The following is a 42,293-nucleotide window of genomic DNA, read 5'->3' on the forward strand; positions in this document are numbered from 1 at the left end:
AGGCTGTCGCTCTCACTAGACTGAGCAGACAGTGCCTTTTTATGATGCTGTGTTCCATCTCAGATAACCACCATTTGGGGTTCCCTTGACGAGTGTGGAGCTTGAACAGGCAGTTCATAGGACAGGTGTCGGTGACCGAGTGCGGCAGCTCGCATAGAATTCGGACATGCGAGGTGAAGGACATGCTGGAGCGAGTTGTACTATGGGCCTTTTCTATTGTAGGACTGCTCGGGTGGGCGTACCTGATTGTTCGCCTGACCCACGTCCTATGACGCCTTTGCGGTACGTTGGTGATGCAAATTGGATGAATAACCGATGAAAATTGGGTGCCTGACTGTGTTTCAACGAACGAATGCAGACTATAATGTGGCAAGAAAACAAATCAGGTGATGGAGCTCACCGTTAACTTCCTGCAAAAGGATAATGGCTCCTGCGGACGGGGTTGATCCGCAGGAGCCTTTTTGATTGGTCGAAGCAATGCATGAACTCCATAGACGGTGATGGTGCTCACCACAACTGCCTCAAGAAGGATAATGGCGCCTGCAAATCAAGTGATTTGTGGGCGCCTTGTCTTTTCAAGGCATGGGCACTCCTATCAAAAAGCCCAGTACATATGCGGAAGTTCAAGCCCGAACAACCAATGACACTTGTCCAAGGTGGACACACGCCTTGGACAGATCTGCGTTCCCCACATATGGTATCTCACGTTGCTCGAATGCTTGGGCATCAATACCAGATGGGGGAGGAAAAACGGTGTTTAGTTTAGCATCAGCAGACTTGATTCGATTCCTGTTTGCGATGGGGCTGCTTTTGGCAGCTGCGAATCTACTTGGCTACATCGCTGAAAGATTCACCATCCCGCGCGTCATTGGAGAGGTTGCAGGAGGGCTCATCCTCGGTCCGACAGTTTTCGGTACATTGTTCCCGCACAGTTTTCACTGGTTGTACCTCGGTTTTTCGTCGGAAAGCAGTTTGTTTGGGTTGATTTATCAACTTGGGACACTGTTCCTGTTGTACACGGCGGGTCTGAAGTTTCAGTCGAGGTTCGCGAAGTCGGATATCAAGACAGGAATTGCGATTATTATCGGATCGACCATCATCCCCTTCGCGGTCGGATGGCTCTCGACGTACCTGTTCAATCCCGCACAGTTCTTGGGTCCAGACCACAGTGTGTTAGCCTTGAAAATCATCGTTGCCATTTCGATTGCTGTCACATCGATACCGGTCATTTCGAAGATCTTTCAGGACCTGGGGATTATGCACTCTCGGTTTGCAAAAATCATTGTCGCCATTGCTGGGGTTCACGACTTGATTTTATGGGTAGCGCTTGCAATCGCATCTGGGATTGTCTCTGCTCATGGTGCGGCGACAATCAGTGTTTGGACGGTCTCGAAGAGCTTGGTTGTGACGTTTGCGTTCCTCTTCGTCTGTATTTTGATAGTTCCATGGGGCTTGCGAAAAATCACATCGAAACGAGCAAACTTCTTGTTCCGCGCATCCTTCTTGGGCTACTTTCTCGTCATTCTGTTCGCTCTAGCCGACATTGCAGGATACCTGCAGGTCGACACGATGTATGGAGCATTACTGGCGGGGATAGCGACCAAGTTTGCCTTGCCCGACCACGTGTTTGAAAAACTAGAGAATGGAATAAACGGGATTGCCTATGCGTTCTTTATTCCACTCTATTTTGCGATTATCGGAATGCAGCTGAATCTGGCGAGTAACTTCAGCTTTGGGTTCTTCATCTTGTACCTGCTGTTCGCAACCATTGTGCAAAGTGTGGTTGTCTACTTCACCTGTCGCCTCATTAAGACAGATAAGCTGACGAGTTTGAACTTTGCTGCAGCGATGAATGCGCGAGGCGGTCCTGGTATCGTGCTTTCCTCAGTAGCTTATTCGCTCGGCATTATCAACCAGGACTTCTTCGCCATTCTCGTGATGTTGGCACTCGTGACTTCCTGGTTTGCGGGTTCTTGGCTGAGATATGTCATCCGCACTGGCAAACGGTTAATGCCGGGTGATGAAAACCTGGTCATCAAAAAGGCGCAAGAAGAGGTCCAGTTCGATCTCGTTCCGACGACAGTTCCAACCACAGAGTGAGGGACCAGCCGCACCAGAGAGACAGCTCTGCAAAACAGATTGGCCAGCCGGGAAGGACAGATGATGTCCTCTCCCGGCTGTTAGTATATTATGGTAAATACATACAGTGAACAAGCCGTTTGGCAGGCCGTATATAATATTGTTCGAGAAGGTCACGTACTGCAGTTGGCATGATGAGGAGAGGAGCAAAGCATTCATGAAGTCAGTTGTTGTAACGTCTGAGCAAGAGCTCGATACATGTTTGGGCATCCGTCGTGAGGTGTTTATCATAGAGCAGGAAGTCCCTGAAGACCTCGAGATTGACGAGCTCGACCATCTTGAGTCCGCAGCGACCCACGTTCTTCTTTATGACAATGAGCAAGCTGTGGCAACAGCCAGGCTTAAGCCATATAACGATGATACCGCGAAAGTACAGCGTGTCGCGGTGCTGCGTCAATGTCGGGGAAACGGTTATGGAGATGCAATGATGCAGGTTCTCGAACAACTGGCGAGATCGCAAAATTATCGAGAGATTGTCCTGGACGCACAATGCCATGCTGCGGGCTTTTATGAAAAACTCGGGTACGAAATCATCAGCGACAAGTTTATGGATGCAGGTATTGAACATGTCCGTATGAAAAAGGCACTTCGTCAGTAGGAGCTTCACAAAAGATCTTCAATAAACAGATAAAAAAGCAGATAAAAATTGCACAAAATGATTTTAAAAACAACCATGTGAAAAACGCATAAAAATTTAATCACATTCCAAAATAACATGGCGCACTGCAGTTGAAACTGTACTGTCTTTCATTGAAACTGCACTGTCATTGAATCAGGAGAACGATGATGACAACGAACAAACCATCCGTTGTTCGGAGTTACTCCTGCAGAAAAGAACCACGGGGCGCGGTGTCTCTGTGGTTCTTTTCTGTCTGTTTGCCGATTTTCTGGGGTCATTTGTACTCCGCGACGTGTTCGTGCGCTGCTTCTTCGAGTTCCCTGAGCCGTGTGATGATGGAAATGTACCTATCGTGGGGCAACAGCACAGCGGTAAGGTTGTCCTTGTACAGGATCCCGAGTTTGCCGCACCCTTCAAGCCTGTGAAAGAGCTCTCGCTGGGACAGGGTGCGCAAATCACTGGCAGCCATCAGTTCTTCTTTTTTAAAGCTCGGCATGTTCAGTCCCTCCACAACTGACGGGTAATCCCTGCTTTTATAAATTATGTTCAAAAGCTTATGCAAATGAACATCGGTTCGTGCATTTTTTTGATCCGAAATACGTCAATATAATTAGCCAAAAAAGTGTATGAGGTGGATGCGTTTGCATACACTGAGATCGTCTCCTTTACCCTGATGAATGACTCGTACGGTTCCGTACGGGTCGCCTTTTTTGGGCAGGGCAGGATGATATGAGTCATGCAAATTCCCTATATTGGTACTATTAAGCGGCGGGAGGTGGGTTAATATATATCTTCTTAAGACAACCTGGACAAGCCGAAGGTTAAGCATGGATGCCCCTAATTCTGCCTGTTAAGTCCCCGTATCTATGCGATCCGTTACGAGCCTTGGCGGTTCCTTCAAAGATCCAGTTAAATGACGATCAATTCCAATGACAAAAGGGCTGTCGGAGTATCGTATCAGTCACTCCAACAGCCCTTTTTTTGATCCGAAGATGCACTCGTTGTCTGGATAAACATTCGTCATTAACGATACAAATTCAAGCATCAAAATTTTCCCTGTTATTTCGACGGCGTTCTTGCGGATTCGATTGAACGGACACGAAATTATATTTTTTAGCTAGAAACCAAGCGCTTTCATTTTGTTCCTCCAAGCTCCATGTCGAAACCATGCACTTTTTGAATGAAGGATTTTATTTGGAAGGCGCATAAATATGTGATCGAATGAAATCGACGAACTCTTTCAGGAGTGAATCATGGACAGACGAGAAGGCAACGAAGCGATTTGGACGGAGATTGCTCTACGGATTGCGCGCGGGGAAAAGCAAGCTGCTATCGCCAGAGAGTTAGGTATGAAGGCTGGAACGTTTCGTTATCAGCTGAAAAAGTTTTTGGCTCTGAACTGCCAAGCGGCAAGTGAGATTGCGGCCACCTTGGCGGCGGTTGAGACTTCGACGCCAGACACAAACGACGAAGAAGTCAGTGAGCAGGATTCTTATCCTGGCACGCTGTTTGACGAGTCGTGGACGCGCAAATGGTGTGTAAGTCGATTGGTATTGCTCGTTAAGGAACCAACAACTTTACACGCGTATTGGGAAGTCGATGACCCAAAGCGAGAATTAGTCACGAAGCATTTTCAGAGTCAGTGGACTGATCTGCCATTTTTTCTCCAGTTATATGATGTAACAGATATCCACTTCAACGGATACAATGCGCATTCGACAATTCGGATTCCAGTTCCGCCGGATGCAGATAACTGGTACGTACACGGTGTGCAACCTCTCCGAAGGTACCTGATGGACTTTGGCACAACCACCTGGAACGGAGATTTCTTCACCATCCTCCGGTCCAATACGGTAGGCACTCCTCCAAAACAAACGTATCGGCACCCATCTGGCCAGGTGCAGTTTGCGCCGCTCGCCAGTAAGTCGGCTCACAACGCGAGTTCCGTGCAAAACTCTGCTCTTGAATCCGCACAGTGTAACAGGTTGTCAGAGAACCCTAGTGGGTCCCCCCGTCCATATCCCGATGAATTTGACGGATACACTGTTCGAACAAGGGGGCAGGAATGATGGCTGAAGGCTATCTGGCAGTCGTGTTACACGCCCATTTGCCGTATGTGCATCATCCGGAAAGTGAGAAATACCTTGAGGAACGATGGTTGTTTGAGGCCATCACCGAGACTTACATTCCGCTTCTCCAGGTGTACAAGGGTCTAATCCAGGATGGTGTGGACTTTCGCGTGACGATGTCTATTACGCCTACCTTGGCTGCCATGCTTGCCGATGAGATGCTCCAGGAACGATACGCGACGCATCTTTCTCGGTTGATTGAATTGGCGGAAAAGGAAGTGAGACGCACTAAGGATATGCCGGAGTTTTATCCGCTGGCGCGCCAGTATTGGGGTAAGTTTCTTAAAATTCAAGAGTTCTACCTCCGTTACAAGAAGAATCTCCTGACAGCTTTTCGGGAGATTCAGGATGCTGGCAAACTCGAGATCATCACGTGTGCGGCCACGCATGCTTTTTTACCGCTCATCTGGAGTGAGGAAGCACTTCGGGCACAGATTGCAACAGCCGTTTTGCAGCACACGGTGCTTTTTGGTAAGGCCCCGCGGGGTATTTGGCTGCCAGAGTGCGGATACACGCCGATGGTCGACGGTGTCTTAAAAGAATACGGTATCGACTTTTTCTTTGTTGACTCTCACGGCGTGCTGACGGCCGAGCCAACTCCGGTGCAGGGAACACTGTCGCCCGTGGTCACACCAAATGGTATCGCGGCCTTTGCCAGGGACGAGGAATCTGCAAAACAGGTGTGGAGCGCAGTCGAGGGCTACCCGGGAGACTTTGATTATCGAGAGTATTACCGTGACATTGGATACGATCTCGATGACGAATACGTCAAGCCTTACATACACCCAGAAGGTATTCGTGTAAACACGGGAATCAAATATTACCGCATTACGGGAAAGGGAGATCATAAGGAACCCTATCACTTTTCAGCGGCTGCTCACAAAGCGGCGGAGCACGCAGGGAACTTTATGTTCAACCGCGAGAAGCAGGTCAAGTACCACGCATCCCGTATGAATAGGCTCCCGATTGTCGTCGCTCCGTATGACGCTGAGTTATTCGGGCATTGGTGGTATGAAGGTCCGGTTTTTCTCGACATGCTGTTCAGAAAGATCTTTTTTGATTCAAAGACCATTGAGGCCATCACACCGTCAGAGTACCTCGATCTCTATCCGGACTATCAAGTCTGTCAATTGCCAATGAGTTCGTGGGGCAGAGACGGTTATGCCGATGTCTGGTTGCGCGGTGAGAACGATTGGATTTACCCGGCACTGCATATGGCAGAACAGCGGATGATAGAGCTTGCTAACCGGCACTTTCATGTTGACGGGTCAGAGAAAGGCCTGACAGAGCGGGCACTGAAGCAGGCCGCGCGGGAGTTGATGCTCGCAGAGAGCAGTGACTTCGCCTTCATCATGGACAGCAAGACCATGGTTGACTACGCGGTGAAGCGTACGAAACATCATATCAATCGTTTTTCGCAACTGTACGAGATGATACAGCAAGACCAGGTTGATGAGCAGTGGCTGAGCTCTCTTGAGGAACTGGATAATCTTTTCCCAGACATCGATTACCAGGTCTATCAATCGCGCTATCCGGTCATGCGATATGAGGCAAAACCTGCGCTTCGAATACTGATGCTGTCATGGGAGTTCCCACCTTTGACGATTGGCGGCCTGTCGCGGCATGTCTACGATTTATCACGGTACTTGGTAAAGCAGGGCGTAGAAGTCCATGTGCTGACGATGAGCGTTGAGGGGTACCCGGACAATGAAATCGTCGACGGGGTTCATGTGCATCGAGTGCACGTAATGAAGCCGGATGGCGCCGAATTTATTCATTATATTTTTCAACTCAATCTCATGATGGTCGATGCCTGTCAGACATTGATTCACAGCGGTCTTCGTTTCGATCTCGTTCACGCCCACGATTGGTTGGTTGCTGACGCTGGTGAAGCCATCAAACACTTGTACGATCTGCCGCTCATTGCGACCATTCACGCAACCGAACACGGTCGAAACCACGGACTTCATACCGACCTTCAACATCAAATTCACCATCAGGAGTGGGAACTGACCTACGAGGCATGGCGCGTGATTGTATGCAGTCAGTACATGCAGCGTGAAGTAGAAACCATCTTTCAGTTGCCTCATGACAAGGTCCACGTCCTGCCCAATGGCGTCGACCCACAACTGTTGGATGCAAAACAGGTTGAAGACCTGGACAGAGCACGGTATGCCCACCCGGACGAACCGATTGTGCTGTTTGTCGGGAGGTTGGTGCGAGAGAAGGGTGTCCACATCCTGTTGGAAGCGGCACCACTCATCCTGTCTGAATATGCCCATTGCAAATTTGTCATTGTTGGTGCAGGTCCCATGGAGACGGAGTTACGATACCTTGCCAACCGGCAAGGTATCGTGAACAGCGTACAGTTTACCGGTTTTGTTTCCGATGAAGAGCGCAATTATCTGCTTCATGTTGCTGATATCGCCGCCTTTCCGAGTCTGTACGAACCGTTTGGGATTGTGGCACTTGAAGCGATGGCAGCTGGGACGCCTGTGGTGGTCTCAGACGTGGGTGGTCTGGCTGATGTTGTGGCGCATGAGCGAAACGGCCTCAAGATGTATGCAGGGGACCCTCAATCTCTCGCAAATCAGGTCAAGGTGATGTTACAGAACCGAGAAGGGGCGAAAACACTTGCTGAAACTGCCCTCGCAGAAATCGGTCGATACGACTGGAACAACATTGCCTATGAAACCCTAAAAATTTATCAAGGTATTCTGGCAGAAAAGGATTCGTTAGAGACACCCCTACAGGTGGCGACGGGAAGTTGCTGAGTGGCTGACTGGAAGCTAGCACTGACCAGTTGCTGAGTTGCAGCGCTGGACAGTTAAGCATCACGGATGACTTGCAGCGTGGTGCTGTAAATCAGGAATGGCGATGGGAGGGGTCAATCATAAAAGCTGTCATCATGGCCGGAGGAAAAGGAAGCCGTTTACGTCCCTTGACATCGAATCTACCCAAACCGATGGTACCGCTTCTAGGCCGTCCCTGCATGGAATACATCATCGATTTACTCAAGCGTTATGGGATAACCGAGATTGCTGTGACTGTCCAATACCTTCCGCAAGCCATCAAGAACTATTTTGGTGATGGTTCTGATTATGGTGTGAGCCTCTACTACTTTGAGGAAGAAACGCCGCTTGGAACGGCTGGGAGTGTAAAGAATGCCGAGCAGTTTCTTGATGACACCTTTGTCGTCATCAGCGGCGACGCGTTGACGGATTTTGATTTACATCAAGCTGTCGAGTTTCATAATGCGAAACAAGCCATTGGGACTGTAGTCATGACACGCGTCGAGAACCCGGTGGAGTACGGGATTGTGCAGACGGATGCGGATGGTAAAATCACACGTTTTCAAGAAAAACCAAACTGGGATGAGGTTTTCAGCAACACAGCGAATACGGGCATCTACGTGTTTGAACCTAAGGTGTTGACTTTCTTCCGTCAGGGACAGGTGTTTGACTTCAGCAAAGACCTGTTCCCGTTGCTGATGAAGGCAGGCTACCCGCTCTACGGGTACGTAGCGAACGGTTATTGGTCAGATATTGGAAACCTCGTTCAGTATCGGCAGAGTCAGTACGACATGTTGAACCGAGTGGTCGACGTTGAGATTCGGGGTCACGAGCTCTACCCTGGCGTTTGGATGGGTGAAAACGTCCTGATTCATTCTTCAGCTGCGGTGTCGGGTCCAGTGTTCATTGGCGACGGCAGCGTCGTTGGGGAGTCCGCGAAAATCTTGCCGTTCTCAGTCATCGGTCGTTTTACGCGAATTCATCAGGGGGCACATGTGGAACGCTCCATCGTTTGGAATCGAGTTTCCATCGGTGCGGCGGCAACACTTGAGGGTTGCACAGTATGCTCTCGTGTCAACCTGGACTATGGAGTTCGACTGCAGGAGAACACGGTCGTTGGTGCGGACAGTCAAATCGGCGCCAAAGCGGATATCTGGACGAACGTGAAAGTCTGGCCGCACAGAAACATTGAACCAGAGACGATTCAAAACAGTTCGCTCATCTGGGGGAAAACCGCAAAAGCACGGCTCTTTCAGGAAAATGGCATTCAGGGCATTCCGAATGTGGATATCACACCAGAGTTTGCTGGAAAACTGACATCAGCCTACGCAACCTGCTTGAACAGTGATGCGGTCGTTAATGTGAGTTGTGACGACGAACCCTACAGTGAGGTGATCAAGTATTCGGTGATTTCTTCGTTGCTTGCGGCTGGAATGGACGCGCGTGACATGGGATCCGGTCTGCTGGCACCCCTGGCCAGTTTTGGATGTCGCACTTCAGATGCAGGTGGCGCCATTCACGTCTACAGTATCCGCGAAGGTGCAGAGAGTCGTGTGGTCTTACGGATCTTCAACCATGAGGGAAAACGCCTCAGTGCCGACATGAAGCGAAAAATCGAGAACGCGTTTTTCCAGGAAGACTATGTAAGACCGGACATCAACCGGCTTGGCCGTTTGCAGCCAACGGAGAATGTATCGCGCCTCTACTTGCGCAGTACCTTGTCGGTCTTGGACAAAAGCGGTCTGCAACAACGCAGACTGAAAGTGGTCTATGGCTGCCAGCAAGCGAGTGTGGTTCTCTTAATGCATCACCTGCTTGAACAACTTGGGTGTATCGGCATTATGCTCAACGACAGAGAGGAAGCATTGGCGAAAACAGTGGTGGAGATTCAGGCAGACCTCGGAATTTACTTCCGTGACAACGGTGAGTCGTTTCACCTCGTGACAGACACGGGTCATCGCCTTAATGATGACGAGCTCAGATGCATCCAGGAGATGATTCAGAGTCTTGCTGAAGCCAATGCAGACCGACCATTGGTCACCGAGTTTGATGCATTTTGCTCAAACATCTTGTTACTCAGTTACCTTGCGAGGACGGGTACCCGCTTACAAGGAATGGTGCAGGCATTAAGTGCCGAAAGAAGCGTCGCAGTCGGAATTTCAGACATCTTGTAAGGAGGTTGGCATCTTCCGGGTTGGATATTTCAGCGATGCAGGTCAGCGCAATAGGTCAGCGTTATAAGTAGCGCGATAGTTCAGCGCCATAGTTCAGTGGCATAGATCAGTGGTATAGATCAGTGGCATAGATCGTGCAGTAGGTCAGGGATGCAGGTCGTCGGCGGATTCAAAGTACTTGTAACATTACTAAAAGCATGTAAATATACTCATGAGCTCTCGTCACATTCTTCGCGTGGAAGGGAGGAGAAAGTGAGTGAATTTACCGACGCAACCTGCACCCGCTGCCGTAAACCCACCCGACAAGCCGTTGATTCGGAAATTGACGTGGTGGGTCGTTTTGTTGCCCATTGTCATGTTTATTGCAATGGCGATCCACAGTGTGTTTTGGCTGAACTTTGCACACGTTTTAGCTGGGGTTCTTTGGACTGGTGCGGACATCTTCATGGGTTTCATGGTTGGACCAATTCTTCGAAAGCTGTTGCCGGATCAACGTAAAGCGTTTATCAACTGGCTGGTTCCAAAAACGATGATTTATCTGCCTGTGCTCGCGTTTACCACAGGCACGGCCGGTTGGACCATGGCTTCCTGGTTGCGGATGATGGTACCTGGGAATCCCGAACGTCCATGGATCATCGGTGCACTGGTTGTCATCACGATTCTCGCCGTTACCGGGTTTGGGTTCCTTCTTCCAACTTCGATTCGAACCTACCTGGAACTGCAAAAACCGACTCCGAGCTTGGAAAAGGTGTTTCGACTCAACCGCAGAAACAATTCATTTGCCGGTATTCAAGGACTCTTTCAGGTCATTATTATCTTTATCATGGCCCATCTGGTGATGGGGTGACGGATCAAAGAACAAGGCATGCATCTGCCGCCAGAGAGCAGCGGTGGACGCATGCCTTGTTTTTTTACTTCACTTGATTCGCGATGCCACGAGGCTTATGAAGTATCGGGTTTATAATCAAATGTGTTCGCTTTTGAATGTTCGCTTTTGAACGTTCGCTTTTGGGCTTTACCAGGTAATCAGCCTTTGGTGTTCGGTTGCTCAATCTTGAACGAGCTCTTCAGGGAGACAATCAGGTTGAACACCTTCTTGTCTGGTGTCGTATCCTTTGGATCGACATTAAAGAAGCCTTGGCGCACGAACTGGAACTTCTCCTGGGGCTGCGCGTCTTTGATGTCAATGCCGATATAACCCTGCTCGACCTTCAGCGAATCGGGGTTCATACGCTCGTCAAATGGAAGAGCGTTGTCGGCGTCCTCCTGGAGCATCGGTTCATAGAGCCGAATCTCAGCGGGAATGGCACTTTCGCAGGATACCCAGTGAATCGTCCCCTTGACCTTGCGTCCCGTAAATCCACTGCCGCTCTTGGTTTCGGGGTCATAGGTGCAATGAACCTCGACCACATTTCCGTCCGCGTCCTTGATGACATCCGTGCACTTGACGAAGTAAGCGTCTTTTAAGCGCACCTCGTTTCCAGGGTACAGTCGGTGATACTTCGGCGGCGGAACTTCCATAAAGTCTTCCTGTTCAATATAAACCTCACGCGAGAATCGAACCTGCGCCATGCCCATCTCAGGGACTTCAGGATTGATCTTCACATCAAGCGTCTCAACTTGGCCCTCGGGATAGTTTGTAATCACCAACTTGAGCGGACGGATGACGGCCATCGTCCTAGGTGCACGCAGGTTGAGGTCTTGGCGCACATGGTGCTCAAGCAGTTTGTAGTCCACCTCACCACCAGCAACCGTGATACCAAGTTCTTTTACAAACGAGCGGATGGACTCCGGTGTGAATCCGCGGCGACGAAGACCGGAGATGGTAGGCATGCGCGGGTCGTCCCAACCGTCCACGAGCTTCTCATCCACGAGCTTCTTCAAGTACCGCTTACTCATCACCGTGTTGCTCAGATTCAGCCGGCCGAACTCGTACTGATGCGGCACGTGCGGCATTTCACATTCACGGACCACCCAGTCGTACAGAGGACGTTGATCCTTAAACTCCAAGGTGCAGAGAGAATGTGTGACACCTTCAATCGCATCCTCGAGTGGATGGGCATAGGCGTACATCGGATAGATGCACCATTTATCACCGGTGTTGTGGTGCACGGCGTGGGAGATGCGGTAGAGCACCGGATCGCGCATGTTTAAATTCGGCGAAGCCATGTCGATCTTCGCTCGCAGGACCTTCTGCCCGTCTCCGAATTCGCCCCTTCGCATGCGCTCGAAGAGATTGAGGTTCTCTTCCACAGTCCGATCTCGATAGGGGCTGTTCTGCCCAGGCTCTGTCAGCGTACCGCGGGTTTCACGGACTTGGTCTGCGGACTGGTCGTCTACGTATGCCTTGCCCTTGTTGATGAGGAGCAAAGCACGGTTGTACATCTCTTCAAAGTAATCGGAGGCAAAAAACAGACCATCCCATTCAAACCCGAGCCAAGCTACGTCCTCTTTGATGGCGTTCACATATTCGCTGTCTTCTTTGAGCGGATTGGTGTCATCAAAGCGGAGGTTCGTCTTGCCGCTGTACTCGTCAGCGACGCCAAAGTTGATATAGATGGATTTTGCATGTCCGATATGCAGATAGCCGTTCGGCTCTGGCGGAAAGCGGGTCACGACTTGCGAGACGCGTCCTGCCTGCAAATCCTCCGTAATGGTCTCTCGAATAAAGTCAGATGAACTCGGTGTAGTGTCCATGGTACCAACCTTTCGGTGTCGCGATGACGTAACTTCCATCTATAATAGCAAATTTGACCTCTAGTCATCTAATCTTGTCCCTCGTGTGCATTTCTTTCCATACAAAGTGATGCATGTTCACTGGCGTCATGTTCGTCCGAAATTTCAAAACTGTTGTATCATAGAAACGATAGAGGTAAGGCGGAGCACACGAGGGGGAGAATACATGGAAGTGGTCGTTGTATCAGCTGTACGGACAGCGATTGGCAAAGAAGGCGGGTCGCTCGCTGCAACCCCGGCCTACAAAATGGCCGCAGCTGTCATTAAAGAGGCAGTGGCGCGGGCTAAGGTGGATCCAAGCGAGATCGGCGATGTCGTCTTTGGCAATTGCTTCAGCGAGGACGGCAACCTGGCACGGGTGGCAGCGCTAGAAGCCGGGCTGCCTGTAGACGTACCGGGGTTGACGATTGACCGTCAGTGCGGCTCTGGCATTAACGCGGTGGCGCTCGCCGCACAGACGATTCTCTCCGGGCAGGCTGGCGTCGTGGTTGCAGGGGGGGCTGAGAGTTTGTCCCAACGCCCGTACATGATGGGGCGCCCGACAAAGGCGTATGACCGGATGCCTCCGCAGTTTCTGCGCTTGCGGCTGTCGACGGAAGCAATTGGCGATCCGCCGATGGGCATCACTGCGGAAAACCTGGCTGAAAAGTACAACATCAGTCGTGAGGAGCAGGATGAATTTGCTTTCCACAGCCAACGCAAAATGGCTGCAGCGATGGAAGCAGGGAAGTTCAAGAATCAAATTGTCCCGCTAGAAGTGAAGGATGGCAAGATAACGCGCAGCTTTGAGGTTGATGAACATCCTCGTGCAACCACAATGGAAGCGCTCGCAAAGCTTCGTCCGGTGTTTAAGGCGGGGGGAACCGTCACTGCCGGAAACAGTTCCGGTCTCAACGATGGGGCAGGTGCCCTCGTGCTCATGACCCGAAAACGCGCCGAGCAGCTAGGACTGGACGTGCTGGCGACGGTTCGCCAGACAGCCATTGCCGCCGTTGACCCGAACATTATGGGTATCGGGCCGGTTCCGGCGATTCGCAAGTTGCTAGAGCGCACGGAATTGAGACTTGATGATATCGATCTCGTTGAGCTGAACGAAGCGTTCGCTGCACAGGTTCTCGCTTGTGATCGGGAGCTGCACTTCAATCATGAGACCCTGAATGTCAACGGGGGAGCGATTGCACACGGCCATCCGATTGCAGGAACCGGAGCCATTCTCGCAACCAAGCTGTTGCATGAAATGAACGCCCGCAATGTAAAACGCGGTATCCTGACTGCTTGCATCGGTGGTGGGCAGGGGATTGCGACCTTGTTTGAGCGATAAACGGTCACAAACCAGTGGATAAGGCGTTCGGTGTTCAATTTTTCAGGTTGGCAAAGCTTGACCAGATGAGAATCGGATTTTATAATTTTTAACAATAGCAAACCTAGGCGAAAGTCCAGGGACGCAAAGCCACGGGGCTACTGCATGCGCAATGCCAGCCGGGCTGCCGGAAGACCTTACCCGTCAGAAAGGGGATAGTATTAATGAAAAAGCTGATGTTCGGCGTGATTGCCACTGCCACCGTTTTCGCCGCTGCGTGTACTCCCGTCTTTGCCAGCGTATCCAATTCAGGAATGACGAACACGTCTTATACTGCAACGTCTACCAAGGGCAGTACGACGACTGCAGGCTACGCAAATGGAACTGGAAAAACAACGATTACCGCAAACCGATTTGAAGAATTCTTTGGCTGATCTAAGAGATAAATGCGTAATGGGAGACTGGTCGGTCTCCCATTTATTTCTGTTTATAGACAAGTTCTGACGTAAGGGGATATCTCAATGGGGTATGGGGAACTGCCTACGTATGACCATATGGATCTCGGTATTCGGCTGCTTGAGGAAGAGCGGCGAAGAATCGCGAGAGACTTGCACGATGGACCGACACAGATGTTGACGAATATCAGCATGAGACTCGAACTGCTCGATCATATGATGGATACGAATCCAGGAGCGGCGAAACAGGAACTGTCCCGCATCAACAACCAGGTCATCCAGAGCATCAACGCCGTCCGCAGACTGCTGTTTGACTTGCGTCCCATTGCGGTCGATGAGGTGGGGTTGATCAAAGCGGTAGAGCAACTTGTAGAGAAATACGCCCGTGAATATGAGCTTCCGGTGAGTCTGGAAGTGAAACACGATATTGGCCGTGCTTTGTCACCTGCGAAACAAGTGGCGCTGTACCGGTTGATACAGGAAATTTTGAACAACATTAAAAAACACGCTGCAGCCACCCAAATCACAATTACATTTGAACAAGTCGGTCAATCCGGCGTCGTATCCATCTCAGACAACGGCAAGGGGTTTGACCCGTCCAACATTCCTGCGGGTCATTATGGTATTGTTGGTATACGGGAGCGGGCTGCTTACATGAATGGGAGCTTGGATATTGTTTCTCATATCGGGCGCGGCAGTGTCTTTTCTGTTTCAGTTCCTCTAACATCCTGATTACTACATCCTGAACAGATGGGGCCATAACATGAAACGCGAAATTCAAGCCTCATTTGAATCGGCTGCATCGCAAACGCGACGCGGATTCTACCATTCAGCTCTTGAAATGTGGCTGCAATTGCTGACTGATCCCGCTGCAGACAACGAGACATGCGCGGGGATTCACGACGAAATCGGCAAAATACATATCAAACTTGGAAATGATAAAACGGCTCTGAATCACTTTCAGAAGGCCGTTTCTTTGTCGTCCACTGCAAACGGGATGGGGCTTTATCAGACCCACATTGCGGCAGCTTACCGTCGGCTGTCTGACTTTGACCGTTCGTCCCGTCTGTTGAGAGCGGTTCTTCGCAACTACGGACAGGACCTGGGAGATCGTCAGCTTGGAATTGTCTATTTGAATTTAGGCACGGTACAAGGCGCAACCGGATTTTATCGGGAGGGTTTAGACAACACCTGCCATGCACTCAGGTGCTTTGAAGCAGCGAATTATAAAGATGCTTATCCGCAACTCTATAACAACCTTGGTGTATTTCATCTCGAACTGGGCAATTTTCGAGAGAGCGAACAATACCTTCTTGAGGCAAGTCGGTTGTCACATGAACCATATCTTTCGGCACTGTCAGAATTAAGTCGACTATATTTCGAGACAAGACAGTTCAACCAGGGCATCTCATATTTAAAGCAATGCCTGTCTTTGGTTTGGTCAGAAATTTTAAGCCACTCCAAAGAAGACCTCTCGCGGATTTGTTCCTTACTTGCCCGGATTTCAAGAGAATTAGGGGATACCCAGAGCGCTCTTCGCCTGGCGGAAAAGTCGCAACTGCTTTTTGGTCAACTGGGCATGTGGCCTGAATGGGAGCAGGTTCAGCTCTTGATGGACCAGTGGGGGCGAGAAGCGGCTCTTCAAACTGGGGGAGAAGAGGTTTCAAAAGTCATCCATCCGGTACCTCATCGCGTCGATATGTCTTTAGAGGTGAGAAACTTTCTTTCGCTGCTTGATGTTTTAAATGGTCAGGAGTTTCTTGATAAACAATTCTCGAACGTCATGGATACAAGGGTACTTTACGCGGAAGCCCTGGCGAGACAATTTGATTTTACGGAGGGTGAAATACAAGACTTGGTCTACGCCTGCCGTTTTGCGGATTATGGATTGACTGCTTTGGAGTTTGAGGTCATCACAGACCCTCAGCGCTCGCTCCACGCTTGGGAACAGTACAAACGTCATCCGGAACTGAGTGTCCAATTGCTTCAGATTCTTAATTTGCCTGGGCGTGTTCTAGACATTATCGCGGAGCACCACGAACGCTTTGATGGCAGTGGCTATCCATCGGGCAAGCGAGGTACATCGGTATCTCTGTTTGCACGAATCTTTGGTATCGTGGATTACTATGCGACGGAGGTCACCGTTCACGCGAAGCCTCATTCATCGGTGATGTTTGAGATTGAGGCTGAAGCAGGGCGCCTGTTTGACCCTGTCGTGGCAGCAGCCTTTGCCCAAATGTTTGAACGAGCACACACGTAACGCCTACTCTTCTCCCAAAAACTCATGTTGGACCGATAAATCAGGTTCAGGGTTTCGATTGTCTCCTCTGAATCGTCTGCTGTAGCCCCTCTGGTCTTGGGTCGCTATTTTTGTCAGTGAGGAGCAAATCAATGCCCAGCAACTTGTGACACTAAGAGCATGACGCCCGTACCAAAGCCGCCTCCGAGGGCGGCCAGACCCCAATTCTCCGTCAGAGACGCGGGAAGGATGTTTTTTGCGACCACGTACAGCATGGCTCCGGCAGCGAAGGCAAGCGACAGCGACAGGAATTGATTTGACACGTGGACAAAGGCGAGCGATATCAACGTGCCGGCGGGGGTAACGAGGCCGGTGAAAAACGTGATCGCCAGAATGTGACTCTTTGAAACACCCGCGAGACGTAAAGGTGCAGCGATACCCATGCCTTCCGGAATGTTGTGTATGGCAATGGCAAGGGCGATGATGGCTCCGAGTTCGCGGTGGACCGCGTCACCTGCACCAATCGCGATTCCCTCTGGTAAATCATGAAGTGCCATAGCGATGGTGATGAACCAACCCATGTTTCGAAAATGGCTGATCGCTGAGCCGTCATCATGATCACCCGACACTCGGCGAACGACATAGCTCGTGAGAACCATAAAGGCCCAACCGATAGCGACGCCAACAAAGAAAATGCGCGGACCTGCCGTTCGAACAGAGGATGGCATGAGTTCTGTAATGACAACGGTCAACATGATACCGGCCGCCATCCCGAGGATGACAGACAGCCATCTTGAGGACAAGCGGGGGAAGGCTGTGACAATCCATCCGCCGAGCGGCGTTGACATACCGGACAAGAGGCTTATCAAAAGTATCTGCGCCAAGCAGCATCAGACTCCTGGAGAGTTGGATGAGGTTCTTACTGAGAGATATTCGGATTGAGGGGCGGACATGCATAGAGGTTTTGAGCTTGGCCTCACCGCACACCTTTTCGCAAGTCGCGGAGGGAGTAAAAGGTTCCTCGCCACTCGATGCCTCCGCGGCGGAGACAAAGGAGTGCGGATCGCACGAGGATGAAGAACAAAACGGGGGCAGCCAGAGGTAGAGTGAGTCCCCATAGAACAGACACGCCGCTGTATCGTCGTGTTAAATGAAACATACACAGTTCGATCACGAAGGCTAGGGCAAAGAGGAACCGTATCCAGCCGGTTGCAAAGACAGCGCCGAGGAATGGTCCGTCGTACACGAGCAGCAACATGAGGACGCCGAGAGTAAAGTATGAAAACCTGTACTGAAACGGAGCAAGTGCGTTTTTCTCGAGACCACGTGCCATTTCGCTGAGCGATGGGTACCACTCAACTTGGAGGAGCTTTGTACCGCCCGCAAACTGCTGATGAAAACCCGCACGTTTGATGGATGCTCCGAGTGCCAGGTCCTCATCGGGCCGCAGCGCAACCGCCTTGTGTCCACCGACAGCTTCATAGGTGGCTTTGCGGATTAAGTTGAACGCACCAATGCCCACAAAAGCAGATGATTTTGGGCGCTCTGCATCCTGCGGACGGAACACCATCACGATGTTATAGAGGAAAAGGTACACAACTGCGGAGAGCCAAAACCCTTTTGCGACGAGGTTTGGAGCAAGGGCCAGATGGTCTCTATGGCTTTCAAGGACATGGTGCATAGCTGATGCGACGGCATCGTTTGAAAACGTGACATCGGCGTCAGTAAAGAGCAGCCACTCACCTCGAGCCTGTTTGGATGCTTTGTACAAGGCGTGATTTTTTCCTAGCCAGCCAGCAGGCAAATCTTTGATGTCGATGACCTGCAGTTCAGGCCAGTCGGACTTTGCTTCATCAAGGACCTTGCCAGTTTGGTCGGTGGACCTGTCATTGACCGCAATTACTTCAAGCTTCGGCCAGGTCTGGGCACGCAGTGACGCCAATGTTTTCGGGAGTGCGAGTGCTTCGTTTTTTGCCGATAAAATAACGGATACCTTTGGTACTGAAGCACTGTCCAGGGAACCCGAAACAGCCCCAAGTCCATGACTTGGGGCTGAAATATGTGCGCTTGGGGTGTGAGGCAAGTCAACGGATCGGACGAGACCTAAAAACGCGCGTGTGCCAAGCACCAACCAGGTAAGCAGTACGAGGATACCAACAAGCGAGAGCCACATGGACCGATGTAACCTCCGTCATAAGATGCTGACACAAATGTTACATCGAACTGGACTGACTCTCAACAGAACTGGACTGACTCTCAACAGATGCCTGTTTCGCACGGTGCGGCCGCAACAGGAACAGACCTAAAAGCAGCGCTACCAGGTAAAACAGCACAAATGAGCGGAACCCCACATCGGTGGAGTGCACGAGCGCACCTTGAATATGTGCGCTGAGAACGCCTGCGGTTCCGAGAAATGCTTGTGAAGCCACAGCCGGCGGAACGCTGAGTTCGGCGATGACCAGTGCGAGCGTCATACTGAGGGCCATTCCGACGTTGCGGAAAGTAAAGAACATCCCGGACGCCGATCCCGCTTGTTCCCTTGGCGCTGACGACAGAACGGCCTTGGTCAGTGAAGGCCAGGCAAGACCATTCGCCGCTGACATAATGAGCTGTGGCACGACGATAGCCAAAATAGACAACCGCGGACCGACGAACCCGAGTAACAAGCCTCCTATGCCAAGTAAAAAGACACCCGCAAGGACGAGTCGGGCGGGTCCAATCCTATCAGCCAGGGTTCCGCCAAGCGGTCCCATAATCAACTGTGGTGCGGACAACGGGATGAGCAGAAGCCCTGCATCAAGTGCATTCAAATGAAGCGCACCCTGCAAGTACAGTGTGAGCAGGAACGTCGTTGCAAAATAACCAATGGAATAACTCATGGTGATCCCAAGGCCTGCTGAGAAATGCCCATGCAGGAGTAACTTTAAGTCAAACAGCGACTGCTTGACACGCATCTCGACGGCGACAAAAGCAGCCAAGAGGACGACCGCAGCCGCAAACAACCCGAGGATGGCTGCCGAAGACCAACCCCATGCCTGCCCTTCCGAGAGTGCCAACAGGAGTGCCACGAGTCCGGACGCGAAGGTGATAATCCCCAGCCAATCGGTTTTCGCCTTGACTGCTGCCGAGGTGTTCTTCAGAACAATTGCAGAAGCAATCAGGCCGATGATGCCAAACGGAACGGTCACGAAGAAGATGGAGCGCCACCCGAAGGATGTGATGAGTGCGCCGCCAACCACTGGCCCGACAATTGAGCCGATGACCCAGGAGGTCGAGTTGATTCCGAGTGCACGGCCGAGTTCCTTTTGCGGAAATGCCCGCACAATGATCGGAGTTGCGGTTGCGAGTGCAAGGGCGGCTCCTGTGCCCTGAATAAAGCGGTAGATGACGAGCATTGTACCAGTGTTTGCGAAACCGCACAGGGCTGTGCTGATGGTGAAAATCACGAGGCCGATCATAAAGATCCGCTTCGTTCCAATGACGTCCGACCATCGGCCCGCGGGTAACAGGAAAACCGTGCTCGTGATGATGTATGAGGTGATGGTCCAAAGACCTGTCACCACAGTGATGTGCAGGCCTTGCATCAGCTTCGGGAGTCCCACTACGACAATGGTTGCATCCACGTTGGTGATGAAGGAAACGAGGGTGACAGCGGCGAGGATGGACCACTTTCTTGCATTTTGTTCAGTCATCGATGTATCTGTGCTCCCCTTTTCAAAAGTTCTGGGACTGGCATCGGACGGGGGTGAAAAGTCCGACTCTCTGACCACTCCTTACTTTTGTAAAGTATATCATATTTTCGCCGCTTCTTTTCTCCTGGAAGTTGTTTACGGTGCATTATGTTTGACACGGGAGTAAGGTGCGGGAGTAAGGCGGCGAACGGCCGAGGCTAAGTCGGTGGGACCGACTTAGGTGACGGAAAATTGGAAGTTAAGTCGGTGGGACCGACTTAACGGATCGCGAGAGGGGTTGCTAAGTGGGTGGGAGCGACTAAGCCAGCCTTTAAGGTGGCGAACGGCTGAGGCTAAGTCGGCGGCACCGACTTAGGTGACGGAAAATTGGAAGTTAAGTCGGTGAGACCGACTTAACGGACCGCCAGAGGGGTTGCTAAGTGGCTGGGAGCGACTAAGCCAGCCTTTAAGGTGGCGAACGGCCGAGGCTAAGTCGGTGAGACCGACTTAGGTGACGGAAAATTGGAAGTTAAGTCGGTGAGACCGACTTAACGGACCGCCAGAGGGGTTGCTAAGTGGCTAGGAGCGACTAAGCCGGCGCGGGGGCACACGGGGGTGGGTGCACGGGATCGGAGGCAGGAGTGAGGCAGGAGTGAGGCAGGAGTGAGGCAGGAGTGAGGCAGGAGTGGGGTGCACAGGAGCGGTGCAACTCGAGCAGCGGATCGGTGGTAGAATCGGATCATACGAATAAGCAACTTTGGCGGGCGATTTGAAGAGACAGGTGCGCGATTTGACGAGACGGGTGGGCGATGTGAATTGATACAAAAGATACGGGAGAATCTCTATCTTCGACCGAGCCATATTCAACAGATGCAAAGTGCGGTCATGGTGCACCAAGGAAATCTGTACCTGTTTGACCCGGGTTATTTCGACGATGAGGTCAGGGAGATTCAGGCGTTGGTCGAGGACTTGGCGGCCACTGGTCATGCTCGCACTGAGGTGCCTGATACGGCCCGCACTGCGACACGGATTGTTCTGACGCACTCCGATTACGATCACATTGCCGGTGTCCCATACTTTCCCGGTTGCGCGGTCTTGGCGGCATCCACGTGGGATGAGGACAATGAGGTCCGATCGATTGCCCAGATTGAGTCCTTCGACAGCGAATTTTATGTGGACAGGCCATGGCAGGGCAAAATGGAGCGGATTCGGATTGACCAACGATTGAATGACGGCGATACGTTTGACGGTCTCTATTTTTACCATGCGAAGGGCCACACAGATGATGGTCTTGTGACTGTCTGTGATTCGGTGGCGGTTGTCGGCGACTACTTGTCGGCGCTGGAGTTCCCCTTTATCTACACCTCCTACCGGAGTTATGAGGAGACGATGCGACACTTCAGAGCGGTGTTTGCGAAGCATGATGTTGATCTCGTGGTCACGCAACATGGGCCGCATGCGGATGGGAAAAGCGAGATCGAACATCGACTCGCAATCTCCGAAGACTACCTTGCAGAGCTCGCGCAGGTGGTGCAGGAAGGACTGGCCGCGGGGCACGATCTCGATGACGTGGTCCGGGCATCCGAAGTGCAGATGCGGTTCGATGGAAAACCATTGTCGAGCGGGATCGTGAATATGCACCGGGCCAATGTCCGTTTGACGTGGCAGGAGTTTGGGGGCAGTTCAAACGAACGGTGACACACGCCCTCAGTGCCAAGAATATTCTGGCGTATCACAAAATCGGGGGGAACAAATATGCAGGCATCGCTCGACGGCATTACACTGCAGGTTTCAAACGTAGAGAAGTCACTTGAGTTCTATTCCAAGATTCCGGGTGCCGAGGTGGTATTGCATGTGCCGAAACGGATCGCCATCGTTCGGCTTGGTGAGGCACGCATCGGGCTTCTCGCCACAGGGGAACACAGAGGTTTCCATTTAGAGTTGCTGACAGAAGAACTCGACGAGATGTATAACGCGTTACAAGAGGAAGGGCTTGAACTGACAGGAAAGCCGACGGTGCGACCGTGGGGGGAACGCACGTTCATCCTGATGGACCCGGATGGCTATCAACTTGAGTTCGAAGCGGTTGAACCCGGGGAGAAACATAACTGATTTTGAAAGGGAGTCTCGGCTTTGGATATACAAGCAGCTCTATCGCAATTCGTGGAAGACGCGAAACAGGTGACGGTGGGTGAGTCCATTCGAACCCAGCACGGGCGCGACATGGGCTATTACACGCCTGAGTCGCCAGACGTTGTTGTCTTTGCACACAGTAAAGAGGAAGTCAGCCGCATCCTGAAGTTCGCAAACGAAGAGCGCATCCCGGTCATACCATGCGGTGTCTTGACAAGCCTTGAGGGCCACGTCATCCCCATTAATGGTGGAATCAGCCTCGATCTGACGCACATGAACCAGGTCCTCGAGGTGCGCCCTCGCGATTTCTTAGTCCGTGTTCAGCCAGGTGTGACAAGGACGCAGCTGAACCGGGCACTGAAGCCGTACGGTTTGCAGTTTCCGCTCGATCCCGGTGCGGATGCCACACTCGGCGGCATGGCTGCAACAAATGCGAGCGGCACCACAGCGGTGCGGTATGGGGTGATGCGATCGCAGGTCCTCGACCTCGAGGTGGTGCTTGCGAACGGATCGACCATACATACAGGCGGGTTATCGGTGAAATCCTCAGCCGGGTACAACTTGACAGGCCTATTTATTGGAAGTGAAGGGACACTTGGCGTCATCACAGAGTTGGTCCTGCGCGTCTATGCCATCCCGGAGTCGACAGTGGCTGCGAGAGCCATCTTCCCTGGGCTGTCTGAGGCGAGTGACGCTGCATACAACATCATGAACTCCGGAATTTCGATGGGGCGGATTGAACTGGTTGACGAGTACACGATCGATGCGGTCAACCGAGCGAAAGGGACAAGCTACACGACGCAACCGACACTGTTCCTCGAGTTCCACGGGAGCGAGGCTGCGGTGCAGGCAGATGTCGCCGTCACGAAAGAGGTCTGCGAGGAGGCCGGTGCGGCAGACTTTGTGTTTGAGACGCAGGAAGATGCCCGAAACCTGTTGTGGGACGCCAGGCACGACGCCGCCCTCGCCGTGATTCAGACTGCGCCGCAGAAGAAGATGAAGGTAACGGATGTCTGCGTGCCGCTGTCGGAACTGCCGCAGGCTATCCGCGCCGCACGGGAGACGATTGACGCCTATGGAATATACGGGGCCATCCTCGGGCATGTCGGCGACGGCAACTACCACGTGATTTTCATGGTTAACCCGGAAGACGCAGAGGAGATGCGGGTTGCTGAGGAGGTCAATCACAGGATTGTCCAATATGCGCTCGAGCGCGGGGGGACCTGTACTGGGGAACACGGCGTGGGAATTGGGAAGATTCCATACCTTGCGCAGGAGCACGAGGACACCCTCCCGTGGATGAAGTCCATCAAGCAGATGTTCGACCCGAACGGCATCCTGAACCCGGGCAAGCTGTTCACGCAGCAGGAGTAAATGCGGGAGTAAACGCTGTTCATGCAGCAGGAGTAAATAAGGTAGCCACGGACCGGTTGGTCCGTGGCTTTCCGATGGTGCGCCCTTGAGTTCGCTGTGGCAAGTGGGGTATCGGGAAGTCGGTGTCCGAGGCCCGCCCCATGTAGCTGCGAGTTTGCCTGGCTGGAGAGGAACTGAGTTCCTCTATGTTGGCCGCCGAGTCGCCACCGCAGCCGTCCGCGCCCAAGCTCCCCGCCGCCGCGTCCAGCCCCTCCCATTCCTACAGCAGGTCGTACCCGGGCAGCGTGAGGAAGTCGACGAAGTCGCCGGTGACCGTGAGACGGTCAAAGAGCTCCGCTGCAGCTTCATAGCCACCTGCCACATAAGCGTCCGCCCCGATGCTGGCCTGAATCTTGTCTAGTTCCTCGCGGACGGTTTGCTGGAATAGGTCTACAGTCACCTTCCGCCCATCTTCGAGTACGCCTTTGGGGTGGTGGAGCCACTGCCAGACCTGGGCGCGCGAAATCTCTGCCGTCGCTGCGTCCTCCATCAGGTTGAAAATAGGGACGGCGCCCGATCCGTTGAGCCACGCCGCGATGTACTGGATTCCGACACTCACGTTGGTTCGAAGTCCTGCCTCTGTAATGGTGCCTTCCGGTACTGCCAGGAGGTCTGCGGCGGAGACACTGACGTCCTCGCGTTTGCGCTCGACCTGGTTTGGCATAGGCATCAGTTGATTAAAGACATCCATGGCGACGGGGACTAATCCTGGGTGTGCAACCCACGTACCGTCGTGTCCATCAGCGGCTTCGCGTTCTTTATCAACCCGGACCTTTTGAAGGGCTTCCTCGTTCGCAACCGGATCATTCTTAATCGGAATCTGTGCGGCCATCCCTCCAATCGCGAAGGCCTCTCGCTTATGGCAGGTTTGGATGGTAAACAGCGTATACGCCCGCATGAATGGAACGGTCATGGTGACTTGGGCCCGATCCGGTAGAATCATCTCCGGCTGGTGACGGAATTTCTTGATGTAACTGAAGATGTAGTCCCACCGTCCGCAATTCAGGCCTGCCGCGTGATGACGCAGCTCATAGAGGATCTCATCCATTTCAAACGTCGCCAGGATCGTCTCAATCAGCACGGTTGCCTTGATGGTGCCTTGCGGTATGCCAAGTTTGTCTTGCGCCATGACAAACACGTCATTCCACAGCCGGGCTTCAAGATGACTCTCGAGTTTCGGGAGGTAGAAATAAGGCCCGGAATTGTTTGCCAACAATGTCTTCACGTTGTGAAAGAAGTAGAGTCCAAAGTCAAACAGACTCCCGGACATAGGTATACCATCCACAAGGACATGCTTTTCAACGAGGTGCCAGCCGCGGGGGCGAACGATGAGGGTCGCAATTTCCGACTTGAGTTGATAGTGTTTGCCTTCCGGACTCGTATACTCAATGGTCCGGGTATTGGCATCTCGAAGGTTGATCTGCCCCTGTATTGTGTTATGCCAAGTCGGCGAATTGGCGTCCTCAAAGTCCGCCATAAAGCACTTTGCTCCTGAATTGAAAGCATTGATGACCATCTTCGCATCACTGCTCGGACCCGTGATTTCAACTCGGCGGTCTTGCAGGTCGTGAGGAATCGGATCGACCGTCCAATCACCATTCCGGATACCTGCGGTTTCGGGCAGAAAATCCGGAAGTTTGCCGCCGCGGATCTGAGCTTCTCTGTCTTTTCGTTGTTGCAGCAACTCATATCGCCTTGTCCCAAAAGTGCGCTGAAGATCAGCGACAAATTCTAGTGCTTCTGGCGTCAGGATTTCAGCAAATTGCGGCGAATACCCCCCTGCAATTTCAACGCCTGCAGGGCAGGTGTAGGATTCCGTCATGTCAAAGGCCTCCTTATTCAACACGTGGGTGATTTCACAGGTTATAGCGTTGTCAGGTGGTGTCGTTGTCAGGTAACGCGGTTGTCAGGTGATGTCCCTTGCCGCGCACAGCACCTGCCACAAAGTCGTTCGGTACATACCTGTTCCTCGGCCAGGGTCATGGCTCCAGCCGAGGAACCAGGCGTGATTCATAAATTGGGCGTTCAGGCGGCTGTCGCTGTCTGGCTTGCCGCGCTCAACCCATCGGAGCTCAGCCTTATGGTCGCCAGGCTTGCGGCGCTCAGCCCTTCGGGACCATAAAACTCCAGCCGTGCGCCTGCAAGACGACGAGGACGCCGAGAATGGCAGTGAGAATGATACTGTGGATAAAAGTTTTGCGAATGACCAATCCCTCTTTTCCCCGTAACTCGCCCGTTGAGACGCCTGTCGTAACGTTTTGCGGCGAGATCATCTTGCTCATGACGGCGCCGCTCGAGTTGGTGGCTGCCATCAGGTAGGGGTTGAGATTCAGCTTGTTGGCTGCAACCACCTGAAGGTTGCCGAATAGTGCATTGGACGATGTGTCCGATCCGGAGAGGAAACACGCGATCCACCCGAGAAATCCCGAGAAGAATGGGAACGCTGCACCAAGTGCCGCAACGGCAATGCCAAGGGTGTAAGCCATGCCTGAGTAGTTGTAAAGGTATGCGAGACCGACGATGCACATGACCGTAATAATCGGGAACAGAAGTTGTCTCCAACTGTCAGCAGCCGCCAGCCAAAAGTTCTTCCAGCCCGCTTTCAAAAACAGTGCACTGAGAATCACGGCCACGAGGATTGCCGTTCCTGTGCCAAGGGGTTGGAAGGACCAAACCGCTGCATACGGCTTGTGGTACAAAGTCAGGTAGACCAGTTTGTTTAATCCTGGCCATTTCACATCTTGCTGTGCGAGGGAAGCTACTTTCGCGAACGTCCAAATGATGACGACTACCGTGACGGTCAGCCAGGGTACCCAACCGCGCCATGAACCTGCCATATCGTTGGCGTCTTTCCGGTTGGCGTTGCGAATATTGTGCCGGCGATCATGTACATAGGATTGGTAGTCCGCAGAGTCTTTCGGCTCCCACACACGTGTGAACAGCACAAGGCAGATGAGCGACACCAGTGACGCGAGCACATCGGGCAAGGCAGGTCCGAGGAAGTTTGCGACCAGAAACTGTGTAATGCTGTATGACAGACCTGAAACGAGAGCTGCAGGCCATGCGCCGCGCAGTGCTTTCCAGCCACCCATGACGAGGAGTACGTAGAAGGGCAGGATCAGCGCAAAGATGGGCAGTTGGCGGCCGACCATCGCAGAGAGTGCCCCTACGTGCAGGTTTGTGACTGCTCCGAGTGTGACAATTGGAACGCCGAGAGCGCCAAAGGCAACGGGTGCAGTATCAAAAATGAGCGTGTAGACGACCGCGTCGAGGACCGGAAAGCCAAGTCCGACGAGGAGTGCTGACGCAATGGCGACTGGGGTCCCAAAACCTGCGATACCTTCCATCAGGGCGCCAAAGCTGAAGGCGATCATCAGGACCTGAATGCGTCTGTCTGAGGTCGCGTAGTGGTACATCCAACGACGGAACTGATCGAATGCCCCTGTTCGTTGACTGAGGTTGTACAGCCACATGGCAGCAAACACGATCCACATCACAGGCCAGAGGGCAAACACCATTCCGTTCCCGATGGCCGAAAACGCCAAATGACCGGGGATTTTCCAGACAGTCACGGCAATGATGAAACCAATTACCAATCCGATTAAGGCTGAAATCCATGCTGGTGCTTTTACAATGCCGAGAAGTACGAGCACGACTAGAATCGGGATCATGCCCACTAAAAATGAAGGAAGTGTCGCTCCTGAGACAGGGAGCAAAATCTGATGGAATATATTGGCCCCCAAAACTGCCCATCCTCCTTTAACGTTCTAATCTTCACGTGTCGTCTGCGAGTTCGTGTTCAACTTCTGTGCCTGCTCTCACCCCCGTGGTCTGATATGGTCTGGGAGCCGCAAAATGAGAAACCCGGAAAACAGCACGCCGATAACAAATAAGATTTGAAGGTAGGCGTAAACCCTTCTGTCGATATTGTATTTGGAAAATTACGAATATAGGATTAGTAGAGGACGTAATTTTTGTAGCGCACACAATCGACGAAGCGATTAGACGGTATAAGACCGAGAAGAAAAGACCGAGAAGAAAAGACCGAGAAGAAAAGACCGAGAAGAAAAGACCGAGAAGGCGAGGCCCATCCGGAAGTGGAGGAATTCAGCGTGGAAACAGAAATTCCAAACTTTGCTCCAAACGACGCACTATCATCGCTGTCTGAGATTTGTGGTATAGAGGCTGTTCGTTTGATAGAACATGGCGGGGATATTCTGCAGACAAACCAGGTCGATCCGGTGGTTTTCGTCACTCCGCACGATGAAGACGAGGTGGTCGAAATCATCCGGATGGCGCATGCATCCCGTTGGAAGGTAAGTGTCATCGGGGCAGGGACGCAGCTCGCGAGCGGGGCCCCTTCGGATCGAATTCACGTTGTGATGGGGATGGAACGACTCAACCAGGTAGTCGAGTTTGCACCGGCAGATTTGGTTGTTACCGTTCAGCCGGGGGTCACGATGGAGGCACTTCAAGCCGTGCTGGCAGCGGAGGGAAAGATGCTGCCGCTGGACCCGTGGCTCGCGCCAAATGCAACGATTGGTGGCATTGCAGCGACTGCTGCGAGCGGGCCAAGGCGTGCCTTATATGGAACCGTCCGCGATATGGCGATTGGCCTTCGAGTGGTGTACCCAGATGGAACGCTGGTGCGAACCGGCGGGAAGGTGGTTAAAAACGTCGCAGGGTACGACATGACGAAGTTGTTCATCGGATCGGCCGGGACACTTGGCGTGATGACAGAGCTGACATTTAAGCTTCGCCCGTTGCCTCTGCACCGGGAGACGGTTCTTTTGTCGGGCACGCGCGAGCAGATTGCCGCCGTGCAGGCGCGACTGACGTCGTCTGTCCTGATTGCGGCACGAGCGGAAGCGATGAACCTGACAACAGACGTGACAACAGACGTGACAACAGACGTCTCACGGGAAGCAGCGGATGCCGCCTGGGTGCTCGCCGTCGATTGTGACGAGAACGAATCGTCTGCACGGTACCAACGGGATGAGTTGAAAACGTGGGCCGACGAAGAGGGCACCGACTTCACATATCTGTCGAACGTTGACGCAGATGCCTGGTGGGAGGCGACAAAGGGATCGGTGCTGGACGCAGGCGTCGTACTGCGGATTGCCGGGCGGCCTTCAGACTGGGAGAAACTCGCACGACACGTTACGGCATTTGCCGCAGAAACAGGGCTGCAGATAAAGCAAACATGGGGTGTGACCGTGGGGGTGGGCCGGATCTTTATTGGGGGACCGAGACAGCAACCTCACGAGCCGGACACACCTGACTCAGCGTTTACACATCGAGTCTCCGGACTCCTTCTCGAACTACGGCAGATGGCATCTGAACTCGGCGGTTCCGCGATCATCGAACGGGCAAGCACGGAAATCCGCACAGCGGTCGATCCGTTCGGGATTACGGGCGGTGCCACGGTGTTATTTGAGCGGATCAAGCGAGAAATCGACCCTAAGGGCGTGCTCAGCCCAGGGTCGTATGCAGGGGGGATATAAATGGGCCAGGTGCAGCCAGTCCAGTCGGTAGAACCGAGCCTTGTGAGAATGTCCCGGCAGACCGCATTTCCTTTTGACGACGCGCCGGAGGAAGACAAGTACTCCGTGTGCGTCCACTGCGGATTTTGCCTTGAGGTTTGCCCAACCTACCAAGAACTCGGAGACGAAAACCACTCACCGCGCGGTCGGGTGCTGTTAATTCGGGAAGCCGCACAAGGGCAACTGCCGCTTGATGCATCCGTTGTCGATCCGGTGTTCACATGCCTCGATTGCCGCGCCTGCGAGACAGTGTGTCCGTCGGGGGTGCAGGTCGGATCGCTCATTGAGACCGCGCGCGGGCAAGCCCATATTGCAAACCCACCGGTGGGGCGTGCAGGCAGGCTTGAGCGGCTCTTCCTGCGAGGGATTTTTCCGCACCCGGAGCGCCTGCGCCGCGTAGCGCGACTGATTCGATTTTACCAGCGATCCGGTCTGCAAGGCATAGTCCGCAAAACGGGTGCGTTGCGTCTGCTTCCTGAGGCGGCTCGAGAGATGGAAGCCGTTGTTCCAAAAATCAGCGAGAAGTCTGCTTTGGAGGCCCTGCCTGAACGGCTCCCAGCCATTGGTGCCAAAAAAGGTGTGGGTGCGCTTTTTACCGGCTGCGTGATGGACGTGTTCTTCTCTGACATCAACCAGGCGACGGCGCGCGTTGCGGTGAGGAATGGACTTGACGTAGTTGTCCCGAAGACGCAGGTCTGCTGCGGGGCTCTGCAGATCCATGCGGGGGACAGGGAACAGGCGCGTAAAATGGCGCGTCATAACATCGATGTGTTTCTTCAGTCGGGTGCCGATTACGTGATTATCAATGCGGCAGGGTGCGGGTCCGCGCTCAAGGAGTATCCTGATTTGTTCCGTGATGATCCCGTCTATCTTGAACGCGCGACGACATTCTCAGGCCGGGTGCGGGATATCTCTGAACTGTTGGTCGAGGTGGGCTTTGAAGCGCCGGAAGGGTCAGTCGAACGTACGGTGACGTATCACGATGCGTGCCACCTGTGTCATGCGCAGAAGGTCCGATCGCAGCCCCGTCAATTGCTGAGGTCCATCCCTGGACTGAAGCTGGTGGACCTGCCGGATTCGGAGCGTTGCTGCGGGAGTGCCGGGATTTACAACCTCACACACCCAGACATGGCCATGGCCTTGCTCGAGCGGAAGATGGATGACATCCCCGATAATGCAGATGCCGTTGTCATGGGCAATCCCGGCTGTATGATGCAAATTCGACTGGGCGTGCACAAGCGTGGGCGACAACTCGATGTCCTCCACACTGTGGAGCTGCTCGATGCCGCGTATGCCGGGGAGAAGACGTGGCAAGGAGGGGTTGGCGAGGTCGGCGAGACAGAACAGGGTGGTCAGTCCTCAGGCAGAGCACCTGGCCGAACAGGTGCGGGAGGGGGTGGCAGCCGATGACGACGGAGTCTACGCAAGGACAGACGCCCCCAACGAAGACGCAGCGCGACGCGCAGCCGACGCAGTCGGCGCAATCGGACGCGCAGCCCACGCAGTCGGCCACGAGCCAGATGGAACTCGTGGCGGCGATGCAGCGGATCGTTGGCGCAAAAAACGTGATCTACGAACCGCACCGTCTGCACGTATTCAGCTGCGACGGCTATGTGGCTGAGCCCTCACTGCCCCGCGCCGTTGTGATGCCGACGAACACCGACGAGGTGGCGGCTGTGGTGCGGTGGTTGCACCAGCATAAGATCCCGTTCTTGCCGCGGGGGGCTGGGACCGGGCTAAGCGGGGGGGCAATTCCGCTGAACGGCGAGGTTATCATCAGCCTCGTGAAGATGAAGAAACTCCTCTCTGTCGACTTTGAGAACCTGCGTGCGGTTGTCCAGCCAGGGCTTGTGAACCTGAACTTGACCAAGCTGATTACGGGAGAGGGTTACTACTACGCGCCGGACCCTTCGAGTCAGTCGGTTTGTACCATCGGGGGCAACCTGGCTGAAAACGCCGGCGGGTCCCACTGTTTGAAGTATGGGGTGACGACCAACCACATCGTCGCGGCGAAGTTCGTCTTGCCGGACGGCGAGGTGATTGACGTGGGATCTGGGTTTGGCGATCCGATTGGCTACGATATCCTCGGCCTGATAGTCGGATCGGAAGGGACGCTTGGGATTGCGACTGAGATCACCGTGCGGATTTTAAAAAAGCCGCAAGCGGTGAAGACGGCCTTGGCGATGTTTGACCGGGTGGAAGATGCATCGAACACGGTCAGTGCCATCATCGGTGCAGGGATCATTCCGGCTGCCATTGAGATGATGGATCAACTGGCCATGCAGGCGGTCGACAAAAGCAACTATCATGTCGGCTACCCGACGGATATTGAGGCTGTGTTGTTGATAGAGGTGGACGGCCTCGCCGCGGGTCTCGAAGAGGATGCGGGACGGGTGGTCGAGATCTGCGAACAAAACCACGTACGCATGGTCAAGGTGGCAGGGAGCGAAGCCGAGCGGAGTCTGTGGTGGAGCAGCCGCAAGATGGCCTTTGGTGCGATTGGACGCGTCTCACCGGACTACATCGTTCAGGACGGGGTCATCCCGAGGACGAAGTTGACTGAGGTTTTGCAACGGATCGCAGACATTAGCTGTGAATCAGGCCTGCCGATTGCAAACGTGTTTCACGCGGGAGACGGGAATCTGCATCCGCTCATTTGTTACGACAGCCGGATTCCAGGGGAAACCGAGAAGGCGATGCGAGTGGGTTCGGAGGTCTTGCGAGTGTGCGTCGACGTCGGAGGTACGATAACTGGCGAGCACGGTGTCGGTATTGAGAAAGTAGAGGAGATGCGCTACCAGTTCGGTGAGGCCGATCTCGCTGCCCAACTCGCGATGCGCGACGTGTTTAACCCAGGGGCGCTCTGCAATGCTGGGAAGCTCATCCCAAGCCCCGCACGTTGTGTAGAGGTCAAGCAGGCCAGGTGGACAACGGGTCGTAACGCAGCTGGAGTAGAAGGCTAAAGGCGTTTGAGAGATGGCACTCTCATGGCTGCCGTCGCAGAACCCCTCTTTCAAACAACGACGGATCCGATTGACATGACGAAGAACATTTTCTACATTAAGTAGTAAATGAGGGGTGACGCAGCGTGAAGAGCGGGGGATTGCGGGAAGAGGTTCTTTGGACTGTGCGTGATCTCGGTCCTTGCAGTCTAGCGGACGTATGCAACGCCGTACGTGAAGACCGGGATATTTCCATGAATGCGGTGCAGACCGTGCTCAATCGCCTGGTTGATCAGGAGATCCTCGTCAAGACGGGAACGCGCAGACACTACCTGTACGAAGCGAAACCTTCTGAAGAGGTGCTTCGAGACAAGGCAGCACAGGCTGCAGTGGATTTGCTTTCTCAGTCGGGAGAACTCGGGCTGGCCCATTTTGTGGACACGATGGAGCGGATCCAACCGGACACGATTTCGAAGTTGGAGAAACTGTTGGCACAGAGGCGGGCGCAGAAGCAAGGAACCGAAAAAGATGAAACGAGGCACGAATGATGCAACATCTCCTGCGTTATAGCTACTCGGTGGCAGCGCTCTGCATCACGGGGGCGTTTGCAGTCGCGCTGGGGTTTGTTCTTGTGAGCGGCATCCGTCACCTGTTGTGGATGCATGAGATGGGTGGCATGCATCCTTCAGATCCATCGCTTTGGCTGCTCACTGGCGGTGCTTTGCTGATGACGAGTTTGTTTTGGTACCGAATTATGGCGGCTCTATTCCGGCATCGGGCAAAAAGACTCCGTTTTGAGTCTCAGATCACCCCTCTGCTCAAACCTCTTGGTGTTGAGGTTCCAGAGAGCATTCAGGGGGCTGCAACCTGGTATGAGTTGGACGATCCACAGCCGATGGCGTTCACGTGGGGTGTTTTACACCAGCGGATCGCGCTGTCAAGCGGCCTGTGTGGAGCGCTTGACACCCCTGCCCGCGTTGCGGTGATGCACCACGAGGCTGCGCATGCTCGAATGCACGATCCGTTACAACATGCACTCTTGCTCGTCCTTGCGGATGCCCTCGGACCGTTTGGAATGCGCGCGCTCTTTCAGCACTACCTGGTGCGCCGGGAAGTCTCTGCAGATAGAGATGCTCTCGCTGCTTGTGGTGGAGATGACCTGCCTATCCTCTCCGCCCTCTTTACCGTTGCGGCGGCACAACAAGAACCTGCTTCATCTTACGTTGGATTGGCGGGCGCCATCGAGGCCAGACTGGAGTTTCTTGAAACGGGTACCACACCGCATTTGTGGGACGGGAACCTGAGGTATCGATTGCTGGCCAGCACAATGGCGATTTTACTCACGGTCGGGCAAGGGCTGCTGGTTTGGTGTCATTGAATTTTGGTGTCATTGAATTTTGGTGTCATTGAATTTTGGTGTCATTGAATTTTGGTGTCATTGAATTTTGGTGTCATTGAAGATTGGTGTCATTGAAGATTGGTGTCGTTGAAGATTGGTGTCATTGAAGATTGGTGTCGTTGAAGATTGGTGTCGTTGAAGATTGGTGTCGTTGAAGATTGGTGTCGTTGGGGTGGCGTGCGATTGCCGTCGTGGTGCAATTTAGTGGGCCGTGAAGAGACGATCCAGGCCACTCAGATTTGAATGGGAATAACCATTGCAATTAAGGATTGAAATCGGCGGGCACTTATACTACATTATGTAGTATAAGTGCCCGCCTAACTATTCTCTGGGGACGGGAAACCCGCGTAAAACGCGTATAAGGAGGTTGCATCATGCCGAAACAATGGTTGCAAATGCTCATACCGGCTGTCATCACAGGAGTTGCTGTAACGGGGTGCGGCGTGTCTGCACAAAACTCGAATTCCCCGTCAACCAGTGCCACGGCGAATGCCATGTCCAACACCATGTCGAACTCTGCTTCTGGTGCGAAGACTGTTGCAAACACAACGAGCAGCAGTAACCGATCACCATCTGGTCAAGCAAGCGGGGGCATGGGGAACTCAACCTCCATGAGTAACTCCATGGGTTCGAGTGCCCCTGCAGGGAACTCTATGATGACAACCTCAATGAAGGTTGGAACACCCTTAAATACCTCTGACATCCTAGTTGGTGCTGCTGCGAGCCCTCCGTCGGGCAATGGAAATGGGACGTTTGTATTTAATTCGATTGGTAAAGGCATGGCCACGATCGTTCCGCTTGCTAAAGGAGCCAACGCATTCAAGGTAGGAATCACGGGCAATACAGCGTACGTACCGACTCTCCAGGGAACGACTTATGTAGTAAACCTTCAGTCTCATAAAGTGACCGGTCAATTTGCCACTCCTCAGGGTGCACGGATTGCTAACATCGCCAATCAGGGTAAACTCCTGTTAATCACGGGAAGTCACTCCGTGACAGCCTATTCGTTGCCAACCCACACGCTGAAGTGGACCTTGAACATGGGAGGCAATGCCCTCGCGGTTGCAGATAACGGGTATGCTTATCTCTCAGGGAACATGATGAAGAAAACAGTCGTGATTGACCTTTCCACAGGCAAAGAGGTCACCACGATTCCCGTCGGTAGCATTGAAGACTCGGTCTATGATAGACAGACACATACACTATGGCTGGCAGACTGGACAAACGGGGACATGACGATTGTGGACACCCGAAACAATCAGGTGATAACAACCATCCAAAAGGCTGAGGGTGGTGGTTTCAGCATGGCGAACATGATGGGTTCAACGGGTGGATTCATGCAACTCACGGTTGGACCAAATGGGCATCATGTCTACGCTGCGTCGTTCAGCGGTAACATAATGGTCTATAGTGCCAAAAATAACACCTTTGAAAAAGACATTCCCGTCCTCACTGGTTCAAAACTGAGTGGAATCGCCGTTGATCCTTCTGACAAATATATCTACACAACGGTTGAGAACAAACAGGAAACCGTCGCAGTCTCCTTGCAGACCGATCAGGTGGCATCCACAATGCATGGTGTACTCGCGAATCGCTGGGCGGTCATCCATAACTAGCTTCAGGGAGATGAGGAGCGCTGGTCTTCCAGCGCTCTAGTAAAGTTAAGTGACTGAGATCCTCCATTAAGTCGCTGCGACCGACTTAGCCGCAGCCTCCGCCCTCCGTTTGGGCCCTCTAAGTCGGTATGGGCGACTTAGCGACCGTGGGTCGCCGTTGTTAAGTCGGTGAAACCGACTAAGATCCTCAAAATTCGCACACTAAGTCGCTGCGACCGACTTAGCCGCAGCCTCCGCCCTCCGTTTGGGCCCTCTAAGTCGGTATGGGCGACTTAGCGACCGTGGGTCGCCGTTGTTAAGTCGGTGAAACCGACTAAGATCCTCAAAATTCGCACACTAAGTCGCTGCGACCGACTTAGCCGCAGCCTCCGCCCTCCGTTTGGGCCCTCTAAGTCGGTATGGGCGACTTAGCGACCGTGGGTCGACGTTGTTAAGTCGGTGAAACCGACTAAAGTCCTCAAAATTCGCACACTAAGTCGCTGCGAGCGACTTAACCGCAGCCTTGGCCCTCCGTTTGGGCCCTCTAAGTCGGTACGGGCGACTTAGCGACCGTGGGTTGCCGTGGTTAAGTCGGTGAAACCGACTAAGATCCTCAAAATTCGCACGTTAAGTCGCTGCGACCGACTTAGGCGCAGTCTTAGCCCATCGTTAGGCCCTGCTAAGTCGGTATGGGCGACTTAATGTGACCGGGAGACAGCCGAACAGCCGAACAGCCTGTTCGCTCAAACCGCAGTTCAGAACAACTTAAAAGGAGGAGCGCTGGCACACCAGCGCTCCATCATTGTTAAAACGAAACCACTTGGTATCCTTCGTTGATGAGGCGAACGATGTCCTCGCCGACATACTTCAGGGGCACGGGACCTTTTGAAAGTTCATCTTTGATTTGTTTGTGCTCCGCATGGGCTTGGCAAGCCAAAGTCAACGTGCCGTTGGAGATGATTTCCGACGCTCTGTCGGCGTACTGCGGGTCCCTTAACAGTTCTACCGCATTACCGAAAAAATCAGAGCTACACTTTCTACATCAGGTGACCTGTGGAGCATATTCGCGAAGCCGAGGGCTGACTGCACTCGCGTTGGATCCTCCGGCCCGGCATTCAATAAAACGAGAACTTTGCTCATTATCTATTCCCCCTCACAAATTTAGTAACGAACTATGCCCGCTCGTTCTGAGCGGGTTTAAGGGGAGTCGGGAGCTATGTCTCAGAATCCTCTTTATCAAAACCCTCATTTGGCTTGCCAAAGTCAACGCCAGTTAACAACTCACCAGCCAACTCCTGACCAGCCAACTCCTGACCAGCCAACAACTCCTGACCAGTCAGCAGTTAACAACCCCTGCCGTTCAGCCCTTTGCACCCTGAAACTCTCGTTGCCGTTGTTGAATCTGTTGGAAGGCCTGATCCGGTAACGGCTTTTCACCGCCGATAAGGCGCGCATTCAAGATGAGCTCGGCAGCTTCATCAAGCGTCGCAAGCAACTGGGCAGTGTCCGCTGGTGATTTACTAAATGCTAAGACTCCATGATTGGCAAGCAAAACAGCTGAAACTCCTTCATTTTCCTGAACAGCTTTAACGATCCCTTGAACGGATGCGTCTGAACCTCGTGGAGCCCAGGGGATAACAGGCGTGGGTTCGGTAACTCCAAAACGCATCAGTGGTTCGTACACCACCGGAATGGGTTCGTGTGCCAGCGCAAATACCGTCGCATGGGGTGCGTGGGTGTGAATGATCCCGCCGACAGAGCCGCGCGCCCGGTATACAGCGGCGTGCATCTGAATGATCTCTGCCTGCGTAGGCATGACTTCTCCTTCTAGCACCGTTCCGTCCGTTTTGATGACGGCAAAGCTGTCTTCATCGAGGTTTGCGACATTTCCTCCCCGAGTCATCAGCATTGTATCCGCTGAAAGACGAGCAGATAAATTGGCGTGATGACCTCGGAACATGAGACCTGAATCCCGCAGGGTATTTGCAGCTTTAATGAGCTCTTGCTTCGCTTCTTGGACATCCATTCCAAAACACCTCCATTTGGAGTATTCAACATCCTACTGTGGGGAGTATTCAACATCTTGGAGTATTCAGTAGCATGCTGTTTGGTGTATTCAACATCATACTGTATAATGCAGTATGCGAATCACCATGTCAATCATCGACGGCGGGGGGTCACAACGATGGCAAACCAACGCAGTGTGCCAGGCAAACAGAACCGACATCTGCCTGCGTTTATCTTGTTGTTTTTAATGGAAGGCGATACCCACGGGGGTGCCATCTGGAATCGTCTCTCGGAGATGATGCCGGTTCACTCTGAAATCGACAGTGGCGCGGTGTACAGGGTTTTACGCGACCTTGAATCGAGACACTGCGTCACATCTTACTGGAACACGGAAGATTTAGGGCCCGCAAAGCGCATTTACCATATCACCGCGGAAGGCATTGGTGAGTTAGACAAGTGGTATGAAGACATCTGTTTGCGAAAAAGGAATCTGGAGTACTTTATCAAGACATATAATTCCATTCGGCCAGTAGAAGCCAATCAGCCAGTAGAAGCCAATCAGCCAGTAGAAGCCAATCAGCCAGCAGAAGCCAATCAGCCAGCAGAAGCCAATCAGCCAGCAGAAGCCAATCAGGAGACTCACGGATGAGCCGGGCTGAGTCGTTTTCACAGAGGTATTCTGAGGCCGCCTGGTATCGTTGGATTGTCTTTGCGACGGTTGTCACCGGAACCTTTATGGTGAACGTGGACAGCAGTGTCATGAACGTAACCCTCCCAGTGCTCGAGGAAGAGTTTCATCAAGGTGCGCAGACCCTGCAATGGGTCATTTCTGCTTATCTTTTAATGGTAACTGGAATTTTACCTATCATTGGAAGTTTGTCTGACAGGCTGAACCGGAAGACGGTGTTTATTACCGGAGTGAGCATTTTCACCGTCGGATCGATCCTATGTGCATTCTCACAGACCGTAGATGAGTTGATTTTGTTCCGTGTGATCCAGTCCATCGGCGGTGCCGTCATTATGGGGAATGTGATGTCGATCGTGTCCTACACATTTCCTCCCGGACAACGTGGCAGACCACTTGGAGTTATCGGAAGTGTTGTGGCTGTAGGCACGATTGTAGGGCCCGCACTTGGAGGCATTCTCGTTGCAAGTTACGGATGGAGGTCTATCTTCTGGATCAACGTCCCGGTTGGGGTCGTATCTGTACTGGCTTCCATTTTTGTTCTGCGGACGATCCGTTCAAACCCATCGTCACGCCGCTTTGACAGCCTCGGTGCTGGCCTGTTCTTTATCGCTATTGTGACCTTGATGCTCGTCATTTCCGAAGGAACCGCTTGGGGATGGGTCAGTGCTCCGAGTCTCGCGATGCTTACCATCAGTGTGCTTTCGTGGGGCGGTTTCATATGGCAAGAGATGCGGTCTTCAAGTCCCGTCATTGAACTAAGGTTATTTCGTTCCAGCCCCTTTGTCCTTGGCAACATGGCCGGATATTTGTCCTATGTCATGATGATGTTTCCTGGAATTCTGCTACCGCTGTATATGCACTTTGTCTTGCACGTTCCGACAGCGCACATGGGTCTGCTCTTGACTCCACAAGCCATCAGTATGGTTGTTTTTTCACCTCTCGGGGGATTTCTTGCAGACAAGTTTGGTACACGCGTGCCTGCTGCGGCGGGGTTAGCCATAGGCGCCGTAGGCTTGGGACTGATGGCCATGCTTGGGACAAAGGCGACCTATCTTGCGATTGTCATCGCTTTATCGGTGTTCGGCTTGGGGATGGGCCTGTTTACTTCCCCGAATAATGTGTCCGTCCTCGAAAGTGTGCCGATTGAGAAGTCGGGGCTTACAGGCAGCCTGATCGCTACAGTCCGGAATTTTGGCAGAGTCTCCGGTGTGGCATTTGCTGTTTTGTTACTCCAACTCTCGGGGAGAGATCTTTCGAGCAGCCGCGGGTTTCAACAAGCTTCTTCGTTTGCGTTCTATGTCGGGGTTGCGATTGGCATGGTCGGCGTCGTACTGACGGTTGTGCGGCTATTCCAACCATCAACGGCACGTAAAACCGGGAGTTGACAGCGACGGATTCCCGTCTATGCTCAAACACACTGCATCCAGAGCGACCGCTAGCTCATCCAGTGAGCCTTGACTAAGAAGATTGTCAGACGATTCTCTCTCGACCGTAGAAATACGTCTTCCAAATTCCGTACACGATCACAATGACAGCGGAACCGACCCGGACAAACACTTCAAAATGACCAATTGGAACACGGTGGATAACTAACGGATCGTCGAGAATACTGTCAATTGCAAGTTCAGCGACAAAACCGGCAGCAAGGATTCGAAGCCAAGCAATCTGGTCCATAATTTTCACGATAAATGGCAGCAGCATGAATAACGGTAGGAGACTGAGGAACACGGCGACAGCAATCAGTACCGTGTGCTTCGATATAATCGCGATGCTCATAATGTTGTCTACACTAAGCGCCAGATCCGTCACAATCACTGTCAACAGCACTCGAAAGAAGCCGGAGTGTTCGCGCTCATGATCAGTCTTTACGTTAGCAATATTGATGGCTACGAGCAGGACCGCAACGCCAAGTGTCAAGCGAAAACCTGGCCATGTACCAACCGACACGATCCCTGCAATCAGTGCGGTCCTGCAGATGGTTAAAATCACTGATGATGCGGCACCGATAGCCCACAGGTTCTTATAACGATTCGCAATGCCCGCCAATACAATTGCATTATCTATACTTGTGAGCAGGTTCAATAGAAAGATAGCAACAAACTCTTTAAGCATGTCGGGACCTCCGGGAATTAAGTCATATGTCTCCTGTCAGATGACGTATCACGACAGGACATATGAGCCTTCAGCTACGCTTGACGGGACCCGTTGCAACGCTTAAGCCCTCGTCCCAAGTTTATGGATACGTTCCGGTGCATATGACAAGTTGTCCGGATTCTGCGAGGTCTGTGGGCGAGGTCTATGTGAGAGGTCTGTGGGCGAGGTCTGTGGCAGCCGACAATAGAGCAGCTCAGTGAATCCGTACTCGGCAAATCAATGTTGGCAATGGCTGCAGTAAAAGACCTTTCGCCCTCCGTGTTCGGCGCGTACGACAGGCTGACCACAGGACCGACAAGGTTCTCCACCTCGGTCATAGACAAGGCATTGATCGTTGTAACCTCCAGTCAACAGGTCACTGGAGGCAAATGGAGATTCCATATACCCACCTGCAACTATGGCATCCTGTAGCACTCGGCGCATGGCATGGTAGAGGCGGGTTGTGTCATCCGCTTCAAGGGAAGACGTGCTGCTAAGGGGGAGGATCCCGGCTGCAAAACACATCTCATCCGAATAGCAGTTTCCAATCCCTGCAATCAGATGCTGATTGACCAACTTCGTCTTCAGGGTCCCGCGCGTTTTTGTCAGGAGAGTGTGAAAGGATGTTGGTGTGAGCATCGGATCGAACGGTTCCGGACCCAGCTTTGACAAGGTCTCCGTAAGCTCATTTCCTGTCAGCAGATGCAGGTAGCCGAGCCGAAGGCCAAGAAAATACAGATTGTCTTGCCCAAACGAGAGAACGACCTGACACTGGTGATCGGGGCGCTCGGACGCTTGTCCATAAAACATCCATCCGCCAAGCATGAGGTGCAGCAGGAGTACATCGCCCGATGACAAAGTGAAGATAATGTGCTTTGCGCGTCGTTCAATTTGGACGATCCGCTGTCCTTCTACGCGCCTCGCGAACTCCTCCGCAGAAACACCCACGGTCTTCTCTCGGTTCACTTCAACGTTCGTGACAATTCGACTCTGGATAGCCCTGGCCAACGTCCGTTTGTAGTTCTCCATCTCTGGTAGTTCGGGCACTGTAGTTCCCCCTAGTCGCCATCGTTGATGCATGTAGCGTGAGCGAAATGGGAGGATGGTAGTCATATGGTAGTCATTTTGGATGAGCTCCAGTTGTATAGGCGTTCGTCTAGTTGGATCTCTGCACCTGCAAAGTGGCATACTGTAGGTTGTCTTGTGGGCATAGCATGAGCTGCCTTACATAGACGTTTGAGCTTAAAGGGATTGGAGGACGAGAGTATGGAGAATGTTTCAGCAAAACAGTCCGGCACATACGCGATTGGAGGAGATTTGACCGTCAATCGCTTAGGCTATGGGGCAATGCAGTTAACGGGACCTGGTATCTGGGGTGACCCGAAAAATCCTGATGAGGCTGTTCGCGTGCTGCGCCGGGCGGTTGAGCTTGGTGTTACGTTCATAGATACAGCTGATTCGTATGGTCCGTTCGTTTCGGAGATGCTGATAAAGAAGGCGCTGCATCCGTATCCAGATGACCTCATTATCGCCACAAAGGCAGGGCTTACACGATCGGGTCCGGATGACTGGCGTCCGGTCGGCCGACCGGAGTATCTTCGCCAGCAAGTAGAGCTCAGCTTGCGTCATCTTGGGCTGGAGCGGATCGACCTGTTGCAGTTGCATCGGATTGATCCCAAAGTACCGCTTGAAGAGCAACTTGGTGAACTTGGCCTCCTTCAAAAAGAGGGGAAGATTCGCCACATTGGGCTGAGTGAGGTCACAGTAGACCAGATTGAAGCAGCCACCAAGATTGTACCGATTGTGTCTGTACAAAATCTGTACAACCTTGCAAAACGGGATGCAGAGCCTGTTCTTCAATACTGTGAGGAGCACAACCTTGGTTTCATTCCGTGGTTCCCGCTTGCAACGGGACAGTTGGCACGAGAGGGCGGACCACTTGATGAACTTGGCAAACGGCTTGGTGCCAAGCCTTCACAATTGGCCTTAGCTTGGTTGCTGAAGCGCTCGCCAGTAATGCTCCCGATTCCGGGAACATCCACTGTATCGCATGTGGAAGAAAATATTGCTGCAGCAGGGATTCATCTCAGTGACGAAGACTTTGACATGCTAACCAGGGCGGTCTGAGAAAAACTGAGGTCTGCAGAATGGCAGACCTCAGTTTTTTTTTTTTTTTTTTTTTTTTT

At 52.8% G+C, this 42,293-nt stretch carries 32 protein-coding genes and 3 riboswitches; of the genes, 22 read left to right on the forward strand and 10 right to left on the reverse strand.

What is annotated here, in order from left to right:
• Positions 1 to 376: 376 nt before the first annotated feature.
• Positions 377 to 440: riboswitch (Fluoride riboswitch) on the forward strand.
• 47 nt (positions 441 to 487) lie between these two features.
• Positions 488 to 550, forward strand: a riboswitch (Fluoride riboswitch).
• Positions 551 to 753: 203 nt separating this feature from the next.
• Entirely contained in the window at positions 754 to 2,100 is a 1,347-nt protein-coding gene (locus tag AN477_RS12555; protein ID WP_054969512.1) for a cation:proton antiporter, read from the forward strand.
• Between the two features lie 196 nt (positions 2,101 to 2,296).
• A complete protein-coding gene (locus AN477_RS12560) occupies positions 2,297 to 2,737 on the forward strand; it encodes a GNAT family N-acetyltransferase (protein ID WP_054969513.1) in 441 nt (146 codons plus the stop codon).
• Between the two features lie 295 nt (positions 2,738 to 3,032).
• Here AN477_RS12560 and AN477_RS12565 read toward each other — a convergent pair whose 3' ends face one another.
• A complete protein-coding gene (locus AN477_RS12565; protein WP_054969514.1) occupies positions 3,033 to 3,254 on the reverse strand; it encodes a hypothetical protein in 222 nt (73 codons plus the stop codon).
• Positions 3,255 to 4,011: 757 nt separating this feature from the next.
• On the opposite strand from AN477_RS12565, the gene AN477_RS12570 reads away from it, so the two are divergent.
• From AN477_RS12570 to AN477_RS12585, 4 genes are all read left to right on the forward strand, one after another.
• Entirely contained in the window at positions 4,012 to 4,827 is an 816-nt protein-coding gene (locus AN477_RS12570; RefSeq protein WP_054969515.1) for a DUF4912 domain-containing protein, read from the forward strand.
• Positions 4,827 to 7,661, forward strand: a complete 2,835-nt coding sequence (locus AN477_RS12575; protein ID WP_054969516.1) for a 1,4-alpha-glucan branching protein domain-containing protein — start codon at positions 4,827 to 4,829, stop codon at positions 7,659 to 7,661. The genes AN477_RS12570 and AN477_RS12575 overlap by 1 nt, the downstream gene beginning before the upstream one ends.
• A gap of 134 nt (positions 7,662 to 7,795) precedes the next feature.
• Positions 7,796 to 9,853: a sugar phosphate nucleotidyltransferase gene (locus tag AN477_RS12580; protein ID WP_157061947.1), complete on the forward strand. Its 2,058-nt coding sequence runs from the start codon at positions 7,796 to 7,798 to the stop codon at positions 9,851 to 9,853.
• Between the two features lie 256 nt (positions 9,854 to 10,109).
• Entirely contained in the window at positions 10,110 to 10,700 is a 591-nt protein-coding gene (locus tag AN477_RS12585) for a hypothetical protein (RefSeq protein ID WP_054969518.1), read from the forward strand.
• A gap of 179 nt (positions 10,701 to 10,879) precedes the next feature.
• Here the strand turns inward: AN477_RS12585 and AN477_RS12590 are convergent, their stop codons facing one another.
• On the reverse strand, positions 10,880 to 12,550 hold the full coding sequence (locus AN477_RS12590; RefSeq protein WP_054969539.1) for a glutamine--tRNA ligase/YqeY domain fusion protein: 1,671 nt from the start codon (positions 12,548 to 12,550) through the stop codon (positions 10,880 to 10,882).
• Between the two features lie 205 nt (positions 12,551 to 12,755).
• Here AN477_RS12590 and AN477_RS12595 point away from each other — a divergent pair, with 205 nt between their 5' ends.
• From AN477_RS12595 to AN477_RS12610, 4 genes are all read left to right on the forward strand, one after another.
• Positions 12,756 to 13,910: a thiolase family protein gene (locus AN477_RS12595; RefSeq protein ID WP_054969519.1), complete on the forward strand. Its 1,155-nt coding sequence runs from the start codon at positions 12,756 to 12,758 to the stop codon at positions 13,908 to 13,910.
• A gap of 86 nt (positions 13,911 to 13,996) precedes the next feature.
• Positions 13,997 to 14,081, forward strand: a riboswitch (cyclic di-GMP riboswitch).
• A 32-nt stretch (positions 14,082 to 14,113) separates the two neighbouring features.
• Positions 14,114 to 14,323, forward strand: a complete 210-nt coding sequence (locus AN477_RS12600; RefSeq protein WP_054969520.1) for a hypothetical protein — start codon at positions 14,114 to 14,116, stop codon at positions 14,321 to 14,323.
• Positions 14,324 to 14,410: 87 nt separating this feature from the next.
• The gene (locus AN477_RS12605) at positions 14,411 to 15,076 is read left to right on the forward strand and encodes a sensor histidine kinase (protein WP_054969521.1); all 666 of its coding nucleotides are present in this window, start codon (positions 14,411 to 14,413) and stop codon (positions 15,074 to 15,076) included.
• A gap of 31 nt (positions 15,077 to 15,107) precedes the next feature.
• Positions 15,108 to 16,604, forward strand: a complete 1,497-nt coding sequence (locus AN477_RS12610) for an HD domain-containing phosphohydrolase (protein WP_054969522.1) — start codon at positions 15,108 to 15,110, stop codon at positions 16,602 to 16,604.
• A 128-nt stretch (positions 16,605 to 16,732) separates the two neighbouring features.
• Here the strand turns inward: AN477_RS12610 and AN477_RS12615 are convergent, their stop codons facing one another.
• From AN477_RS12615 to AN477_RS12625, 3 genes are all read right to left on the reverse strand, one after another.
• Positions 16,733 to 17,467 (reverse strand): ZIP family metal transporter, encoded by a 735-nt coding sequence (locus AN477_RS12615; RefSeq protein WP_054969523.1) that lies wholly within the window; start codon positions 17,465 to 17,467, stop codon positions 16,733 to 16,735.
• Between the two features lie 92 nt (positions 17,468 to 17,559).
• The gene (locus AN477_RS12620) at positions 17,560 to 18,756 is read right to left on the reverse strand and encodes a glycosyltransferase family 2 protein (RefSeq protein ID WP_054969524.1); all 1,197 of its coding nucleotides are present in this window, start codon (positions 18,754 to 18,756) and stop codon (positions 17,560 to 17,562) included.
• Positions 18,757 to 18,796: 40 nt separating this feature from the next.
• Positions 18,797 to 20,275, reverse strand: coding sequence for a DHA2 family efflux MFS transporter permease subunit (locus AN477_RS12625; RefSeq protein ID WP_054969525.1), 1,479 nt, complete (start codon positions 20,273 to 20,275; stop codon positions 18,797 to 18,799).
• 795 nt (positions 20,276 to 21,070) lie between these two features.
• Between AN477_RS12625 and AN477_RS12630 the strand changes: the two genes are divergently transcribed.
• The 3 genes from AN477_RS12630 to AN477_RS12640 are packed head-to-tail and all read left to right on the forward strand — an operon-like array spanning position 21,071 to position 23,761.
• On the forward strand, positions 21,071 to 21,952 hold the full coding sequence (locus AN477_RS12630; RefSeq protein WP_054969526.1) for an MBL fold metallo-hydrolase: 882 nt from the start codon (positions 21,071 to 21,073) through the stop codon (positions 21,950 to 21,952).
• Positions 21,953 to 22,009: 57 nt separating this feature from the next.
• Positions 22,010 to 22,366: a VOC family protein gene (locus AN477_RS12635; RefSeq protein WP_054969527.1), complete on the forward strand. Its 357-nt coding sequence runs from the start codon at positions 22,010 to 22,012 to the stop codon at positions 22,364 to 22,366.
• A gap of 21 nt (positions 22,367 to 22,387) precedes the next feature.
• On the forward strand, positions 22,388 to 23,761 hold the full coding sequence (locus AN477_RS12640; RefSeq protein WP_245631811.1) for an FAD-binding oxidoreductase: 1,374 nt from the start codon (positions 22,388 to 22,390) through the stop codon (positions 23,759 to 23,761).
• Positions 23,762 to 24,020: 259 nt separating this feature from the next.
• On the opposite strand, the gene aceB is transcribed toward AN477_RS12640, so the two are convergent.
• Together aceB and AN477_RS12650 are read right to left on the reverse strand one after the other, a co-directional pair.
• Positions 24,021 to 25,622, reverse strand: coding sequence for a malate synthase A (gene aceB / locus AN477_RS12645; RefSeq protein ID WP_054969528.1), 1,602 nt, complete (start codon positions 25,620 to 25,622; stop codon positions 24,021 to 24,023).
• A gap of 280 nt (positions 25,623 to 25,902) precedes the next feature.
• A complete protein-coding gene (locus AN477_RS12650; protein ID WP_425388172.1) occupies positions 25,903 to 27,471 on the reverse strand; it encodes an L-lactate permease in 1,569 nt (522 codons plus the stop codon).
• A 441-nt stretch (positions 27,472 to 27,912) separates the two neighbouring features.
• On the opposite strand from AN477_RS12650, the gene AN477_RS12655 reads away from it, so the two are divergent.
• The 6 genes from AN477_RS12655 (at position 27,913) to AN477_RS12680 (ending at position 35,300) form a co-directional block, all read left to right on the forward strand.
• The gene (locus AN477_RS12655; protein ID WP_054969529.1) at positions 27,913 to 29,304 is read left to right on the forward strand and encodes an FAD-binding oxidoreductase; all 1,392 of its coding nucleotides are present in this window, start codon (positions 27,913 to 27,915) and stop codon (positions 29,302 to 29,304) included.
• Complete coding sequence (locus tag AN477_RS12660; RefSeq protein ID WP_083486247.1) at positions 29,305 to 30,753, forward strand: (Fe-S)-binding protein; 1,449 nt, start codon at positions 29,305 to 29,307, stop codon at positions 30,751 to 30,753.
• A 110-nt stretch (positions 30,754 to 30,863) separates the two neighbouring features.
• Entirely contained in the window at positions 30,864 to 32,306 is a 1,443-nt protein-coding gene (locus AN477_RS12665) for an FAD-linked oxidase C-terminal domain-containing protein (RefSeq protein ID WP_054969542.1), read from the forward strand.
• Positions 32,307 to 32,431: 125 nt separating this feature from the next.
• A complete protein-coding gene (locus tag AN477_RS12670) occupies positions 32,432 to 32,833 on the forward strand; it encodes a BlaI/MecI/CopY family transcriptional regulator (protein WP_054969530.1) in 402 nt (133 codons plus the stop codon).
• Positions 32,833 to 33,663 carry a M48 family metalloprotease gene (locus AN477_RS12675; protein ID WP_054969531.1) on the forward strand — a complete coding sequence of 277 codons (831 nt, stop codon included), beginning with the start codon at positions 32,833 to 32,835 and terminating at the stop codon, positions 33,661 to 33,663. The genes AN477_RS12670 and AN477_RS12675 overlap by 1 nt, the downstream gene beginning before the upstream one ends.
• A gap of 395 nt (positions 33,664 to 34,058) precedes the next feature.
• Entirely contained in the window at positions 34,059 to 35,300 is a 1,242-nt protein-coding gene (locus AN477_RS12680) for a hypothetical protein (protein ID WP_054969532.1), read from the forward strand.
• 1,339 nt (positions 35,301 to 36,639) lie between these two features.
• On the opposite strand, the gene AN477_RS12685 is transcribed toward AN477_RS12680, so the two are convergent.
• Positions 36,640 to 37,305 (reverse strand): class II aldolase/adducin family protein, encoded by a 666-nt coding sequence (locus AN477_RS12685; RefSeq protein WP_054969533.1) that lies wholly within the window; start codon positions 37,303 to 37,305, stop codon positions 36,640 to 36,642.
• A gap of 159 nt (positions 37,306 to 37,464) precedes the next feature.
• Between AN477_RS12685 and AN477_RS12690 the strand changes: the two genes are divergently transcribed.
• Positions 37,465 to 37,935, forward strand: coding sequence for a PadR family transcriptional regulator (locus tag AN477_RS12690; protein ID WP_054969534.1), 471 nt, complete (start codon positions 37,465 to 37,467; stop codon positions 37,933 to 37,935).
• The gene (locus tag AN477_RS12695) at positions 37,932 to 39,359 is read left to right on the forward strand and encodes a DHA2 family efflux MFS transporter permease subunit (RefSeq protein WP_054969535.1); all 1,428 of its coding nucleotides are present in this window, start codon (positions 37,932 to 37,934) and stop codon (positions 39,357 to 39,359) included. Before AN477_RS12690 ends, AN477_RS12695 begins: the two co-directional genes overlap by 4 nt.
• Positions 39,360 to 39,444: 85 nt before the next feature.
• On the opposite strand, the gene AN477_RS12700 is transcribed toward AN477_RS12695, so the two are convergent.
• Positions 39,445 to 40,086: a TerC family protein gene (locus AN477_RS12700; protein ID WP_054969536.1), complete on the reverse strand. Its 642-nt coding sequence runs from the start codon at positions 40,084 to 40,086 to the stop codon at positions 39,445 to 39,447.
• 258 nt (positions 40,087 to 40,344) lie between these two features.
• On the reverse strand, positions 40,345 to 41,154 hold the full coding sequence (gene mutM, locus AN477_RS12705; RefSeq protein ID WP_054969537.1) for a bifunctional DNA-formamidopyrimidine glycosylase/DNA-(apurinic or apyrimidinic site) lyase: 810 nt from the start codon (positions 41,152 to 41,154) through the stop codon (positions 40,345 to 40,347).
• Between the two features lie 219 nt (positions 41,155 to 41,373).
• On the opposite strand from mutM, the gene AN477_RS12710 reads away from it, so the two are divergent.
• Positions 41,374 to 42,234, forward strand: a complete 861-nt coding sequence (locus AN477_RS12710) for an aldo/keto reductase (RefSeq protein ID WP_054969538.1) — start codon at positions 41,374 to 41,376, stop codon at positions 42,232 to 42,234.
• Positions 42,235 to 42,293 lie beyond the last annotated feature (59 nt).

Origin of the sequence: Paenalicyclobacillus ferrooxydans (genome assembly GCF_001399675.1) — a bacterium.
Lineage (GTDB): Bacteria > Bacillota > Bacilli > Alicyclobacillales > Alicyclobacillaceae > Alicyclobacillus_B > Alicyclobacillus_B ferrooxydans.

Coding starts and splice junctions, on each gene's coding strand:
- AN477_RS12560 (WP_054969513.1), top strand. CDS start 2,297: ATGAAGTCAGTTGTTGTAACGTCTGAGCAAGAGCTCGATACATGTTTG.
- AN477_RS12565 (WP_054969514.1), bottom strand. CDS start 3,254: ATGCCGAGCTTTAAAAAAGAAGAACTGATGGCTGCCAGTGATTTGCGC.
- AN477_RS12570 (WP_054969515.1), top strand. CDS start 4,012: ATGGACAGACGAGAAGGCAACGAAGCGATTTGGACGGAGATTGCTCTA.
- AN477_RS12575 (WP_054969516.1), top strand. CDS start 4,827: ATGGCTGAAGGCTATCTGGCAGTCGTGTTACACGCCCATTTGCCGTAT.
- AN477_RS12580 (WP_157061947.1), top strand. CDS start 7,796: ATGGCCGGAGGAAAAGGAAGCCGTTTACGTCCCTTGACATCGAATCTA.
- AN477_RS12590 (WP_054969539.1), bottom strand. CDS start 12,550: ATGGACACTACACCGAGTTCATCTGACTTTATTCGAGAGACCATTACG.
- AN477_RS12595 (WP_054969519.1), top strand. CDS start 12,756: ATGGAAGTGGTCGTTGTATCAGCTGTACGGACAGCGATTGGCAAAGAA.
- AN477_RS12600 (WP_054969520.1), top strand. CDS start 14,114: ATGAAAAAGCTGATGTTCGGCGTGATTGCCACTGCCACCGTTTTCGCC.
- AN477_RS12605 (WP_054969521.1), top strand. CDS start 14,411: ATGGGGTATGGGGAACTGCCTACGTATGACCATATGGATCTCGGTATT.
- AN477_RS12610 (WP_054969522.1), top strand. CDS start 15,108: ATGAAACGCGAAATTCAAGCCTCATTTGAATCGGCTGCATCGCAAACG.
- AN477_RS12620 (WP_054969524.1), bottom strand. CDS start 18,756: ATGTGGCTCTCGCTTGTTGGTATCCTCGTACTGCTTACCTGGTTGGTG.
- AN477_RS12625 (WP_054969525.1), bottom strand. CDS start 20,275: ATGACTGAACAAAATGCAAGAAAGTGGTCCATCCTCGCCGCTGTCACC.
- AN477_RS12635 (WP_054969527.1), top strand. CDS start 22,010: ATGCAGGCATCGCTCGACGGCATTACACTGCAGGTTTCAAACGTAGAG.
- aceB (WP_054969528.1), bottom strand. CDS start 25,622: ATGACGGAATCCTACACCTGCCCTGCAGGCGTTGAAATTGCAGGGGGG.
- AN477_RS12650 (WP_425388172.1), bottom strand. CDS start 27,471: ATGATCCCGATTCTAGTCGTGCTCGTACTTCTCGGCATTGTAAAAGCA.
- AN477_RS12660 (WP_083486247.1), top strand. CDS start 29,305: ATGGGCCAGGTGCAGCCAGTCCAGTCGGTAGAACCGAGCCTTGTGAGA.
- AN477_RS12665 (WP_054969542.1), top strand. CDS start 30,864: ATGGAACTCGTGGCGGCGATGCAGCGGATCGTTGGCGCAAAAAACGTG.
- AN477_RS12675 (WP_054969531.1), top strand. CDS start 32,833: ATGCAACATCTCCTGCGTTATAGCTACTCGGTGGCAGCGCTCTGCATC.
- AN477_RS12680 (WP_054969532.1), top strand. CDS start 34,059: ATGCCGAAACAATGGTTGCAAATGCTCATACCGGCTGTCATCACAGGA.
- AN477_RS12685 (WP_054969533.1), bottom strand. CDS start 37,305: ATGGATGTCCAAGAAGCGAAGCAAGAGCTCATTAAAGCTGCAAATACC.
- AN477_RS12690 (WP_054969534.1), top strand. CDS start 37,465: ATGGCAAACCAACGCAGTGTGCCAGGCAAACAGAACCGACATCTGCCT.
- AN477_RS12695 (WP_054969535.1), top strand. CDS start 37,932: ATGAGCCGGGCTGAGTCGTTTTCACAGAGGTATTCTGAGGCCGCCTGG.
- AN477_RS12700 (WP_054969536.1), bottom strand. CDS start 40,086: ATGCTTAAAGAGTTTGTTGCTATCTTTCTATTGAACCTGCTCACAAGT.
- AN477_RS12710 (WP_054969538.1), top strand. CDS start 41,374: ATGGAGAATGTTTCAGCAAAACAGTCCGGCACATACGCGATTGGAGGA.